This is a genomic window from Gordonia sp. NPDC003376 (genome assembly GCF_053589235.1).
The window spans coordinates 1-57,671 of record NZ_JBSFRM010000003.1 but is presented as its reverse complement, the minus strand read 5'-3'; the positions used below and the strand labels follow the sequence as shown (position 1 = coordinate 57,671).

Here is a 57,671-nt window from a genome sequence, read left to right as displayed (position 1 = left end):
CACCGCCGACGTCTACGGCACACCGCCGCCGGGGGTGGACGGTCCCGCCGGGACCAACGAGGAGCTGGTCGGTCGGCTCCTCGCGACCCGCCGCGCCGAGGTCACCGTCGCGACGAAGTTCGGCATCACCGGCCGGATCGGTGCCGGCGGCGGCTTCGGGAACCGACGCACACGCGGTGATGCGGAGTATGTGCGCAGCGCCTGTGAGGCATCCCTGCGACGCCTCGGGACCGACGTGATCGACCTGTACTACATGCACCGCCGCGATCTCGAGGTGCCGATCACCGACACCGTCGGCGCGATGGCCGAACTGGTGAGCGCGGGCAAGGTACGCCACCTGGGGCTATCAGAGGTGACGGCATCGGAACTCGCTGCCGCACAGCAGGTTCACCCCATCGCTGCGGTGCAGAGCGAGTGGAGTCTGTGGTCACGCGATGTCGAGACCAGCGTTGTATCGGCCGCTGCCGAACTGGGTGTCGGCTTGGTGCCCTACTCGCCCCTCGGTCGGGGCTTCCTCACCGGAACCCTGACCCGTGAACAGATCGATTCCGACCTTCGCGGTCAGACCGCCCGGATCGGTGACAACTGGGATGCCAACCAGCGCGCAGTGGCCGTCGTCACCGATGTGGCGCGGCGGGTGGGGGCGACCAACGCCCAGGTGGCACTCGCGTGGCTGTACGCCGCGGGACGTCGGCTGGGGGTGGGCACCGTGCCCATTCCCGGAACCCGTTCGATCACACGGCTCCGGGAGAACGCGGCTGCGGTGGACCTGATCCTCGACGACGCCGCGGTTGCCGAGCTCGACACCGTCGCGGGTCTGGTCGCCGGGGATCGCAACATCGTCTCCGACCCCACCTGGATCTCCTCGGGACGCGAATAGCAGTGCACCACAACAGAAAGAAGAACATGACCACCATACCGGCCAGTCATCGCGATCTGCTGGAACGGCCACTGTATGCCCATCTGGCCACCATCCGACCCGACGGCACACCGCAGGTCAATCCGATGTGGTTCACCTGGGACGGTGAGTACCTGTACTTCACCAACACCAGGACACGCCAGAAGTATGTGAATGTGACCGCCCATCCCGCGGTGGCGATCTCGGTGAACGACCCCGATCAGCCCTACCGCTATCTGGAGGTGCGTGGAGTCGTCGAACGCATCGACGACGATTCGTCGGGGGCGATGTTCGCCGCACTGGCCGAACGGTACGGGCTGACCATGGATGGACCACCCGGCGACGTCGCCGACCGGGTCACCTATGTGGTGCGCCCCACCGCGACCAGTAGGCAGTGACAGCAGGCGGGGGTGCTTGCGCTTGACCTGGGGCTTTGGCCGGGGCGGAGAAGTGGGTGTGCTCAGGGCTCCCGGGGCTATCGGGTTGTTCTATCGGTATGTGACTTCAGATCGCCGCTGACGCTCATGTCGTGCAACGAGTGACTCTGGCGAATCGGCGAGCTCGGATTCGTGGATGACAGGTAGCCCGCTGGGCCCATCGTCACGGATGGACGCCGCGCTTGTTCAGCCACACCTGCGGATTGATCTTGCTGCCGCTCTTGTCCCAGACCTCGTAGTGGAGGTGCGGGCCGGTCGACTCGCCGCGATTGCCGACGGTGCCGATCTGCTGACCCGCCTGCACGTGCTGGCCGGCGTGGACGAAGCTCTGGTCGACATGGCCGAAGACGCCGGTGGTGCCATCGTCCTGGCTGACCCGGATCCACTGGCCGAAACCCGACGCCGGACCGGATTCGAGGACCACTCCGTCGGTGACGGCATACACCGGCGTGCCGATCTTGGCGGCGATGTCGACGCCGTAGTGGTGGGTGCCCCAGCGCGAGCCGTAACCCGAGGTCACGGTGCCGTTGGTCGGCTTCACAGCCTGCTTCCTGCCCGGCACCGAGAGGTTCGGGCGCAGCAGGTCGCGTGTCAGCTCGTCGAGCTGTGGGGGCAGCTTCAGGTTCGAGGGCAGCGCGACGTTCTCGGGGAGCGTGATGTTCGACGGCAGGGCCGGGACGGGCGGGGTCGACGTCGGATGCGCGTTCGCGTTGGCGGCGCCACCAGCCGCAAGTCCGATCGCGCCGGCGAAGACCGCGAGGGCGCCGGCCTGGGCGCGAATGGGGGTGGATGTGACGGCCCGGTGTTGGCCGCGCGATCCTGGGCGTTGTGTCGTGTCGATCGAGAAGCGTGTCGGCGTCTGGGCAGTCAGTCGGTGTCGAGGCACGGCTGGGTCCGTTCGTTTCGTAACAGTTCGGTATCGGCAAGGACACGGCGAGATTACCCACAGGTTCCTGAATTGGTCCTGAGAGGTTGCTGGATAGTGACCGACGACACATCTATGCGTGTGGGCTGCATGGGGGTGGTGCGTGGTTCTTCACCGTCGTGACTTCCAGGCGGAGCCGTCGGCGCCGCCGTCCGCGGGGCCGCGGCTTCCTTGCTCCTCTACGCCCTGCATGGGAGTTTGTCGGTTGCGTTTCCGGGCGGGGATAGTTGCCGGATGAGATTCTCCGTGCACCATGTGGCGATCAGCGTGGCATCGATCGAGAGGTCGGCCAGGTTCTACGCACAGTTCGGCTTTCGGGAAGTGATGCGTTACGACGCTCCCGATGCGTCCATGTCGGTGTCCCACCTGCGCCTCGACGGGATGATTCTGGAGTTGTTCGCCTTCGCCGCATCGGATCCGCTGCCGGATGCGGCTCGCGAGCTGGCCACCGATCTGCCCGAGATCGGCGTGAAACACTTTGGTCTGCAAGTAGATTCCGTCGAACTAACGTTGCGTGACTTCACCCGGCGCGGTCTGTGTCCTGCCTCGACCGCCATCACAGAGGGGCGCACCGGCGTGCGGTACTTCTTCATCACCGACCCGGACGGGATACTCGTGGAGTTCCTTCAGGACGATCGCGTCTTCGACTGATCGGTTCTCGCGTGGTGGTCGTTCACGATAAGGAGTCGATGACCTCGACCAGCGTATCCGGTCCTGCGCCTTCGATATTGACGACACTCCGATAGCAGAAAACCCCTGCTGACCAGGGGTTTCATGGTGCGCCCTCCGGGATGCCACTCGAACTCAGTGGGCGCACTCCGGCCGGAGGCCGGCAGGGGTGTGATGGTGCCCTCGGTGAGACTCGAACTCACACTGGACGGGTTTTGAATCCGTTGCCTCTGCCAATTGGGCTACGAGGGCACGCGGCCCCTTGAAGGGCTGCAGCTAGCCAGTTTAGATGATCGGCCAACCGGTGATCCACCCGGTACCCTTCCCACAGCACCCGTTGATCGCGACGGGTGCGGCGCTGCGCATTGGTGCAGGTCAACACTCGATGTGGAGGAGGGGATGGTGACGGTGGTGGACGGTGCTGCGGCTTCGCCGAACGTTCAGGAGACAACCCACAAGGTCCTGGTCGCCGAGGACGACTCACTGATCCGGCTGGACCTCATCGAGATGCTCCGCGAAGAGGGCTACGACGTCGTCGGCGAGGCCCCCAACGGACAGATCGCCGTCGAGCTCACCGAGAAGCTCGGCCCGGACCTGGTGATCATGGACGTGAAGATGCCGGTCCGTGACGGTATCGATGCGGCGAGTGAGATCGCGCGCAAGCGCCTCGCCCCGGTGGTCATGCTGACCGCGTTCAGCCAGCGTGAGTTCATCGAGAAGGCCCGCGAGGCCGGTGCGATGGCCTATCTGGTCAAACCGTTCACGAAGGCCGACCTGGTGCCGGCCATCGAGGTGGCGGTCAGTCGCTATCAGGAACTGCGGACCCTCGAGAACGAGGTCGTCTCCATGCAGGAGCGCCTGGAGACCCGCAAGCTCGTCGAGCGGGCGAAGGGGCTGCTGATGGAGAAGCAGCAGTTGTCGGAACCTGAGGCGTTCAAGTGGATTCAGCGGGCCGCGATGGATCGCCGTACCACGATGAAAGCCGTCGCGCAGGTCGTCGTGGAAACTCTCGGGCCGAACGAGTGAGGTTGTACCGAGCGCGTTAAATCTCTGAAAAGGCTCCACGGTGAACTCGGTTGTTTGCTCCGGATCCCGCGCGCGGCAGCGTCGCTCGGTCTATGTTTCCACCCAAGGTCTACCGGGTAGACCTCCCGACCGGGTGCGGTCGGGTAGCCGGACGGAAGGCAGACACTATGCGACGTCGCATGACGACGGCCGCGATTGCGGTGACTTTGACAGGCGCCTTGGCGCTGTCGGCGTGTAGTTCCAAATCGACGGAGTCCGAAACCACTCTGTCCATCACCCCGCTTTCGCAGATCGACGTGCAGGGCAACGAGGTTGCCGCGCAGAATCAGCAGACACCTCTCGATCCGGGTGCCTCACTCAACGCGACCTGCTCCGAATCGACCATCGCCTTTGCCGGCGCCGAAACCGGCGCCGATTCCAACCTCGGCCTCAACATTCTCCGCGGTGCCAAGCTCGCACTCGACAAGTTCAACAAGGCCAATCCGAACTGCAAAATCGTTCTCAAGGACTTCGACACCGAGGGCGATCCGCAGAAGGCCACCGGTGTGGCCACCCAGATCGTCAACGACTCGAGCATCATCGGTCTGTTGGGGCCGGCGTTCTCCGGCGAGACCAAGGCCACCGGCGGCACCTTCAACCAGGCGGGCCTGGTGTCGGTCACTGCATCGGCCACCAATCCCACCCTGACCGAACAGGGTTGGAAGACCTTCTTCCGCGGCCTCGCCAACGACGCCGTGCAGGGTCCGGCCATCGCCAAGTACCTCACCGGCAAGATGGGCAAGAAGAAGGTGTGTGTGGTCAAGGACGACACCGACTACGGCATCGGACTGGCCAAGACCGTCACCGAAGGTCTCGGTGCCGCAGCCGATTCGGCCTGTGCCGGCGACGTGAAGAAGGGTCAGACCGACTTCTCGGCAGTGGTCAGTTCGGTGACCAATGCCAACCCCGACGCCGTGTTCTACTCCGGCTACTACGCCGAGGCCGCAGCCTTCGCCAAGCAGCTCAACGAGAAGAACTCCGACATCCTGTTCGTCTCGGGTGACGGCGCCAACGACCAGAAGCTCATCGACCTGGCCGGCTCGTCGGTCAAGGGCGCGGTCCTGTCGTGCCCGTGTGGTCCGGCGCAGGGTGAATTCGCCTCGGAGTTCCAGAGTTTCAACAACGCCGCACCCGGCGTGTACTCGGTGGAGGCCTACGACCTGACGACGATCCTGATGAAGGGTATCGCCGAGGGCAACACCACCCGGCCCAAGCTGCTGGACTTCGTTCGCAACTACAACGGGACCGGCCTGGCCCGTAACTACCAGTGGACCCCGACCGGCGAACTGACGTCGTCGCTGATCTGGGCGTACGAGGTCAAGTAAATCGACAGATGCGGCCACCGGATGCGCCCCGACGGGGCGCATCCGGTGAGTCGTCTGGGGTATCTGCTGAAAGGCATCAATGGTCGAGCTCGCAGTGACGTACTCCGCCGCTGACATCCACTTCAACGTCCAGGCGCTGATCGACGGGTTCTGGGGACTGACGATCGAGGGCCTCGCCTACGGATCGATCTATGCCCTCGTCGCAGTCGGCTACACCCTGGTCTACGGCGTCCTGCGCCTGATCAACTTCGCGCACTCCGAGGTCTTCATGCTCGGCATGTTCGGGCAGTACATCGGCCTGCTGGTGTTGGGTTTCACCCCGGCGGGTGATGCCTACAACGAGGGCATGGTCATGACCGTGCTCTACCTGCTCGTGGCCGGACTGTTCGGAATGGCGGTATCCGGCTCTGCGGCAGTGGGATTGGAGTTCGTTGCCTATCGACCACTGCGTCGGCGCAATGCCAAACCGCTGGCGTTCCTGATCAGTGCGATCGGCATGTCGTTCATTCTCCAGGAGGTCGTTCACTACCTGCTCCCGCGCGTGCCCGTGGACCCCCAACTCGGTGGGGCCAGCGCCCAACCCGCGATCACCCTGGTCAACCCGGTCGAGCAGTTCTCCATCTTCGGCAGTCCGGTCACCAATGTCACGCTCGTGGTGATCTTCGCGGCCCTCGTCCTCGGCATCGGTACCGACACCTTTGTCAACAAGACCCGGCTCGGTCGCGGTATCCGCTCGGTCGCACAGGATTCCGACGCGGCGCTGCTCATGGGTGTGTCCCGGGATCGCGTCATCATGGTCACCTTTCTGATCGGTGGCCTGCTCGCCGGCGCGGCCGCCCTGCTCTACACCCTGCGATTCCCGACGGCGATCATCTACTCCGGTGGATTCCTGTTGGGTATCAAGGCATTCAGCGCCGCTGTGCTCGGCGGCATCGGCAACGTCCGTGGCGCCCTGCTCGGTGGACTCATCCTGGGCGTCGTGGAGAACTATGGTGCGGCCCTCCTCGGCAACCAATGGAAGGACGTGGTGTCGTTCGTGCTCCTGATCCTGGTCCTGATGTTCCGTCCGACCGGTATCCTCGGTGAGAAGTTGGGGAAGGCGCGAGTATGACCGCAACAACCTCGGAGAACACAAAGCCCCAGCGGCATGGCGTCGGCGACGCCATCCGCACCTGGTGGGACGGTCTGCCCCGCGCCACCCAGTGGCTGGTCGGTATCCCGGTCTTCCTGCTGATCGCCGCACTCCCGGTGATCGACCCACCGTTCATCACCACCCCGGCAACCAATTTCGCCATCGTCATGGCGACCTTTGCCATGGTCGCGCTGATCGCGATCGGTCTGAACGTCGTCGTCGGGCAGACCGGTCTCCTCGACCTCGGCTACGTCGGTTTCTACGCGGTCGGTGCCTATGTCGTCGCTCTCCTCACCAGCCCTGCGAGCCCCATCTGGGACACCGCCGACCACGGCTTCTTCTCCAGCGGCTGGGCCTGGCTGGCCTGTGTTCCCATCGCAATCGTGATCACCGGCATCACCGGTGTCATCCTGGGTACCCCGACCCTGCGTGTGCGTGGCGACTACCTCGCCATCGTGACGTTGGGCTTCGGTGAGATCGTGCGCCTGTTCGCAGACAATCTCACCGAGGTCACCAACGGCCCGGCCGGACTGCAGGGCGTGCTCTTCCCGGAGATCTTCCGTAGTGACGAGAACCCTCAGGGAGTCTTCTCGAAATCCAACATCGGCACCGACACCAGCTATGGCGTGTGGTGGTTCTGGCTCGCACTGATCCTGGTGGTCATCGTGTTGCTGGTGATCGGCAATCTCGAACGCAGCCGCGTCGGCCGGTCGTGGGTCGCCATCCGCGAGGACGAGGACGCCGCCGAGATCATGGGTGTGCCCACCTTCAAGTACAAGTTGTGGGCCTTCGTGATCGGCGCCGGAATCGGTGGTCTGTCCGGGGCGGTATACGCCGGTCAGGTGCAGTACGTCGATCCCAAGGCGTTCACCGTCATCAACTCGATGCTGTTCCTGTGCGCGGTGGTCCTCGGTGGCCAGGGCAACAAGCTCGGCGTCGTCGTGGGGGCGTTCATCATCGTCTACCTGCCCGCCCGCGTGCAGGGCGTCTACGTCGGCGACGTCTCGCTCGGCGAGTTCAAGTACCTGTTCTTCGGTATCGCCCTGGTCGTGATGATGATCTTCCGTCCGCAGGGCCTGTTCCCGGCGCGGGCCCGGTTGGTCACCTTCGGCCGCCAGGTGTACGCATCGGTGCAACGGAACCCGAAACCGGCCGCATCCACCGAGGAGGCGAGCGCATGACCCACCGGCAACCCGACGAGTCCGCATCCGACAGTCCGCTGCCCGAGGACGCCGAGGCCCAGCTCGAACGCGCCGAGGCCGATCCGGAGGCCACCGCGATCGTCGATCCGGCGGCGATCGACCCCGACCTCGCCGACCCGGAGGCGGTCGCCGAAGCCGTTGCCCCCGAACGGGAGATCGCCGTCGCCGAGGGGGAGACACTGCTGGCGGTGGAGGACCTCACCGTCGAGTTCGGTGGTCTGGCCGCACTCGACTCGGTGAGCTTCGACATCCGCCGCGGCGAGATCCTCGGTCTGATCGGACCCAACGGTGCCGGCAAGACCACCTGTTTCAATGCGATCACCGGCGTCTACAAACCGAGCCGTGGAGTCGTCACCTTCGACGGCACCGTGCTGCGCAAGACCAAACGTCACGAGATCACCCGCCTCGGCATCGCCCGCACTTTCCAGAATGTGCGGCTGTGGGGCGAGATGACGGCACTGGAGAATGTGTGCGTCGGCACCGATGCCCGACACAAGACGTCGGTGTTCGGCGGCATCTTCCGCACCCCGCGGCACTATCGTGAGGAACGCGACGCCGTCGACCGCGGCATGGCGCTGCTCGAGTTCGTCGGCATCGGACCCCGCGCGGCGGAGAAGGCATCCAACCTGCCCTACGGCGACCAACGGCGACTCGAGATCGCCCGCGCCCTGGCCACCGAACCCAAACTGCTGTGCCTCGACGAGCCGGCGGCCGGCTTCAACCCACGCGAGAAGGACGCGTTGATGGAGCTGATCCGCAAGATCCGCGACGACGGCTACACCGTGTTGCTGATCGAACACGACATGCGGCTGGTCATGGGGGTGACCGACCGGATCGTCGTGCTCGAGTTCGGTCGCAAGATCGCCGAGGGCACGCCGAAGGAAGTCCGTGACAACCCGGCCGTGATCGCCGCCTACCTGGGAGTACCCGATGACCAAATCGGCGACATCGCCTGAACCGCAACCCGGGTCACCGCTGCACGCGGGGCCGGTCCTCGAAGTCGAGGATGTGGTGATCCACTACGGCAGAATCCAGGCGCTGCACGGCATCTCGCTGCAGGTGCAGGCCGGGGAACTGGTCACCCTGCTCGGTGCCAACGGTGCCGGTAAGTCCACCACCATGCGCGGGATCTCCGGACTGGCCAAGACCACCACCGGCGACATCCGGTTCAAGGGGGAGTCGATCACCCGGCTGGCGCCCCATGAACGGGTCAAACGGGGGATCATCCAGGTCCCCGAGGGGCGACGCATCTTTCCCGGCATGACCGTCCTGGAGAATCTCGACATGGGTTGCTACGGACGCAGATTCGGCACCAAGGTCTCCTACCAGGAGGCCATCGACCAGGTTTTCGAGCTGTTCCCGCGGCTGGCCGAGCGGCGAAAGCAGTTCGGCGGCACCATGTCCGGTGGTGAGCAGCAGATGCTGGCGATCGGCCGTGCCCTGATGGCGCGTCCGGAACTGCTGCTGCTCGACGAGCCGTCGATGGGCCTGGCGCCCATGGTGATCCAACAGATCTTCTCGATCATCGCGCGGATCAACGCCGAGGGCACCACCATCCTGATGGTGGAACAGAACGCCCAGCAGGCATTGAGCCGTTCCGATCGCGGGTACATCCTGGAGACCGGTTCGATCACGCGCGAGGGTCCCGGCAAGGACCTACTCAGCGACGACGCTGTCCGCGAGGCCTATCTCGGGGTGGCCTGAGCCCCGCGCGGCGTAGCCTGAACCGCATGGCCGAGAGCCCGGAGCACCCCCAGTCAGAGACGACCCGGTCAGCGGACACCCGGCCGGACACGACGCGGTCGGCTGAATCCCGGTCCGAGAAGTCGGGAACCGTCGTGACCGCGGCCGCCGATCGTCGTGTCGTGGCGTCGCTGTTGGCCACGGCGTTCGCCGACGACCCCGTGATCACCTGGACCCAACCGGACAAGCGCAGGCACCACGGCTTGTTCGCGACCCTGCTCTCGACCGTGTACGCCGACGCCCAGCTCGACGTGGCCGGCTGTGACGGTGAGCCGATGGGGGCAGCGGTCTGGATGCCACCCGGCCGCCGCTCATCCCGGATGGACGACCTCCGCGCGATGATCGCGTTGATCCGGATTCTCGGCCCGCGGATCGTGCAGGGAACGATCGTCGACGTCATGTGTGAGGGGCGTCGTCCCGGCGAGCCGCACTGGTACCTGGCCGACCTCGGCGCGGCGGTCCAGGGCCGGGGAGTCGGTACGGCGCTGCTGCGTGCCGGGATCGAGCGCGCCGGTGACGCCGCGGTCTATCTGGAGAGCTCCAACGAGGTCAACGTGCCGCTCTACGAACGATTCGGATTCCAGGTGACCGGGGAGATCCACCTGCCGTTCGGTGGTCCTACGCTGTGGACGATGCTGCGGCCGGGACAGGGGCCCGGATGACGGCACGGACAAGGCTGCCGGGCTGTCGGAGGCGGTCACTAGACTCGTCCGCGTGAGTCCTGCGAAGAGTGTGGCCCCGTCCACCGACCAACCGGTTCTGATGCTGCTCGATGGCCATTCCCTGGCCTACCGTGCGTTCTTCGCGCTGCCTGCCGACAACTTCAAGACCAATACCGGTCAGGCCACCAATGCGGTGTACGGCTTCACGTCGATGCTGATCAACCTGCTACGCGACGAGTCGCCGACGCATATCGCGGCCGCTTTCGACGTGTCCCGTCAGACCTTCCGGTCGGAGATGTTCCCCGACTACAAGGCACAGCGGTCGGCATCCCCCGATGAGTTCCGCGGCCAGGTGGACCTCACCAAAGAGGTGCTCGACGCTCTTGGCATCAACGTGATGGCAGTGGAGGGTTTCGAGGCCGACGACATCATCGCCACGCTCGCCACGCAGGCCGACGCGCAGGGATACAAGGTGCTCGTCGTCACCGGCGACCGCGACTCGCTGCAGCTGGTCAACGATTCGATCACCGTGCTCTACCCCAAGAAGGGGGTGTCCGAACTGACTCGCTTCACCCCGGACGAGGTGGAGAAGAAGTACGGACTCACCCCGACCCAGTATCCCGACTACGCGGCCCTGCGCGGCGATCCGAGCGACAACCTGCCCGGCATCCCCGGCGTGGGCGAGAAGACCGCGTCCAAGTGGATCCGCCAGTACGGATCGCTGGCCTCCCTGGTCGACCACGTCGACGAGGTGAAGGGCAAGGTGGGTGACGCACTGCGGGCCAATCTGGCGTCGGTGCAGACCAATCGTCAACTCACCGAACTGATCCGGGACATGCCGCTGCCGGCCGGTCCGGACGAGCTGGCTCTGGTCGGCTGGGACCGAGACCGCATCCACCAGCTCTTCGACGACCTCGAGTTCAAGGTGCTGCGCGAGCGGTTGTTCACCACATTGAGTTCGGTGGAACCGGAGGCGGAGGCCGGATTCGACCTCGATGGTGCGGTTCTCGCCGCCGGTGAGGTGGCGGGCTGGCTCACCGAGCACGGACGCACCGGTCGGGCCGGACTCACCGTGACCGCACCGCACACGGTGATGGGCGCCGACGTCACCGGCATCGCGATCGCCGCCGCCGACGGTGTCTCCGGCTACGTCGACGTCACCACCCTCGACCCGACAGACGAGCAGGCACTCGGGGCGTGGCTCACCGACGCCGACGCCCCCAAGGCGCTGCACGAGAGCAAGTGGGCGTTCCATGCCCTGCGTTCGCGCGGATGGCGACTGGCCGGGGTCACCAGCGACACCGCCCTCGCGGCCTATCTGGTGCGTCCGGGTCAGCGCACGTTCAACCTCGACGACCTCGCGCTGCGGTACCTGCGCCGCGAACTCGTCGCCGACGGTGGGGCCGGTGACGGTCAGCTGTCGTTGCTCGACGACGACGGCGGCCTGGCACAGCTGGCCGAGCAGCATATGCTCGAGGCCCGTGCGGTGCAGGAACTCGCCGACACCCTCGACACCGAACTCGAACGCATCGACTCGCGGTCGCTGCTGACCGATCTCGAACTGCCGCTGCTGTTCGTCCTGGCCGATCTCGAGGCCGCCGGGATCGCCGTCGACGTCGAGCATTTCGACGAGCTGGAAAAGGAGTTCGCCGAGCGGATCCGCAACGCCGCCGACGCCGCCTACGAGGTGATCGGCGAGCAGATCAACCTCGGTTCACCCAAGCAGCTGCAGACGGTGCTCTTCGACAAGCTCGAGATGCCGAAGACCAAGAAGACCAAGACCGGGTACACCACCGACGCCGACGCCCTGCAGACGCTCTACGAGAAGACCGAGCATCCGTTCCTCGCGCACCTGCTCGAGCATCGGGACGCCACCCGGCTCAAGGTGACCGTCGACGGTCTGCTCAAATCGGTGGCCGACGACGGCCGTATCCACACCACCTTCAACCAGACCGTGGCCGCCACGGGGCGTCTCTCGTCGACCGAGCCGAACCTGCAGAACATCCCGGTGCGCACCGACGCCGGGCGCCAGATCCGACGCGGCTTCGTGGTCGGCAGTGTGAACGGCACCGACTTCGACTGCCTGATGACCGCCGACTACAGCCAGATCGAGATGCGGATCATGGCGCATCTGTCGGAGGACGAGGGTCTGATCGAGGCGTTCAACACCGGTGAGGACCTGCACAACTTCGTCGGGTCCCGGGCGTTCGGTGTGCCGATCGACGAGGTGACCACCGAGATGCGTCACCGCGTCAAGGCGATGTCCTATGGACTTGCCTACGGCCTCAGTGCTTTCGGGCTCGCCGCACAGCTGCGGATCAGCCGTGAGGAGGCCAAGGATCAGATGGAGGCGTACTTCGCCCGGTTCGGTGGCGTGCGCGACTACCTGCACAACGTCGTCGCCGAGGCTCGCCGGAACGAGTACACCGCCACCCTGTACGGTCGCCGGCGTTACCTCCCCGACCTCAACAGCGACAACTGGCAGCGACGGCAGGCCGCCGAGCGGATGGCACTCAACGCACCCATCCAAGGCACGGCCGCCGACATCATCAAGGTCGCGATGATCAACGTGCACAAGCGGTTGGCCGCCGAGCAGCTGACCTCGCGGATGCTGCTGCAGGTGCACGACGAACTCGTGATCGAGGTGGCCGCGGGTGAGCGTGAGCAGGTCGAGACGCTGGTGCGTGAGGAGATGGGCTCGGCGATCGAACTGTCGGTGCCGCTGGAGGTCTCGGTGGGATTCGGCCGGTCGTGGGACGACGCCGCACACTGAGCGTGCGGATCCGGCTGACCTCGGAGCGCTCGGCCGACTCCGGACCGGCCGACCGCCCGATCCTGGGGAGTGGCACGTGACGCGGCGTCCGCAATGGGTTCTACCGGTGATCATCGGCAGTGTGATCGGTCTGATCGTGATCGTCGCGGTGATCTTCGGCGTCCGCTGGTCGCGCAGTACATGGGGTGATTCGATGGCCACCGCCACCACGTCGCCGACCACGATCACCTCGGTGATGACCCAGACGACAACGGTGTCGCGGACACCGACCACCGAGCTCCAGACCCCCGAGCCCCAGACCCCCGAGCGGGAGCCCACCGACCGCACCACGCGCGCCGCGCCGGTCCCGCCGGTGGCATCGGCGCAGTGGTACGCCCAGTTCGGGGCCTTCGACGACTACGACAACGCGGTGGCGGTGCGCGACGAGCACTACGGGTCGCTGATCATGCCGGGGGAGATGCTCGGTTCGGTGGCCGGCTACGTGGTGGCGCGGCCCGCAGCCTCGCGTGCGGTGGCACAGCAGGTGTGTGACCGGTTCTCGAGTGGACAGTGCGTGGTGAAGGAGCGTTCGTGACGGTGACCCGACGGATCGGTGTACTCGACGGAGACGGGATCGGGCCCGAGATCGTGCCGTGCGCGACGGCGGTGGCCGCCGCGGCGGCCACCGCCGAGGGGATCGAGTTCGAGTGGGTTCCTTTGCCTTTGGGCCGATCTGCGATCGACGATTTCGGTACCCCGGTACCAGAGCACACCCTCGCCGCACTCGATGGTCTCGACTGCTGGATCCTGGGACCGCACGACTCCGCCGGATACCCTGCACGTTTCGCCGAACAGCTCACCCCGGGTGCGGTCATCCGCAAACGCTACGGCCTCTACGCCAACATCCGGCCCTGCCGGGCGTGGCCGGGTGTGCCGGCGACCGCGCCGGGCATCGATGTGGTTGTGGCACGAGAGAATTCCGAGGGACTCTATGCCGATCGCAACATGGCGGTCGGCTCCGGCGAGTTCATGCCCACGCCCGACATCGCGCTCGCGGTGGGTGTCGTCACCCGGGCCGCGAGTGAACGCATCGCGCATCAGGCATGTCGGCTGGCCGAGAGCCGGTCGGGCCGGATGACCATCGTGCACAAGGCGAATGTGCTGCGCATGACGACGGGCCTGTTCCGTGACGCCTGTCGCGCGGTGGCCGCAGGGTATCCCGGCGTCACCGTCGACGATCAGCATGTCGATGCGATGGCCGCGCTGCTGGTCCGCCGGCCGGCCGACTTCGACGTGCTCGTCACCGAGAATCTCTTCGGCGACATCCTGTCCGATCTCGCCGGTGAACTGGCCGGGTCCATCGGGCTCGCGGGATCGATCAACTCCTCGGACACCAAGGTGATGGCCCAGGCCGCTCACGGTGCCGCCCCCGACATCGCGGGCACCCAGCGGGCCAACCCGGTCGCGATCATCGCGTCCACCGCAATGGCGCTGCGCTGGTGGGGAACCCGCGTGACCGACGCCGCACTAGTCGGGTGCGCCGACCGTATCGAGCGCGCCCTGGGGGCCGCACTGGCCGACGGTATCACCACACCAGACCTGGGTGGTTCAGCCACCACCACGGAGGTCGGAGACGCGGTGACACAACGTGTGGCAGGACACGGTGGGGGGTAAAACTCTCGTAACCGGCCGGTGTAGTCGCGCCAAAGGAAGTAGGTTCACTACTCGTGGCGGCAATACTGCCGTCACCGGATTTGGTAGACCTGCCTCGGATGCACCGGGGCGCGAAGGGAATTCTGAGATGCGTGATCATCGATCGGTACGACCTCGAGGGTTGCGACTGCCCGGGGTCCTGACACTGCTGTTGGCAGTGATCGCACTGGTGGTGGCCGGTTGCTCGAACGACGAGAACGACTCTGCCGCCCTGGGCGCCGATATCAGCCCCACCACCGTCGACGTCGCCAAGGTCGAGGCGATCGCGAACCTGTTGCCCGCCGACATCAAGCAGTCCGGCAAGCTGATCGTCGGGGTCAACGTCCCCTATTCGCCGAACGAGTTCAAGAACGCCGACGGCCAGATCGTCGGGTTCGACGTCGACCTCATGAACGCCATCGGCAAGGTCCTCGGTATCACCCCTGATTTCCGCGAAGCCCAGTTCGACAAGATCATCCCCTCGGTGGTCGCCGGCACGTACAACGTCGGTATGTCGTCGTTCACCGACACCAAAGAACGTGAACAGCAGGTCGATTTCGTCACCTACTTCAACGCGGGCGTGCAGTGGGCGCAGCGGACCGGTGAGAGCATCGATCCGAACAACGCGTGCGGCAAGAAGGTTGCCGTCCAGTCGCACACCGTGGAGGCCGACGAGGAGGTGCCGGCCAAGTCGAAGGCGTGCACCGACGCCGGCAAGGCCGCGATCGACATCCAGAAGTTCGACAGCCAGGACGCCGCCACCAACGCGCTGATCCTGGGCAAGGTCGACGCCATGTCGGCCGACTCCCCGGTCACCGCCTACGCGATCGGTCGCTCCGGCGGCAAGATCGAGGCCGCCGGTCAGGTCTTCGACTCCGCGCCCTACGGCTACGCCGTGCAGAAGGGTTCCTCGCTCGCTCAGGCGTTGCAGCAGGCCGTTCAGTACCTGATCGACAACGGTCAGTACGAGGCGATCGCCAAGCACTGGAATGTCCAGGACGGCACGATCCAGAAGTCCGTGATCAACGGCGCCACCAGCTGACGTGAGCACTCCCGATACCGGCGGGGTGGCCGTGGACGCCGACGACGAGTCGGCACCCGCGGCCATCAGGGCCGTTCCGCTCCGTCATCCCGGTCAGTGGATCGCGGCTGCGATCGTCCTGGTCCTGGTGGCGCTGTTCGTCTACGGTGCAGCCACCAACTCTGCGTACGGGTGGAGTACGTACGGCAAGTACCTGTTCGACTCGCGGATCCTCGAGGGTGTCGGCAACACCCTCGCCCTGACCGTGTTGTCGATGCTCATCGCAGTGGCCCTGGGTATCCTGTTGGCGATCATGCGGTTGTCGCCGAACGTGGTGCTGCGGTCGGTGTCGTGGATGTACCTGTGGATCTTCCGCGGTACCCCCGTGTACGTACAGCTGGTCTTCTGGGGTCTCTTCCCGTCGATCTACAAGTCGATCGATCTGGGCATTCCGTTCGTCCACCAGTTCGCGCACCTCAACATGCAAGACCTGTACTCGGCGTTCATCTTCGCGATGGTGGGCCTCGCCCTCAACGAGGCGGCCTACATGGCCGAGATCGTGCGTGCCGGTGTGAGCTCGGTGGGCGAGGGCCAGACCGAGGCGTCGGTGGCGCTGGGTATGTCGTGGTCGCAGACGATGCGACGCACCGTGCTCCCGCAGGCGATGCGGGTGATCATCCCGCCCACGGGCAACGAGGTGATCAGCATGCTCAAGACCACCAGCCTCGTGGTGGCCGTCCCGTTCACCGGCGAGGTCTTCGGCGTGCAGGCCGACATCTCCGGTGTGATCTTCCAGCCGATCCCGCTGCTGTTGGTGGCATCCACCTGGTATCTGGTGGTCACCAGCATCCTGATGGTCGGGCAGTTCTATCTGGAGCGGTATTACGCCCGTGGGGCGTCACGCCAGTTGACCGGGCGTCAGCTCAAGGCGATGGCCGCAGCGCAGGCCGCCCAGAACAAGGTCGTCGACGAGGAGAGCGATGAGCGTCGCTGAACAGTCCGCCGACCAGCCGATGGTGCTGGCCGATCGGGTCTGCAAGAACTTCGGCACCCTGCAGGTGCTCAAGGGGATCTCACTGGAGGTGCACCGGGGTGAGGTGCTGTGCCTGATCGGTCCGTCCGGGTCCGGCAAGTCGACCTTCCTGCGATGTGTGAACCATCTCGAGGTCGTCAACGCCGGCCGGCTCTACGTCGACGGTGATCTCATCGGCTACCGGGAGCGTGGCGGCAAGCTGCACGAGATGAGTCCTCGTGAGGCCGCACGGCAGCGCCGCGACATCGGGATGGTGTTCCAGCATTTCAACCTGTTCCCGCACCGCACTGCGCTGGACAACGTGATCGAGGCGCCGACCCAGGTCAAGAAGCAGTCGAAGGACAAGGCCGTCGCCCGGGCGAAGGAACTGCTCGACCGTGTCGGGCTGGCCGACAAGGCCGACACCTACCCCGCGCAACTGTCCGGCGGTCAGCAACAACGCGTCGCCATCGCCCGGGCGCTGGCGATGGACCCCAAGCTGATGTTGTTCGACGAGCCGACCTCGGCGCTGGACCCGGAGTTGGTGGGCGAGGTGCTCGGGGTGATGCGTGAACTCGCCGCCTCGGGAATGACCATGCTCGTGGTGACCCACGAGATGGGCTTCGCCCGCGAGGTCGCCGACCAGCTGGTCTTCATGGACAGCGGTGTGGTCATGGAGCAGGGCGACCCTCGCGAGATGCTGGCCAACCCGCAACACGAGCGGACCAAGAGCTTCCTGTCGAAGCTGTTGTAGGGGACAGCCGGGAACCGATGAAGTGGAGTCGACGGGGACTGCCCCGTGTGGGTGTCGGCCGCGTCCTGGTGACCGTGGGCGCCCTGATCGTGCTGGCCGGATGCGCCGATTCCGCAGCACCGACAGCGACGGACGGATCGTCGTCGGCGGGGCCGGCCACGGTGACGGAGGTGGCCTCGATCGCCGCGGGTGTTCCCACCGAGATCGCCGGGCGCGGCACGCTGATCGTCGGGGCCGACGTCCCGTACGAGCCGTACGCGTTTGTCGAGAACGGTGAGATCACCGGCTTCGACGTCGACCTGATCGGTGACGTCGCGCGGGTCCTCGGGCTGACGGTCGAGTTCCGTGAGACACCGTTCGCGGGGTTGTTCACCGCGGTCGCCGACGGCCGCTACGACACGGCGATCCCGGCGCTCACCGACACCGCCGCACGCGAGAGGACCGTCGACTTCGTGACGTACTACTCGGCGGGAAACCAATGGGCACGTATGCCCGGCACCGACATCGAACCCGGCGACGCCTGCGGGCGCACCGTGGCCGTCAAGAAGGACACCTACCAGGACACCGTCGAGGTGGCCGCGCGCAGCAAGGCCTGCGTCGCCGCCGGGAGGGAGCCGATCAGAAAGGTGCGCCTCGACACCCAGGACCAGGTGGTCGACGCGGTGCTCACCGGGAAGGCCGCGGCCATGTCGGCCGATGCCCCGGTGACCGCCACGTCGGTCGCCGCCTCCGGCGGACGGCTGCAGACCATCGCCGGGGTGTTCGCCTCGGCGCCATACGGATTCCCGGTGGCCAAGGGGTCGACGCTGGTCGTCGCGATCCAGCAGGCCGTGCAGCACCTGATCGACACGGGGCGCTATGGCGAGATCGCGCAGAAGTGGGACCTGGCCGCGGGCGTGGTGCCCGGTGCGATCATCAACGGCGCGATCAACTGATCACGGCTTGCGGCTGCAGAAGATCGCCGTCCCGGGGAAGTAGTAGCCGCGCAACGGACTCCACTGGCCCCACTCGCGATCGAGATCGTCCGGCCACTCGGGTTCGACGATGTCGTCGAGGACCAGCCCGGCCGCACGGATCTCCCGGACGCGGTCACCGATGGTCCTGTGGTGTTCGACGTAGGTGATCATCCCGTCGTCGTCGGCCTCGGAGTACGGGGTGCGGTTGAAGTAGGGGATGGCCACGGTGAGTCCGGCCGGCCCCGGGTCGTCGGGGAACATCCAGCGCATCGGATGGTTGATCGAGAACACCCACCGGCCACCGGGCTTCAGCACTCGTGCGGCCTCGGCCATCACGCGCGCGGAGTCGGCGACGAAGGGCACCGCCCCGAACGACGAGAACACGAGGTCGAACGACTCGTCGGCGAACGGCAGATCCTCGGCGGACGCCTGGATCAGCGGGATGCGGCGGTGATCGAGCCCGTCCATCGCCTCGAGCCCGTGCGCGAGCATCCCATGCGAGAGGTCGAGGGCCGCGACATGTGCTCCCTGGGTGGCCAGCCACCGCGAACACGGCGCCGAGCCGCAGCCGATCTCGAGGATGATCTTGCCGGCCACGTCACCGAGCAGTTGTGCATCTTCCTCGCGCAGCCGTTCCGGACACCACACGAAGTCACCGCCGGCGATGTCGGAACCGAGGAAGTCGCCATGCTCTCGGTGGTACTCCTGCGATTCACCGTCCCACCAGGACCGATTGGCCCGGACGCTGGTGGTCGAGTCGACGGCGTCGAGGACGCGGGGCGCTCGGGGGGCGGGGGAGTCGTCGGAGGGCACGCGACGAGTCTAGGCCCGGTTCGCGGACCGTCCGGGCCTGTGCCCGTGGTCCGATCAGAAGGCGCCGATGACGTGTTCGGCGTGCGTGTCGCCGTCCCAGCGGCGCAGGGCCTGCACCGACCCCTCGATCGGATCGGTGCCGAGGACCTCGAGGGCGGCCGGGATCTCGTCGGTCCGGACCCGGCGGGCCAGTGTGACGTGGGGCGTCCAGGCCCCGGGTCGGGAGTGGGCGAACAGCGTCGGCACGCCGGTGTCGTCGAGGGCGTGCTGGGCACCCATCCGCACGATGGTCGCGTGCACCGACAGCAACTCCGACGACGGCACGACGAGGCGTGCGAGCACCCGGTGGGAGCCGTGGCCGAAGATGATCACGGCACCCAGGGTGACCGGGAAAGGCAAGTGCATCGCGACCGCCGCGAGCTCCCCGTCGACCTGCGGCGAGATACCGGTGGCGGCCATCGCCGTGACGTGGGGCCGGTTTGTGGCCGAGCGGATTCGCTCCGCGCTGGGTAGACCAGCGGCACTCAACGCCGCCCACTGAGAGCGAATCTGCTGGTCAGAGGGATCGTCGAGGAGGAATTCCACCGAATGCGCCAACGTTACAGCTCCTGTCGCGGTCACCGCGCCGGCTGGCACCGACGGCGGACGTAGTGGTATTTGCCCAGCACAATGCCACTGGAGTACGCTGATCGTCGCGCGTATGCACTGTTCGCGCGCGGTTCGCCATTGCCTCACCCGAGTGTCATCGAGAGATCGATGAAGCGCGGCACGCTGGTCGAACGCCCACGTCAGTGGGCGGTCCCCGGCGGTTCGAGGGGCCGTGCCGACACCACGAACTGTACCTACTACACACCTGTCCGGAGCAACTCACCACATGCCGTCCTCCACCATCACCTCGCCGCAAGTAGCCGTCAACGACATCGGCTCGGCTGAGGACTTTCTCGCCGCCATCGACTCCACGATCAAGTACTTCAACGATGGCGACATCGTCGAGGGCACCATCGTCAAGGTCGATCGTGACGAGGTTCTGCTCGACATCGGTTACAAGACCGAAGGCGTGATCCCTTCGCGTGAACTCTCGATCAAGCACGACGTCGACCCGAACGAGGTCGTCAACGTCGGCGACGAGGTCGAGGCCCTGGTCCTCACCAAGGAGGACAAGGAAGGCCGGCTGATCCTGTCCAAGAAGCGTGCTCAGTACGAGCGCGCCTGGGGCACGATCGAGGAGCTCAAGGAGAAGGACGAGGCCGTCAAGGGCACCGTCATCGAGGTCGTCAAGGGCGGCCTGATCCTCGACATCGGTCTGCGCGGCTTCCTCCCGGCCTCGCTGGTGGAGATGCGCCGTGTCCGCGATCTGCAGCCGTACATCGGCAAGGAGATCGAGGCCAAGATCATCGAGCTCGACAAGAACCGCAACAACGTCGTGCTCTCGCGTCGCGCCTGGCTGGAGCAGACCCAGTCCGAGGTCCGCAGCGAGTTCCTGCACCAGCTGCAGAAGGGCCAGGTCCGCAAGGGCGTCGTGTCCTCGATCGTCAACTTCGGTGCGTTCGTCGATCTCGGCGGCGTCGACGGTCTGGTCCACGTCTCCGAGCTGTCCTGGAAGCACATCGATCACCCGTCCGAGGTCGTCACCGTGGGTGACGAGGTCACCGTCGAGGTCCTCGACGTCGACCTGGACCGCGAGCGCGTGTCGCTGTCGCTGAAGGCCACCCAGGAAGACCCGTGGCGTCAGTTCGCCCGCACCCACGCGATCGGTCAGATCGTGCCGGGCAAGGTCACCAAGCTGGTGCCGTTCGGTGCATTCGTCCGTGTCGACGAGGGCATCGAGGGTCTGGTCCACATCTCCGAGCTGGCCGAGCGCCACGTCGAGGTCCCGGACCAGGTGGTCTCCGTCGGCGACGACGCGATGGTCAAGGTCATCGACATCGACCTGGAGCGTCGCCGGATCTCGCTGAGCCTCAAGCAGGCCAACGAGGACTACACCGAGGAGTTCGACCCGTCGAAGTACGGCATGGCCGACAGCTACGACGAGCAGGGCAACTACATCTTCCCCGAGGGCTTCGATTCCGAGACCAACGAATGGCTCGAGGGCTTCGAGAAGCAGCAGAAGGAGTGGGAGGCCCGCTACGCCGAGGCGGAGCGTCGTCACAAGATGCACACCGCTCAGATCGAGAAGTTCGCCGCAGCCGCGGCCGAGGCCGAGAAGGCCCCGACGGACTACTCGTCGGCATCGGAGAGCCGCAGCTCCTCGTCGACCGGTGGCGGCTCGCTCGCCAGCGACGAGCAGCTCGCCGCCCTGCGCGAGAAGCTGTCGGGCAACGCCTGATCCGAGGCTGATCGCCTGAACTGAGTTCCCACCTGTGGCCCCTTCCCGGAATCCGGGAAGGGGCCACAGTGGTCTGGGAATGTATGCACAGATAGCTCTTTGACAATAATTTTCAACAACGGCTTGACTGTCGGGCGTGCAGAAACACCGGACAAAACTGACACATTCATTCGCCCTGGCTCTGGTGGGCGCCTTCGCCCTCGCCGCATGCGGGTCCGACGGTTCGGACCCGGCCGCGTCGAGCTCATCGGCTGCCAGTGGCCCTGAGGCCGAACAGCAAAGCGCCACACCGCGTCTGGCGCTGAGCTACGACGGCGGCGTGCTCGTCTACGACGCCGAGACCCTCGAGCAGGTCGCCGACATCCCCGTCGAGGGCTTCGTGCGCCTGAACTCCGCCGACAACGGCCGTGACGTCTTCGTCAGCGAGGCAGACGGATTCCATGTTCTCGACATGGGTACCTGGACCCGCAAACACGGCGACCACGGTCACCACTACACCACCGAACCTCAGATGACCGAGATGCGTTTCGGCGGAACGAAACCCGGCCACGTCGTCTCGTTCGACGACCGGCTGACCCTGTTCAGCGACGGCACCGGCGAGGTCACCGTCGTCGAACCCGTGGAACTGGCCCAGGGGAACGCGAAGTCCACCTCGTACACTGTTCCCGAGGCGCACCATGGCGTGGCGGTCGCCCGTGGGGACGGCTCGCTGGTGGTGACCATCGGCAACGAGGAGAGCCGATCGGGGATCGTGATCCTGGACAAGGACCGTCACGAGATCACCCGCTTCGACCAGTGCCCCGGCATCCACGGGGAGGCCGCAGCCGCCGACGGTGTACTGACCTTCGGATGCGAGGACGGCATCCTCATCGTGCGCGGCGACGAGATCCGCAAGGTCGACGCCCCGGATCCGTATGGTCGGATCGGCAATCAGGCCGGCAGTGAGGGATCGGCGATCGTGCTGGGCGACTACAAGACCGACGCCGACGCCGAGACCGAACACCCGAATCGATTCACCCTCACCGACACTCGCACCGCGCAGCTGAAGATCGTGCCGTTCGACGCCAGCTACAGCTTCCGTGGGATCAAGCGTGGCCCCGGCGGAGAGGCGCTGATCCTCGGTACCGACGGAGCGCTGCACGTCTTCGATCCCGAGACCGGGACGCAGACCCGCACCATCCCGCTGATCGGTGCCTGGACCGAGCCGGCCGAATGGCAGGAGGCGATGCCCAACCTGTTCGTGCTCGGTGACGAGGCGTTTGTGACCGAACCCGACACCCGCACCCTGGTGCGGGTGGACCTCGGCAGTGGTGAGGTGTCGCAGAAGGCGACCCTGCCGAAGGAGACCATCGAACTGACCGGCGTCACCGGCTGATCAGGATCCCGGCCGCGGATCGACAGTGTGGCAGACGGGTGGTGTCGCCACCGTCACACCCGTTTGCCACACTGGGAGCCGTGATCAGAGTGGGCCTGACCGGCGGCATCGGTGCCGGGAAATCGACCGTCGCCAAGACTTTCATCGATCGCGGCGGCTACCACGTCGACGCCGACAAGATCGCCCGGGAGGTGGTGGAACCGGGGACGCCGGGACTGACTGCACTCGTCGAGGCCTTCGGTGACGAGATCCTCGCCGACGACGGCACACTGAACCGCCCGGCCCTGGCGGCCAAGGCATTCGTCGACGACGCCAGCCGCCAGAAGCTGAACGCCATCACCCATCCGCTGATCGGGGCGCGCACCCAGGAACTCCTCGACTCCGCGCCCGAGGACGCGATCATCATCCAGGACATCCCTCTGCTGGTGGAGAACCACACCGCCCCGTTCTTCCACCTCGTCGTGATCGTGCACGTCGATGCCGAGGAACGCGTCCGCCGGCTCACCGAGTTCCGCGGCATGCCCGAGGCCGATGCCCGCGCGCGGATCGCGGCCCAGGCCACCGACGAGCAGCGTCGGGCCGTCGCCGATGTCTGGCTCGACAACTCCGGCACCCCTGAGCAGCTCGCCACCGCGGCCGCGACGGTATGGGAGAAGCGGCTGGTGCCGTTCGAGGCCAACATCCGCTCCCGCACGCCGGTCCGCGGGCCGCTGACCCTCGCCGAGCCCGACCCGGCCTGGGCGGCGGCCGGCATCCGGCTGGTGAACCGGCTCTGGGCGCTGGTGGGCGACAAGGCGTCGGCGATCGATCACATCGGGTCCACCGCGGTCCCCGGGCTGATCGCCACACCGACCATCGACATCCAGGTGAGCGTCGCCGACCTGTCGGTGGCCGATGCGCTCGCCGACACCCTTGCCGACGGCGGGTTCCCGCGCATCCCCGGTGTCGAGGGCGACAATCCCAAGGCCGATCCCGCGACCGGCTCGGTCGACGTCGGACTGTGGGGCAAGCGGCTGCACGCCTCCGCCGACCCGGGCCGGCCGGTCAACGTCCACCTACGGGCGGCCGGATCGCCGGGTGGCCGGTTCGCCGTCGACTTCCGCGACTGGTTGCGGAGTGACGCCGACGCCCGCGACGAGTACGCCGCCCTCAAACGGCAGGCCCTCGACACCGCCGCCGACGACCCCGATCGTTACGTCGCGGCCAAGGAACCATGGTTCGACCAGGCCTATCGTCGGATCGCGCTATGGAAGGCCGGTCACGACGACAACGGCTAGGGTCGAGTTGCGGATAGGGTCGAACGATGTCCGACGACACCCACATCCACCCGCCCAAACGCGAGGTGTTCGATGTGCCGGCGATGACCAACACCGACAACAAGGGATTCGTGCGGCCGGTGGAACGGTATGCCGCCACCGACTTCGGTCTGTACATGTCCCGCACTGCCGACCACCCGCGGTTCCATCACCTCGAGACGTGGCTCCTGCCGTCACTCGGATTGCGGGCCAACATCTTCCACTTCGTCGGTGGGCACCGATCCGGGCAGCGGTTGTACCTCGACGTCGGCCGGTTCACCGGACCCGACGCCGACGGCCGGTGGCATGCCGAGGACTGGTACCTCGACCTCGTCGACGTACCGGGCAGCCCGCTGGAGCTGATCGACGTCGACGAGCTCTTCGAGGCCCACACCGCCGGGTTCCTCGACACCGCCGCATGCACCGAGGCCGTCGCGATCGCCACCCGAACCCTCGTCGGCGCCGCCGAGCACGGGCATGACGTGCAGGCCTGGCTCGAGGCCGCGGTCGGTGGAACGGTGTCCTGGCACGACCCCGCACCCGTGCAGCGCTGACGCGCACGTTCCGCACCCGTCCAGCGCTGATGTGCGCGGGTGCGCCCGCGTCGGGGCGGATCCCCGCGCGGGAACACTCGTGTCGGTCCCCGCGTTTACCCTCGAATCATGGCCTTTGCAGCAGAGCGACCGGTGATCGCGCATTCCGAGTACCGCCCGATCGGCGAGATCGAGCGCACCGAGGGCCACTTCGAGGTGGTCAGTGAGTACGAACCGTCGGGTGACCAGCCCACGGCCATCGCCGATCTGGAACGTCGGATCCACGCCGGCGAGAAGGACATCGTCCTGCTCGGTGCGACCGGAACGGGCAAGTCGGCGACGACGGCCTGGCTGATCGAGAAGGTGCAGCGGCCCACGCTGGTGATGGCGCCCAACAAGACACTCGCCGCGCAGCTGGCGAACGAACTCCGCGAGATGCTGCCCAACAACGCCGTCGAGTACTTCGTCTCGTACTACGACTACTACCAACCCGAGGCGTACATCGCCCAGACCGACACCTACATCGAGAAGGACTCGTCGATCAACGACGACGTCGAACGTCTAAGGCATTCGGCCACATCGAGTCTGTTGTCGCGGCGGGACGTCGTCGTGGTGGCGTCGGTCTCCTGTATCTACGGCCTGGGCACCCCGCAGTCCTACCTCGACCGGTCGGTGGAGGTCGCCATCGGTGAGGAGATCGACCGCGACGCCCTCCTGCGGCTGCTCGTCGATGTCCAATACGCCCGCAACGACACGGCGTTCACCCGTGGCACCTTTCGCGTGCGTGGCGACACCGTCGAGATCATCCCGTCGTACGAGGAACTCGCCGTGCGTATCGAGTTCTTCGGCGACGAGGTCGAGGCGCTGTACTACCTGCACCCGCTGACCGGAGATGTGGTGCGGCAGGTCGATTCGCTCCGGATCTTCCCGGCCACCCACTACGTGGCCGGGCCGGATCGGATGGAGAAGGCGATGAAGTCCATCGAGGACGAGCTCGAGGAGCGTCTCGCCGACCTCGACCGCAAGGGCAAGCTGCTCGAGGCCCAGCGGTTGCGGATGCGCACCACCTATGACCTGGAGATGATGCGGCAGGTCGGGTTCTGTTCCGGAATCGAGAACTACTCGCGACACATCGACGGGCGTGCTGCCGGCACCGCCCCGGCCACCCTGATCGACTACTTCCCGGAAGACTTCCTGCTGGTCATCGACGAGTCGCATGTCACCGTGCCGCAGATCGGCGGCATGTACGAGGGCGACATGTCGCGCAAGCGCAACCTCGTCGAATACGGCTTCCGGTTGCCGTCGGCGGTCGACAACCGGCCGCTGACCTGGGACGAGTTCGTCGACCGGATCGGGCAGACGATCTATCTGTCGGCGACGCCGGGCTCCTACGAGCTCGGCCAGTCCAACGGCGAGTTCGTCGAACAGGTCATCCGGCCGACCGGCCTGCTCGACCCCGAGATCGTTGTCAAACCCACCAAGGGGCAGATCGACGACCTCGTGCACGAGATCCGTGAACGCACCGAACGCGACGAGCGCGTCCTGGTCACCACGCTCACCAAGAAGATGGCCGAAGACCTCACCGACTACCTCCTCGAGCTCGGCATCCGGGTGCGGTACCTGCACTCCGAGGTCGACACCCTGCGCCGCGTCGAACTGCTCCGACAGCTTCGATCCGGTGACTACGACGTCCTCGTCGGCATCAACCTGCTGCGCGAGGGTCTCGACCTGCCCGAGGTGTCCCTCGTCGCGATCCTCGATGCCGACAAGGAGGGCTTCCTGCGCTCCACCACCTCACTGATCCAGACGATCGGCCGCGCCGCCCGCAACGTGTCGGGGCAGGTGCACATGTATGCCGACACCGTCACCGACTCGATGCGCAATGCGATCGACGAGACCGATCGGCGCCGCGCCAAGCAGATCGCCTACAACAAAGAACACGGCATCGATCCCCAGCCGCTGCGCAAGAAGATCGCCGACATCCTCGACCAGGTCTATCGCGAGGCCGAGGACACATCTGCCGACGTCGTCGGATCGGGCCGCAGCGCCAGCCGGGGTCGCCGCGCCCAGGGCGAGGTGCAGGGCAAGGCGGTCAGCGCCGGGGTGATCGAGAACCGCGATGTGTCGGCGATGCCTCGCGCCGAACTGGCCGACCTGGTCGCCAAGCTCACCGAACAGATGATGTCGGCGGCCCGCGACCTCCAGTTCGAGCTCGCCGGCCGGCTCCGCGACGAGATCGCCGACCTGAAGAAGGAACTCCGCGGCATGGACGCCGCCGGGATCAAGTGACCTGAACTGGGACGATCGTCCAGGAGATCGCCGATCCCGGCGATCGGGGGACAAATCGCGCCTGGCACACTAACCTGCGGATTCACGGCACCCTGGAGTGTGGGGGATGGTTGTGTGCCCGCCGCCTGGCGGGCCCGGATCAACTATGGAGGTCAGGAATGAGCGCATACACCACGATCGTCGTCGGAACCGACGGCTCGGAGTCGTCGATGAAGGCGGTGGATCGTGCCGGCGCGTTGGCAGGGGAGTCGACCACACTTGTCATCGCATGCGCATATTTCCCCAATGATCGGGCGCCCGGTGAGGTCGCCGACGTCCTCAAGGACGAGGCCTACCAGGTGACCGGGTCGTCGCCGACCGAGGAGATCCTGCGCACCGCCAAGGAGCGGGCGCTCGCCGCCGGAGCGAAACTCGTCGTCCAGCGGGCCGTCAAGGGCGCACCCGTCGACGCGCTCCTGCAATTGGTCGCCGACACCCAGGCAGACCTCCTCGTCATCGGTAACCGAGGCCTGAACTCCATCGCAGGCCGCCTCCTCGGATCAGTGCCCGCCGACGCCGCCCGCAAGTCCACCTCGGACGTGCTGATCGTCCACACGACGTAAGGCGTGTCGAAACCTCCGAGGTGGTTGGTGACATGGTCGGGTCGCCGGGTCTCGACTCGGGTCCTCGCGATGCTCGGTCCCGGCTCGACCATCAAAGATCGCTGGTTGAGCCGTCGAGGAGCGGAGCGACGAGGCGTGTGTGTTTGGTGGTTGAGCCGTCGAGGAGCGGAGCGACGAGGCGTGTCGAAACCTCTGTCGGCCGGGCTCGGGTGGTGACCACCTCCGAGGTGGTTGGTGACATGGTCGGGTCACTGGGTCTCGACTCGGGTCCTCGCGATGCTCGGTCCCGGCTCGACCATCAAAGATCGCTGGTTGAGCCGATGAGGAGCGGAGCGAACGGGGCGTGTCGAAACCTCCGAGGTGGTTGGTGACAGTGTCGGGTCGCCGGGTCTCGACTCGGGTCCTCGCGATGCTCGGTCCCGGCTCGACCATCAAAGATCGCTGGTTGAGCCGTCGAGGAGCGGAGCGACGAGGCGTGTCGAAACCTCTGTCGGCCGGGCTCGGGTGGTGACCACCTCCGAGGTGGTTGCGGACAGTGTCGGGTCGCCGGGTCTCGACTCGGGTCCTCGCCCCGGGGGCCTCGGTCCCGGCCCGACCGTCCACGGTCGTTGCGTGCGTCAGTCGCCGACGGGCATGTCGGCGAGCTCGTCTGGCAGGACGGAGGCGTGAACGACGACCAGTCGCTGGGTGCTGCGGGTCAGTGCCACGTACAGGTCGCTGTGTCCGCGAGGGGACTGCTCGATCAGCGCCGACGGCTCGACGACCACCGTGGTGTCGAACTCGAGGCCCTTACAGGTGGTCACGGTGTGTACCCGCGGCCGGGTATCGTCGTCGACGTCGAGTTCGGCCACTGCCGCCGACGTCTCACGCAGCAGCCCGTCAGGGACGACGATCCCGGTCAGGCCGGTGAGCTCCGGAGTGGTCGCGTGTCGAACGGCCGCCGCGACCATGTCCTCGGCCGCCGCATGCACAGCAACCGGTTCGATCCCGTTGGACCGCAGCGACGTCGGCGCCGACATCGACGGGCTCACCGTCTTGAGCACCCGCGCCGCGTAGGTCATGATCTCGCTGGGCGTGCGGTAGTTGACCGTCAGCTCCCGAAGTTGCCAGCGCTTGGCGACGTAGGGTTCGAGGACCTGGCCCCACGACGTGGTGCCCGCCAGATCACCGGTCTGGGCGGTGTCGCCGATGATCGTCATCCAGTGGTTCGGGATGCGGCGCATCACCATTCGCCACGCCATCGCCGACAACTCCTGCGCCTCGTCGACGATCACGTGCCCGAACGTCCAGGTGCGATCACCGTAGGCGCGCTCGGCGGTGGTGGCGCGCGTCGTCTGTGTCTGCCGCGACGCGAGCTGCTCGGCGTCGATCAGGTCGTAGGCCATCAGGATCTCCGGGTCGAGCTCGTCTTCGAGATCCTGTGGTGCCGAACCGGTCAGGATGTCCAACGCGTCCTGGGCGTCGGCGAGTTGACGACGCCACTGCTCTCGTTCGGCCGCCTCGGCCTCGGCGGTCCCGAAACCGATCACTTCGGCGAGTTCGTCGAGTAGCGGCACGTCGGCCGGGCTCAGATCGTGGTCGTCGTCGGAACCGTCCCGATGCAGGGTGGCACGATCCGCGTCCGACCATCCAGGTGTGCACTTGGGCAGCGCGGCCTTGTCGGCGAACAGATCCCGCAACAGATCCTGCGGGGTCAACGTCGGCCAGAACTCCAGCAGGGCGTCCCTGATGTCGGCGTCGCGACTCATGTCGGAGCGGATGTCGGCGATGTCGGCGGCACTGAGCAACTGGGAGCCGTCGAGTAGGCTCGACCCGATGGCCTTCGCGTGACGGGCGGCCAACCCGTCGAGCGCGGACCGCAGGAACACCGTCTGCGCCTGGTTGTGTGCCTTGCGAGAAGACCGGGCCTTGCCGCGGGCCACCTTCACCAGCTCGCTGTCGATCTCCACCGTGTAGCCCTCGAACGGCACCGGAACGGGCTTTCGGGGCAGCGACTGCTGGGCCCTGACCGCGCGTTTGAGCACGTCGACCATCGCCAGCCGGCCCTTCACCTCGCGGGTCTCGCGTGCCTCCTCGGCTTTCGCGTCCACTCCGGGGAACATCTCGCCGATGGTGGCGAGCAGCACGCCGGACTCGCCGAGCGACGGCAGCACCTGCCCGATGTAGTCGAGGAAGTCGCTGTTCGGTCCGATGATCAGAATGCCGCTGCGCGAGAGGATCTCACGATGGGTGTAGAGCAGGTATGCGGCGCGGTGCAGTGCCACCGCGGTCTTGCCGGTACCGGGCCCACCCTGGATCACCGTCACCCCACGATGTGGGGAGCGGATGATCAGGTCCTGCTCACGCTGGATGGTCTCGACGATGTCGGTCATCTCGCCGGTCCGCGCGGTGTTCATCGCGGCGACCAGCGCCGACTCGTTGACCACGTCGCCATGACCGAGATCGTCGAGGGACGCCCCGTCTCCGGTCAACAGCTCGTCGTTGACCGCCCGCACCTGCCGGTTGCGCGTGCGGACGTGGCGGCGGCGCACCACGTCCTCGGGTGCAGCCGGTGTCGCGAGATAGAACGCCCGGGACAGCGGCGCCCGCCAGTCCAGGAGGAGTGTGGTGTCGGCGGCATCGTCGTTCAGGATGCCGATCCGGCCGATCCGGCGGGTCTCGCCATCTTCGAGATCGAGGCGGCCGAAGTACAGATTGTGTTCTGCGGCATCGAATTTCGCGAGGTCCTCGACGTACATCCGCTCATACGACTCGCGCTCGGACTGCGCCTGCGGGGTTCCGGCGGACTCCCGTAGGGTCGCCGACAGCCGGCGGCGCGTGGTGGCGCGCATCCGGTCCAGACGTGCATAGACGGCGGCGAGATGGTCCTGTTCCTCGGTGACGCGGGGGTCGGCGGTGTCGACCGGGTGAGGGTCGGGCGTGCTCATCGGCGGTACTCCACGGTGAATCCGGCGTCGGATACGAAACCGGCGTCCTGGACGAGGCCGCCGCCGTGCATCTCGGTGGCCAGCGTCGATGCGGCGACCGGGTCGGACAACCGTGCGCACGCGGCAGCGGCGCCACCGGGGAGTCCGGTGACGATGCGGTGGCCGAGCCAGTCGAGCACCCGCTGCTGTGAGCCGAAGTCGAGTCGTGTGGTCGGAGAGTCGCCGAGGACCCCGTGCCGCGACGCGTAGACGCAGTACGGGTGGTTCACGGGCATGCGGTGCCCGGACAGATGAAGAGGATGGCTGGTGTGGCTCACGGTCATTCGATGATAGTTCGGTTCGGTGGCGTCGAGAGCGTCGAGGTGGCGGGGTTCGAGCCAGGCCGCGACGGTCGCGACCACTGCTCCCGGTGCCCTGAACGGGGCGGCCGGGATGTAGCCGCGTCGTGCGACATGACCGGAATATCCTACGGCAAGACCGTGCAGCCGCGCCGTGACCAGACGCTCGCCCAGGTCGGACACGTCGAGTCCGGCGTCGCCGAACTTGCGGCGTAGCACGGTGATCGACGCATTGGAGCCGACGGCAACCACCAATGTCGACCCCGGTGGGGGCGTGACCGGTCCGTGTGCGGCTGCTCCGGCCGGTGCCTCCCACCAGGGGTAACGCTCAGGCGGGGGCAGGGTCAGGATGACACCTTGCGCCAGCGTCGGCGACCTGCCTCGGCCAGTTCCGGCCCGCGTTCACCGATCAGCTCGGCGACTTCGGCGGACCGCTCGCGCGCGGCCTCGGCGATCTCGGCGGACCGCTCGCGCGCGGCCTCGGCGATCTCGGCGGACCGCTCGCGCGCGGCGACGGCGATCTCCGGCGCACGGTCGCGAACCTTCTCGGCGAGTTCCGCGGAACGTTCACGGGCGACCTCGGCGAGTTCCGGTGCACGGTCCCGCAGGATTCCAGCCGCGTCCTCTGAACGCTCGGCAAGTGCCGCCGCACCCTCCTGTGTGCGTTCGACGAAGCTGTCCCAGGCCGTCGGCGCGGTCTTGGCGGCCACCGGCAATGCCGCTGTCAGCGCCGCCTGTGCGGCCTCCGCCCGGCGGCGTCCTCGCCATGCGAGCGACGGCTTGCCCTCGGTGTCGGCGGCCGCGATCAAGAGACCGCCGGTGAGGCTCACGTTCTTGATGAAGTTCGCCTTCTGCGCGGCACGTTTGGCCGGGTCGGTCTCCTGCCAGAACGGATGTCCGGCGAAGGTCGTCACCACCAGCGAGCCGGCCAGGCCGGTCGCGGCCAGACGCGGGTAACGGCCGGTGGCGAGCATCAGGCCGCCCAGGACCTGGACGGCTCCGTTGACCCGGACGAGGGTGGCGGGATCGCTCGGCAGGACCCCCGACACGGTCGGCGGCAGGGCGTTGAGCGAACTCTCGATGAAGTCACCTGCCATGTCGGCGCGGCCGGTCGGCTGACGGACCGCGTCGAATCCGGAGATGATGAAGATCGAGGAGAGCATCGGACGGGCGATACGGCGAAGAATCATCGGTGACACTGCCCTTCGTTGATCGGCTGGCAATCGGCGCCCAATCGAGGCTACTCGCCGTGGCCGGAGGAGGTCTGGACGTCGATTTCGGCTCACCACCCGCGGGTGCGCCACTCCGGCAGCGACGGCCGCTCCGCACCCAACGTGGTGTCGACACCGTGACCCGGATAGACGACCGTGGAATCGGCGTAGCGGTCGAAGATCTTTGTCGACACGTCGTCGATCAGGGAGTCGAAGTCACCCGGCTGCCACGTCTTGCCGACGCCGCCGGGGAACAGCGAGTCACCGGTGAACAGGTGTACGACACCGTCGGCGGGATCGGTCAGGGCCAGCGCGATCGAGCCGGGGGTGTGCCCGGCGAGGTGGATCGCGTCAAGGGTCAGATCGCCCACGGTCACGGTGTCCCCGTCGTCGACCAGGGTTGCCGGGGCCACCGGGAGTGGCTCGGCATCGAATCGGCCGGCGGCGGTGGGGACCCCGAGTGCGGCGGTGACCTGCTCGAGCGCCTGCCAGTGGTCGGGATGCTGATGGGTGGTGAAGACGAGCTTCGGGGTACCGCCGAGCTGCTCGAGCACCGCGAGGATCGAGTCCGCGTCGTTGGCGGCGTCGACGATCAGCTGATCGCCGGTGGCGCGCGAGGTGACCACGTAGACGTTGTTGTCCATCGGGCCGACGGACAGCTTGACGATGGTGGCATCGGAGAGGGTGCGGCGCTGGGGTCCGGAGTCCGACAGATTGCCGGTGTAGTCGTCGGAGATGGTCAGGTCGGCTGAGGTCATGGTCACCGAGCCTAGTCGTCAGCGACGTCACAGCCGAGGCATCCGCGCAGTCCAGACGCGTATCGTGGACGCGTGATGCGGCGGCCTGGGTCCGTCGTACGAGCATGCTCGCCACCGTTGTGTCGGTGGCCGTCGTTACGGTCGACGTGCGGGACGTCCGTGCCCCGGCACACGTCTCGCCCGAGACCAAGTCGTAGATAGGAAAGCAGTGGTTGATCGCCTGATCGTCCGCGGAGCCCGTGAGCACAACCTGCGGGGCGTCGACGTGGACCTCCCACGCGACAGTCTGATCGTCTTCACCGGTCTGTCCGGGTCGGGCAAGTCGTCGTTGGCCTTCGACACGATCTTCGCCGAGGGCCAGCGGCGCTACGTCGAATCGCTGTCGGCGTACGCCCGGCAGTTCCTCGGCCAGATGGACAAGCCCGACGTCGACTTCATCGAGGGGCTGTCCCCGGCCGTGTCGATCGACCAGAAGTCCACCAACCGCAATCCGCGATCGACGGTCGGCACCATCACCGAGGTCTACGACTACCTCCGCCTGCTCTACGCCCGTGCGGGCAAACCACACTGCCCCACCTGCGGCGCCGCGATCGCCAAGCAGACCCCTCAGCAGATCGTCGACCAGGTCCTCGAGATGGAGGCGGGCACCCGATTCCAGGTGCTCGCCCCGGTGGTCCGTACCCGCAAGGGCGAGTTCGTCGATCTGTTCGCCGAACTGCAGACCCAGGGTTTCTCGCGTGCCCGGATCGACGGTGTGGTGCACCAGCTGAGTGATCCGCCGAAGCTCAAGAAGCAGGAGAAGCACGACATCGAGGTGGTCGTCGACCGCCTCGCCGTGAAGTCGAGTGCCAAGCAGCGACTCACCGACTCGGTGGAGACCGCCCTGCGCCTGGCCGACGGAATCATCGTGCTCGACTTCGTCGACCTCGAGGAGAACGACCCCAAACGGGAGCGCCGCTTCTCGGAGCGGATGGCCTGCCCCAACGGTCACCCGATCGCCATCGACGAGCTCGAGCCGCGCTCGTTCTCGTTCAACTCGCCCTACGGTGCCTGCCCCGAATGCGATGGTCTCGGCGTCCGCAAGGAGATCGACGAGGACCTCGTCGTCCCGGACCCGGACCTGTCCCTGACCGAGGGTGCCATCGCACCGTGGTCGAGCGGACACAACGCCGACTACTTCCTGCGCCTGGTGTCGGGTCTGGCCGACCAGATGGACTTCGACGTCGACACCCCGTGGAAGAAGCTGCCCGCCAAGGCCCGCAATGCCTTGCTCAACGGCAGCGACCACCAGGTCCACGTGAAGTTCCGCAACCGCTACGGCCGCACCCGCTCGTACTACACCGAGTTCGAGGGTGTGATGGCGTTCCTCAACCGGCGGATGGACCAGACCGAGTCCGAGCAGATGAAGGAACGCTACGAGGGCTACATGCGGGATGTGCCGTGCCCGGCGTGCAACGGCGCCCGGCTCCGCCCGGAGATCCTGTCGGTCACCCTGGACCACCCGACGCACGGGGACATGTCGATCGCCCAGGTCTGTGCGCTGTCGATCGCCGAGTGCTCGGAATACCTCGACGGACTGAGCCTCGACGCCCGTCAGGCCGCGATCGCCGGTCGGGTCCTCAAGGAGGTCCAGGCCCGCATCCGGTTCCTGCTCGACGTCGGACTCGAATATCTGTCACTTGAACGGGCGGCCGGATCGCTGTCGGGCGGTGAGGCCCAGCGCATCCGCTTGGCCACCCAGATCGGTTCGGGACTGGCCGGCGTGCTGTACGTGCTCGACGAGCCGTCGATCGGCCTCCACCAGCGCGACAACCGTCGCCTGATCGACACCCTCACCCGGCTCCGCGACCTCGGCAACACCCTGATCGTCGTCGAGCACGACGAGGACACCATCAAGTCGGCCGACTGGATCGTCGACATCGGCCCCCGGGCCGGTGAGCACGGTGGTGAGGTGGTGCACAGCGGCAGTTACAAGGACTTGCTGAAGAACCGCAAGTCGCTGACCGGCGCCTACCTGTCCGGCCGTGACACCTTGCCGGTGCCGGAGATCCGCCGGCCGATCACCAAGAACCGGCAACTGACCGTGGTCGGTGCCCGTGAACACAACCTGAAGGGCATCGACGTCGCATTCCCGCTCGGGGTCCTCACCGCGGTCACCGGGGTGTCGGGGTCCGGCAAGTCCACCCTGGTCAACGACATTCTCGCGACGGTCCTGGCGAACAAGCTCAACGGCGCACGGCAGGTACCGGGCAGGCACACCCGCGTGAACGGTCTGGGCAACCTCGACAAGCTCGTGCAGGTCGACCAGTCACCGATCGGCCGCACCCCGCGATCCAACCCGGCCACCTACACGGGTGTCTTCGACAAGATCCGGACACTGTTCGCCGCCACCACCGAGGCCAAGGTCCGCGGCTATCAGCCGGGCCGGTTCTCGTTCAACGTGAAGGGCGGCCGGTGCGAGGCGTGCACCGGTGAGGGCACCATCAAGATCGAGATGAACTTCCTGCCGGACGTGTACGTCCCGTGCGAGGTGTGCCACGGGGCGCGGTACAACCGCGAGACACTCGAGGTGCACTACAAGGGCAAGACCATCTCCGAGGTCCTCGACATGCCGATCGACGAGGCCGCCGAGTTCTTCGAGCCGGTCACGTCGATCCATCGCTACCTCAAGACGCTGGTCGACGTCGGCCTCGGCTATGTGCGGCTCGGGCAGCCCGCGCCGACCCTGTCCGGTGGTGAGGCGCAGCGCGTCAAGCTCGCTGCCGAACTGCAGAAACGGTCGGCCGGGCGGACGGTGTACATCCTCGACGAGCCGACCACCGGCCTGCACTTCGAGGACATCAAGAAGCTCCTCGTGGTGATCAACGGGCTGGTCGACAAGGGCAACACCGTGATCGTGATCGAGCACAATCTCGACGTGATCAAGACCGCCGACTGGGTCGTCGACATGGGTCCCGAAGGTGGCGTCGGTGGGGGCACTGTTGTCGGTGAGGGAACCCCGGAGGAGATCGCCGACACCCCGGCCAGCCACACCGGCAAGTTCCTCGCCGAGATCCTCAACGGATAGGCGCCCCGACAGCGGACGCCGACCCCCCGGAGATGGGACGATCCGCAGGTCCAGGTCCAGGTCCAGGTCCAGGTCCAGGTCCAGGTCCAGGACCCGGTTACCGGCCCATGGACTTGCGGATCTCTGCGAGCCGCTTCTTGGCGGCCTCGTCGCGTGAGCGCATCATCTCGTCCACCGACTGTCCCTCCGGGGTGGACTCGGCGAGTTCCTGGGAGCCGATCGCGGTGGCGATCCGGCTCTCGATCTTGTCGCGGACGAAGTCGAACGTCGGGACCCCGCGCTCGGAGTAATCGGGATCGGGGACCGGCGGGATCACCGGTTCGACCGACACGACCTCGCCGTCGATGATCTGACCCGTGGACGCACGCGGATCGTAGGGCGTCGGATCGGGAGCATCGGGGGTCGTCATGACCCCATGCTAGGCCGCATCAGAGCCGACCGAGGCCGCGTGCACGTGTTGCGTGAGGTGTTCGCGCGCCTGGCCGACCGGATGCCACGCGCCCACCGGCGACCGTGGTGTTGTCCGGTGACCCGCTCCTCGGTCGCGCCGGGTCGGCCGCTCACGGCCTACGGTCGCGCACCGGGCCGGTGTACTTCTCGCCCGGACCCTCGCCGGGCGCATCCGGGTAGGCGCTGGCGTCGCGGAAGGCCAGCTGCAGCGCCTTGAGTCCGTCGGTCAAGGGCTTACGGTGCAGACCGAGGTCGCCCTCGGACGCCTTGACCAGGCCGGCGAGCGCGTTGATCAGGGCACGCGCCTCCGGCATGTCCTGGTACTGCGCGTCGCCGCCGGCCTCGGGCCCGACCTTCTCCGCGGCGGCGCTCATCAGCATCAACGCGGCACGGGTGATGACCTCGATGGCGGGAATGGTCGCGAGCTCGCGGACGTTGTCATCGGCGGCTTCGGAAGTAGTCGAATCGGCTGCACCGGCACCCGTTCTGTCGTCGACAGCTCCGCTACCAGCGGCGTCGTCGGAGGGCGAATAGGCATTTCCGGTCATGGCTGTTAGACTTCCATAGCACGACCGCCCCGGTTACCGCCGGGGTAGCAAGTGGAGTTCCGCTCCCACCGTCACGACGCGTCTCGAACGCAGTTGGACGGTCCCGGTCCGTTCGACCCGCTGTCGACCGCTGTGCGCGGTCCCGGGTCGAGGCGATGGTGACATCGTCAGGATCGGTCGGTGACGGAGCCCTGCGATTCTCATCGCGGGGCTCTTTTGCTGGGCCCGGATATCCGCCTGCACCCGACTCTCATCGCGGCGGCCGACCTGTTCGGAATTATCAAGGAGGCCCCATCAGCACTGAGACCCGCATCAACGAGCGCATCCGCGTCCCCGAGGTCCGACTCGTCGGACCCAACTCGGAGCAGGTGGGCATCGTGCGTGTTGAAGATGCGCTGCGCTTGGCATACGAGGCCGATCTGGACCTGGTCGAGGTTGCGCCGGACGCCCGTCCGCCGGTGTGCAAGATCATGGATTACGGCAAGTTCAAGTACGAAGCCGCCCAGAAGCAGCGTGAAGCGCGTCGCAATCAGCAGATGACCGTCATCAAGGAGCAGAAGCTCCGCCCGAAGATCGACGACCACGATTACGAGACCAAGAAGGGTCACGTCATCCGGTTCTTGAAGGACGGGTCCAAGGTGAAGGTCACCATCATGTTCCGCGGACGTGAGCAGTCTCGACCCGAACTGGGCTTCCGGCTCCTGCAGCGACTCGGCAACGACGTCGCCGAGTTCGGTTTCATCGAGACCTCCGCCAAGCAGGACGGACGGAACATGACGATGGTCCTGGCCCCGCACAAGGGTGCGAAGACCCGCCAGAAGGCGCAGGAGCAGTCGCAGAGCCCGGCCACCAAGCCGGCGCAGGGCGACGCCCAGGGCTAGTCACCACGGGGTCGTCGTCGATCGGGGGATCGTCGCGACACCACAGAGCACTGCGGACGAACCGCGCCCGTCACCCGCGGGCGTGGCTCTCGTTCGCTCGAATGAAGGAAGAACATGCCGAAGAGCAAGACCCACAAGGGCACCGCGAAGCGCTTCAAGGTGACCGGTAGCGGCAAGATCGTGCGCCAGAAGGCCAACCGTCGCCACCTGCTGGAGCACAAGTCGTCCCGCCGGACCCGTCGTCTCGACGGCACCGCCGTCGTCAGCGAGAACGACGCACCGCGCATCAAGCGCCTGCTGAACCGCTGACCCGGTCCGGTTTTCTCGAGCATCACCTGTACTGAAAGAGGATTTGACACATGGCACGCGTGAAAAGGGCGGTCAACGCCCAGAAGAAGCGTCGGACGACCCTCGAGGCGTCGAAGGGCTACCGCGGTCAGCGGTCGCGCCTGTACCGCAAGGCCAAGGAGCAGCAGCTCCACTCGATGACCTACGCCTACCGGGACCGTCGCGCCCGCAAGGGCGAGTTCCGCAAGCTGTGGATCGCGCGTATCAACGCCGCGGCCCGCGCCAACGACATCACCTACAACCGCTTCATCCAGGGCCTGAAGGCCGCCGGCCTCGAGGTGGACCGCAAGGTGCTCGCCGACATCGCCGTGACCGACCCGGAGGCCTTCACCGGTCTGGTCGAGGTCGCCCGCAAGGCGCTGCCCGCCGATGTGAATGCGCCGGCCGCCTGAGCGCTCATCGAGCACACCACGACCCGCGAGTGATCGACGGAACGATCTGATGGAGATCCTGTCCGAACGATCCTCGCGGGTCGTGTCGTTGGCGAAGCTTCACCGCGCGGCCGTCCGCCGTGCCGAGGGACGCTTCCTGGTCGAGGGCGCGAACTCGGTGACCGCCGCGCTGGACACCGGCCGCGCCGAGGCCGTGCTGGTGCGCGAGGACGAGACCGACCGGCACACCGAGATCCTGGCGTCTGCCGCGTCCGCCGGAATCCCGGTGTCCGGGTTGTCGGCGCGGGCCACCGAGAAGTTGTCGGAGGCCACCACCGCACCGGGAGTCTTCGCGGTCTGCCGGCTCCTCGACGCCGACCTGGCGTCGGTGCTCGCCGAGGATCCACGCCTGCTCGCGGTGGCCGTCGAACCGCGTGAACCCGGCAACGCCGGAACCCTGATCCGCACCGCCGACGCGATGGGTGCCGATGCCGTGCTGCTCCTCGGTGACGCCGTCGACCCGCACAACGGAAAGTGTGTGCGGGCCAGTGCCGGCAGCGTGTTCCACCTGCCGATCGTCCGGTACCGCGACGTCGACATCGCATTGACCCTGTTGCAGGACAACGGGATCGTCGTCCTCGCGACCGCCGCCGACGGTGAACTCGATCTGGATCACGCCGACGACGTGCTCGCCCGGCCCACCGCCTGGCTGTTCGGCAACGAGGCGCACGGGTTGCCGACGGCGATCACCGCGATCGCCGACCACCGCGTGTCCATCCCGATCCGGGGCCGTGCCGAGAGCCTGAATCTGGCTGCGGCGGCGTCGATCTGCCTGTATGAAAGCGCACGCGTCCACGCCCAGATCCGATGAGCCGGCCCGGGTACGACGCGCTCGCCGACCTGTACGTGCAGACCTTCGAGTCGCCGTACCCGACGCCCGCGGACCGCAGGATCATCGAGGGATTCGCCGATCTCGTCGTCGAGAGCGGGATCGCGGGCACGGTGGTCGACGTCGGGTGCGGACCCGGTCAGGTCACCGCCCACCTCGTGGCGTCGGGGCTCGAGGCGGTCGGCATCGACCCCAGCGCCGAGATGCTCGGGCATGCTCGCCGGCTGCACCCGCACGTCCGCTACCTCGCCGACGACGCCCGTCTGCGCGCCGAGGAGCTGTGCGAGATCCCGGTCGCCGCGATCCTGGCCCGTTACAGCCTGATCCACGTATCGCCGTCCGACATCCCCGCGATCCTCGCCGGCTGGGCCGCGCGTATGCCGTCCGGGGCGATGATCTGTATCGCCGGGCAGGCGAGCGACGTCGTCGGCGAGGTGGTGGAGTTCGACCATCGGGTCGCGCGCGCCTGGCGATGGCATCCGGACGCCGTGTCCGAGGCGCTGCGCCGCGCCGGATTCGACGAGCACTCACGGATGGTCATCCGTCCCGACGCCCATCGCCGCTTTCCCGAGGCGACCCTGATCGCCCGGCGGCGCTGAACACACGGCGGCCCCGGACACGTGGCGCCGGCGAAATACGGGATGACACCCGCACTCGCCTCCCTGCAGGTCAACGCGTTCACGGCGTCGACTACCCTCGAATGGGTCGATCGTCCTTCGGATCGGTACTCCGTGCCGCTCATCCATGGCCTTCGACGATCCGCATCAGACACGCGATAAGAGGAGTTCGCCGACCGTGGCCCCTTCCGCCGACGACCGGGGATCGCAGGATCTCCGGTTCCCCGAACCACAGGAACTCGACGCCGCAGCACAGGCCGCGGTGGAGGCCTTCGAGTCGGCGGGTGACCTCGACGCGCTGGCCGCGGTGAAGACCGAGCACCTCGGCGACCGTTCGCCGATCGCCCTGGCGCGTCGCGCGCTCGGCGCCCTGCCCAAGGATCAGCGGTCCGCGGCCGGAAAGCTCGTCAACGAGGTCCGTGGCCGGGTGTCCGCGGCGCTCGCCGCCCGCACCGAGGTGCTCGAGGCGCAGCGTGACGCCGCGGTGCTCGTCGCCGAATCGGTGGACGTCACCCTCCCGTCGCGCCGCCGCCCGGCCGGTGCCCGCCATCCGATCACCGTGATCGCCGAGCAGGTCGCCGACGTCTTCGTCGGGATGGGCTGGGAGATCGCGGAGGGGCCCGAGGTGGAGACCGAGCACCACAACTTCGATGCGCTCAACTTCCTGCCCGATCACCCCGCCCGCTCGATGCAGGACACCTTCTACATCGCCCCCGAGGGGTCGCGGCAGGTGCTGCGGACGCACACCTCGCCGGTCCAGGTGCGCTCGATGCTCACGCGCGACGTCCCGATCTATGTGGCCTGCCCCGGCCGGACCTTCCGCACCGACGAGCTCGACGCCACCCACACCCCGGTCTTCCATCAGATCGAGGGCCTCGCCGTCGACAAGGGTCTGACCCTGGCCAACCTGCGCGGCACGCTCGAGACCTTCGCCCGTGCACTGTTCGGGCCGGAGACCACGACCCGCATGCGGGCGAGCTACTTCCCGTTCACCGAGCCGTCGGCCGAGGTCGACGTGTGGTTCCCGGCCAAGAAGGGCGGCCCCGGCTGGGTGGAGTGGGGTGGCTGCGGAATGGTCAATCCGAATGTGTTGCGTGCCAGCGGAATCGACCCCGACGTCTACTCCGGGTTCGCGTTCGGTATGGGTCTGGAGCGCACCCTGCAGTTCCGCAACGACATCACCGACATGCGCGACATGGTCGAGGGCGACGTCCGTTTCTCCCTGCCGTTCGGACCCGCGGTCTGACCCGCCCGGATACCGTCAGACGATCGACGAAAGTAGCTGATTGACGTGCGTGCCCCACAGTCCTGGTACACCGAGGTGCTCCGAGCGGGAGATCCGACCTGGTCGGCATCGGTCGAGGAGGTCGACGCCGGCTTCGTCCGCGTGGGCTTCGAGATCGAGGACGTCGACCCCTTCCCGGAGATCACCGGTCCGCTGGTGGTCGGTCGGGTGGAGACCATCACCGAACTCACCGAGTTCAAGAAGCCCATCCGTTACTGCATGGTGGACGTGGGAGCCGGTGAGCCGACGGGAATCGTCTGCGGCGCAAGTAATTTCGCCGAGGGGGACCTGATCGTCGCATCCCTGCCCGGAACCGTGCTGCCCGGCGGCTTCGAGATCGCCGCCCGCAAGACCTACGGTCAGATCTCCAACGGCATGATCTGCTCGGTGTCGGAACTGGGTGTCGGCACCGACCACAGCGGAATCCTGGTGCTGGCCCCCGGCACCGCCGAGCCCGGCGCCGATGCACGTGAGGTCCTCGGTCTCGACGACGTCGCGATCGACGTGAACGTGACCCCCGACCGCGGCTACGCCTTCTCGGTGCGCGGTCTCGGCCGCGAACTCGCGGGCAGCTTCTCGGTGCCCTTTGTCGATCCCGGCCAGACGGTCAAGGAGATCACCGTCGACGGTGGCGAGGCCTGGCCGGTCGCGATCGACCCGACCTCGGCCGCCACGCGGTACACCGCCCGCATCATCGAGGGGGTCGACGCCTCGGCGGTCTCACCGTGGTGGATGCAGAAGCGTCTGCTGGTGGCCGGCATCCGGCCCATCTCGGCGATCGTCGACGTCACCAATTACGTGATGATCGAACTCGGTCAGCCGCTGCACGCCTTCGACGCCGACAAGATCACCGGCACCGTGACCGTGCGCAACGCGGCGCCGGGGGAGAAGCTGACCACGCTCGACGACGTCGTCCGCGAACTCGATCCCGAGGATGTCGTGATCGCCGACGACAGCGGCCCCATCGCGCTGGCCGGCGTCATGGGCGGCGGCGCCACCGAGGTCGGCGCCGGGACCACCCGCGTGCTGCTCGAGTCGGCCACCTTCGACCCGGTGCGCGTCTTCCGTACCGGCAAGCGCCACAAGCTGACCTCTGAGGCGAGCAAGCGGTTCGAGCGCATCGTCGACCCCGAGATCACCGTCGCCGCATCCGACCGTGCGGCCGGCCTGATCGTCGAGATCGCCGGTGGCACGGTCACCTCCCCGTTGTCGGAGGCGCGGATCGAGCTGCCGTCGATCGGGTCCATCACGATCGCCGCCGACGAGCCCGATCGCACTGCAGGTGTCACCTATCCGGCGGGGACCACCGCGGTACGGCTGGTCGAGGTCGGGTGCACCGTCACCGGGACGGATCCGCTCGAGGTCACCCCGCCGTCGTGGCGTCCGGACCTGCGCCAGCGCGCCGACCTGGTCGAGGAGGTGCTGCGCCTGGAGGGTCTCGAGGACATCCCGGCCGTACTCCCCACCGCGCCCGGCGGCACCGGTCTGACCGCTCAGCAGCGTCGACGCCGCAGCATCGGTCGGACCCTGGCGCTCGGCGGATATGTCGAAGTACTGCCGTACCCGTTCATGCCCGCCGGGGTCTTCGACCAGTGGGACCTGGCCGCCGACGACGAACGCCGCAAGACCGTCAGGGTGCTCAACCCTCTCGAGTCCGACCGTCCCGAGCTCAACACGACCCTGTTGCCCGGACTGCTGGAGATGGCCGCCCGCAACATCGCCCGCGGTCAGCGGGACCTGTCGCTGTACACCATCGGCCAGGTGGTGATCGCCGGCGAGAACGTCACCCCGGTGGGTGCCCTCGACGTCACCCGCCGACCCGCCGACGAGGAGATCGCCGCCCTCGACGCCTCCCTGCCCGACCAGCCGCTGCATGTCGCCGTGGTGCTGACCGGCCTGCACGATCCGGCCGGCCCGTGGGGTCCGGGCCGGGTGGCCGACCACCTCGACGCCTTCGAGGCCGCACGCAGCATCGGCCGGGCCTCCGGGGTCACCGTCGAGTTGTCGGCGGCCCAGGAGAAGCCCTGGCATCCGGGCCGCTGCGCGCGGATCAGCGTCGACGGCACCACCGTCGGATACGCCGGTGAGCTGCACCCGGCGGTCCTCGAGAAGGCGGGGCTGCCCAAGCGGCTGTGTGCGGTCGAGGTCGACATCGATGCCCTGCCGCTCACCACGGTGCTGCCCGCCCCCGACGTCAGCGTCTTCCCGGCGGTGCTGCAGGACGTCGCGGTGGTCGTCGCCGAGGACGTGCCCGCCGCCGACGTCGAGCACGCGTTGCGCGACGGTGCCGGCGAACTACTCGAGGCGATCGAGCTGTTCGACGTGTTCACCGGCAGCCAGGTCGGCGCCGGGCACAAGTCGCTGACCTTCGCGTTGCGGTTCCGTGCCGACGATCGCACCCTCACCGAGGACGAGGCCAACGCGGCAAAGCTCGCGGCGGTCGAGGTCGCGAGCGGACGGGTGGGCGCGCGCCTGCGCTGATCCGGACGGCTCGTCCACCCCGATCGACCTCCGCCGATCGGGGTGGACATCCATCCGGTCGACCCGGTGTGTGAATGTATTTGCATAGGAGTGCATAATGTTCCTATGACGATCAAGGTTGCAGTCGCCGGCGCCAGTGGCTACGCGGGTGGAGAGATCCTGCGTCTGTTGTGCGGACATCCACGACTGCGATCGGGGGAACTGGAGATCGGGGCCCTGACCGCCGGCGGAAACGCCGGCAGCACCCTCGGGTCGCTGCATCCGCATCTGCTGCCGCTCGCCGGTCGGGTCCTCGACGAGACCACCCCGGAGATCCTGGCGGGACATGACGTGGTGTTCCTGGGTCTGCCGCACGGCACCTCCGCGGTGATCGCGGACGCCCTCCCGCCCACGACACTGATCATCGACTGCGGCGCCGACTTCCGACTCCAGGACCCGGCCGACTGGACCGCCTACTACGGTGGCGCCCACGCCGGGACCTGGCCCTACGGGCTGCCGGAACTCCCGGGCAACCGGGAGGTCCTCAAGGACGCCGGCCGGATCGCGGTGCCGGGTTGCTATCCGACGATCTCGATCCTGTCGCTGCTCCCGGCGGTCGCCGCGGGCCTGGTGGAGCCGTCGGTGACCGTGGTGGCGGTCAGCGGCACCTCCGGAGCCGGCCGGGCGCCCAAGGTCGATCTGCTGGCCTCCGAGGTGATCGGATCGGCCCGTGCATACGGCGTCGGCGGCGTGCACCGGCACACCCCCGAGATCGCGCAGGCGCTGTCGGCGGCGGCGGATCTGCCGGTGTCGGTGTCGTTCACCCCGGTCCTGGTCCCGATGTCACGCGGCATCCTCGCCACCTGTACCGCCCGCACCTCCGCCTCGGCCGACGAGATGCATGCGGTCTATGAAAGGGCTTATGCCGACGAGCAATTCGTCCACCTGCTGCCGGCCGGCTCGCTGCCGGCGACCGGCTCGGTGATCGGCTCCAATGCGGTCCAGGTCGCGGTGACCGTCGACGAGCGGGCCGGGACGATGGTGGCCGTCGGTGCGATCGACAACCTCACCAAGGGCACCGGTGGGGCGGCAGTGCAATCGATGAACCTGGCGTTGGGCTGGGATGAGGCAGAAGGACTGAGTACCGTGGGAGTGGCTCCGTGACCGCACAGGACGGACAGATGACCGGCAATCAGATCACCGATTCAGGGGACGACCGCATCGTCGGCGGCGCCCCGCTGGATGCGCCGCGACTGGTGCGCAACCAGGGTGTCACCGGTCCCCTCGGTTTCCGTGGCGCAGGCATCACCGCCGGGATCAAGGCGTCCGGCAAGCCCGACCTCGCGCTCGTCTTCAACGAGGGACCCGACTACGGCGCCGCGGGTGTGTTCACCCGCAACCAGGTCAAGGCCGCTCCGGTGCTGTGGTCGCAGCAGGTGCTCACCACCGGACGGCTGCGTGCGGTGATCCTGAACTCGGGCGGTGCCAACGCGTGTACCGGGCCGGGCGGGTTCCAGGACGCCCATGCCACCGCCGAGGCCGTCGCCCAGGCGCTGAGCAACTGGGGCACCGAGACCGGCGCCGTCGAGGTCGCCGTGTGCTCGACCGGGCTGATCGGTGACCGGCTGCCGATGGACAAGGTGCTGGCCGGCGTGACCGAGATCGTCCACGAGATGGGCGGTGGGCTGTCCGGTGGACTCGACGCGGCGCACGCCATCATGACCACCGACACCGTGCCGAAACAGGCTGCGCTGCATCATCCGCAGGGCTGGAATGTCGGCGGTATGGGCAAGGGTGCCGGGATGATGGCGCCGTCGCTGGCCACCATGCTGGTGGTGCTCACCACCGACGCGCGCGCCACCACCGAGCAACTCGACACCGCATTGCGGCGTGCGACGGTCAAGACCTTCGACCGGCTCGACATCGACGGCTCGACCTCCACCAATGACACCGTCCTGCTGATGAGTTCGGGCGCGAGCCAGATCCCGGTGGAGCAGGCCGACCTCGACGCCGCGGTGCTCGCGGTGTGCGACGACCTCGCCGCCCAGATGATGGCCGACGCCGAGGGCGTCACCAAGCGCGTCACCATCACCGTCAACGGTGCACACACCGAGGACGACGCGATCGCGGTGGCCCGCACCGTCGCCCGCGACTCGCTCGTCAAGACCGCGCTGTTCGGTTCCGACCCCAACTGGGGTCGCGTGCTGGCCGCGGTCGGGATCGCCCCGGTGACCATCGAGGCCGACCGGATCGCGGTGTCGTTCAACGGAAGTGCGGTGTGCGTCGACGGAACGGGTGTATCCGGGGCACGCGACGTGGACCTGTCCGGCACCGACATCGCGGTCGCCATCGACCTCGGCCTCGGTGACGCGTCCGGCATGGTCCGCACCACCGACCTCTCGCACGCCTACGTCGAAGAGAACTCGGCGTATTCGTCATGAGTGAGGCTTTCGGCGCCACCGCCCCCGACGCGACCGCTGCGGCGGTGCTCGCATCGACCCTGCCCGCGCTGCAGGCCCTGCACGGCGCGACGGTGGTGGTCAAATACGGCGGCAACGCGATGGTCGACGACGATCTCAAGCGGGCCTTCGCCGCCGACATCGTCTACCTGCGTGCCTGCGGCATGCACCCGGTGGTGGTCCACGGCGGTGGGCCGCAGATCTCGGCGATGCTCACCCGCCTCGGTCTGTCCGGCGAGTTCCGCGGCGGCTTCCGGGTGACCACCCCCGAGGTCATGGACGTGGCCCGGATGGTGCTGTTCGGTCAGGTCGGTCGCGAGCTGGTCGGGTTGATCAACGCCTACGGCCCATACGCCGTGGGGCTCACCGGCGAGGACGCCCACCTGTTCACCGCCACCCGGCGCACCGTGCTGGTCGACGGGGTGGCCACCGACATCGGGCTGGTCGGCGACATCACCTCGGTGAACACCACCGTCGTCGCCGATCTGCTCGCCGCAGGCCGGATTCCGGTGATCTCCACGATCGCCCCCGACCGCGACGGTGTGGTCCACAACATCAACGCCGACACCGCGGCCGGTGCCCTCGCCGAGGCGCTCGGCGCGTCACGCCTGGTGATGCTGACCGACGTCGAGGGGCTCTACACCGACTGGCCCGACCGCTCCTCGTTGGCCTCGCAGATCGGCACCGACGATCTGGAGGCGCTGCTGCCGAAGCTGGACTCGGGCATGGTCCCGAAGATGGAGGCGTGCCTGCGTGCGGTCACCGGGGGAGTGTCGCGAGCCCACGTCATCGACGGGCGCGTCCCGCATGCGGTGCTCGGCCAACTGCTCACCTCCTCGCGCGTCGGCACCACCGTCGTCAGCCCCGAGAACATCACGTCCACAACCGATTCCACGGAATCAGATCCGAAGGCAACCTCATGACCGCACCCTGGCAGCAGCGGTGGTCGTCCGCGCTGATGAACAACTACGGCACCCCGGCCGTCGCCCTGGAGAAGGGCGAGGGCGCCTACGTGTGGGACGCCGAGGGCAACCGCTATCTCGACCTGCTCGGCGGGATCGCGGTGAATGCACTCGGCCACGCCCACCCGGCGATCATCGAGGCCGTCACCGCGCAGTTGCAGACCCTGGGCCACGTCTCGAACCTCTATATCAGCCCGCCCGTCGTCGAACTGGCCGAGCGGCTGCTCGACAAGTTCGGGCACCCCGGCCGGGCGTTCTTCTGCAACTCCGGCACCGAGGCCAACGAGGCCGCGTTCAAGCTCGCGCGGCGCACCGGCCGACCCCAGATCATCGCCGCGGAGAAGGCCTTCCACGGCCGGACCATGGGTGCGCTGGCCATGACCGGCCAGCCCGCCAAGCGGGCGCCGTTCGAACCGATGCCCGCAGGCGTCGACTTCGTGCCCTACGGCGACGTCGAGGCCCTCGACGCCGCCGTCGGCGAGCAGACCGCAGCGGTGATCCTCGAACCGATCCTGGGTGAGGCCGGCGTGGTCGTGCCGCCCGCCGACTACCTGGCGCACGCCCGGCGGATCACCGCCGAGCGTGGTGCCCTGCTGATCCTGGACGAGGTGCAGACCGGGATCGGCCGGACCGGGTCGTTCTTCGCCCACCAGGCGGCCGGCGTGGTGCCCGACGTGATGACCCTGGCCAAGGGACTCGGCGGCGGGCTGCCCATCGGTGCATGTCTGGCCACCGGCCCGGCCGCCGACCTGTTCACCCCCGGACAGCACGGGACCACCTTCGGCGGCAACCCGGTCAGCGCGGCCGCGGCGCTCGCCGTGCTCGCCGAGATCGACGAGCACAACCTCGTCGAACACGTTGCGGCAGTGGGCAAGTCGCTCGCCGCGGGGGTTGAGGACCTCGGCCATCCGCTGGTCTCCACCGTGCGGGGCTCGGGTCTGCTGCTCGGCATCGTGCTCACCGCACCGCGCTCGGCCGCGGTCGAGAGTGCCGCGCGCGCCGGCGGCTTCCTGGTCAACGCTCCGGCCCCCGACGTGATCAGGCTCGCGCCGCCGCTGATCCTGACCGAGCAACAGGCCGGCGACTTCGTCGCGGCACTCCCCGGATTCCTCGACGCGGCCGCAGCAGAGTCCGCAACGGAGACCGAGGTGAAGGCATGACCCGGCACTTCCTGCGCGACGACGACCTCACCCCGGCCGAGCAGGCGGAGGTACTCGCCCTCGCCGCCGAGGTCAAGCGCAACCCGTTCGCGCATCGTCCGCTCGAGGGCCCGCGCGGGGTGGGCGTGATCTTCGACAAGAACTCCACCCGCACCCGGTTCTCGTTCGAGATGGGCATCTCCCAGCTCGGGGGGCACGCTGTGGTCGTCGACGGTCGCAGCACCCAGCTCGGCCGGGAAGAGACCCTCGAGGACACCGGGCGTGTGCTGTCCCGGTTCGTCGACGCCCTGGTGTGGCGCACCTTCGGCCAGGACCGGCTCGAGACGATCGCCTCCACTGCGAGCATCCCGGTGGTCAACGCGCTCTCGGACACCTTTCACCCGTGCCAGGTGCTCGCCGACCTGCAGACGATCATCGAGCGGAAGGGGGCGACCGCCGGGTTGCGGATGACCTACCTCGGTGATGGCGCCAACAACATGGCCCACTCCCTGGCGCTCGGCGGCGTGACCGCCGGGATGCACGTGACGATCAGTGCACCCGAGGGCTTCCAGCCGGACCCGCACGTCATCGCCGACGTCGAGGCCCGGGCCGCGCTGACCGGTGGTTCGGTGGCCGTGGTCGGCGATCCGGTCGCGGCGTCGACCGGCGCCGACGTCCTGGTGACCGACACCTGGGTGTCGATGGGGCAGGAGGACGACGGCAAGGACCGCAAGGCGCCGTTCCGGCCATATCAGATCAATGCCGAGCTGTGCGCGCTGGCCGCCGCCGACGCCCTCGTGCTGCACTGTCTGCCCGCTCACCGCGGGGACGAGATCACCGACGAGGTGATCGACGGCCCGGCCAGTGCGGTGTTCGACGAGGCGGAGAACCGTCTGCACGCGCAGAAGGCGTTGCTGATCTGGTTGCTGGAGCACCAGTGAGCCTCCCGGACAAGCAGATCGCCCCGGGCCCGGCCGGGCACCCGGTGTCCCGGCTGGCGACCACCCGCGCCGGACGGCACGCGTTGATCATCGACATCCTGGCCAATCATCAGGTGCGCAGTCAGTCCGAGCTCCAGGACCTCCTCGCCTCACACGGGGTGGACGCCACCCAGGCGACCATCTCGCGTGATCTCGACGAACTCGGCGCGGTCAAGCTGCGGGCCGCCGACGGCGGGGCCGGTGTCTACGTCGTGCCCGAGGACGGATCACCGGTCCGCGGTGTGTCCGGTGGCACCGATCGCCTGTCCCGGCTGCTCGGCGAGCTGCTGGTATCGACCGATGCCAGTGGGAACCTCGCCGTGCTGCGCACCCCGCCGGGGGCCGCGCACTATCTGGCCAGCGCGATCGACCGCGCCAGCCTGCCGGATGTGGTGGGCACGATCGCCGGCGACGACACGATCTTCGTGTGCGCCCGCGAACCCGTCGACGGCGCGGAGCTGGCCCGACGAATCGAGGGTCTCGTGTGACGACGCCGACACCGAGACCCGACGCGCCCCCCGGTGGCGAGCGCATCCGCCCTCGCGACCGATAATCAACACCCGACGAAGAACATCACCAGCCCACCGCCCGTGCACCCGGGCGCGACGTCCACCACCCGGACGTCACCACCGAACTCACCGAAGAGAAACAAGGAGATCAACACCATGGCCGAGCGCGTCGTACTCGCATACTCCGGCGGACTGGACACCTCGGTCGCCATCAGCTGGATCGGCAAGGAGACCGGCAAGGAGGTCGTCGCCGTGGCCCTCGACCTGGGTCAGGGCGGCGAGGACATGGAGGTCGTGCGTCAGCGTGCCCTCGACTGCGGTGCGGTCGAGGCCGTGCTGGTGGATGCCCGCGATGAGTTCGCCGACGATTACTGTCTGCCCGCCATCACCGCCAACGCCCTCTACATGGACCGTTACCCGCTGGTGTCGGCGCTGTCGCGACCGCTGATCGCCAAGCACTTGGTCACCGCGGCACGCGACCACGGTGGCACCGTCGTGGCCCACGGCTGCACCGGCAAGGGCAACGACCAGGTCCGCTTCGAAGTCGGCTTCGCTTCCCTCGCACCCGATCTCGAGGTCATCGCACCGGTTCGTGACTACGCCTGGACCCGGGAGAAGGCCATCTCCTTCGCCGAGCAGAACGACATCCCGATCAACGTCACCAAGAAGTCGCCGTTCTCGATCGACCAGAACGTGTGGGGCCGCGCGGTGGAGACCGGCTTCCTCGAGGACCTGTGGAACGCCCCCACCAAGGACGTCTACTCCTACACCGAGGATCCGACGGTCAACTGGCAGGCACCCGACGAGGTGATCATCTCCTTCGACAAGGGACGTCCGGTGGCGATCGACGGCCGTCCGGTCAGCATGCTGCAGGCAATCGAGGAGCTCAACCGTCGTGCCGGTGCGCAGGGCGTCGGCCGGCTCGACGTGGTCGAGGACCGTCTGGTGGGCATCAAGAGCCGCGAGGTCTACGAGGCCCCGGGCGCGATGGTGCTGATCACGGCCCACTCCGAGCTCGAGCACGTCACCCTCGAGCGTGAGCTCGGGCGCTACAAGCGCCACACCGACCAGAAGTGGGCCGAGCTGATCTACGACGGTCTCTGGTTCTCACCGCTGAAGCGTTCGCTGGACGCCTTCGTCGATTCCACCCAGGAGCACGTCTCCGGCGACATCCGCCTGGTGCTGCACGGTGGTCACATCACGGTCAACGGTCGCCGCAGCTCGGAGTCGCTGTACGACTTCAATCTGGCCACCTACGACGAGGGCGACAGCTTCGACCAGTCCGCCGCCCGCGGTTTCGTCGAGCTGCACGGCCTGTCGTCGAAGATCGCCGCCCGTCGGGATCTGTTCGGTGAGTGACGATCCGCACGGCGGCGGTACCACCAACGAGGGTTCGCTGTGGGGTGGCCGGTTCGCCGACGGACCGGCCGCGGCCATGGCCGCCCTGAGCAAGTCCACCCATTTCGACTGGGCCCTGGCTCCGTTCGACATCCGCGCATCCAAGGCGCATGCGCGGGTGTTGAACTCGGCCGGGCTGCTCGCCGACGACGACCTGGCGGGGATGCTGGCCGGGCTCGATCGGCTCGCGACCGACGTCGCCGACGGCACCTTCACCCCGGCCGAGTCGGACGAGGACGTGCACGGTGCGCTCGAGCGGGGACTGATCGAGCGGGTCGGTGCCGAGCTCGGTGGGCGGCTGCGGGCCGGCCGGTCGCGGAACGACCAGGTGGCCACGCTTTTCCGGATGTGGGTGCGTGCGGCCCTGGGCCGTATCGCGCTGCGGTTGCTCGACGTGGTCGAGGCGCTCACCGCGCAGGCCGCGGCCCACCCCGATGCGGTGATGCCGGGAAAGACACACCTGCAGGCCGCGCAGCCGGTGCTGCTGGCGCATCACCTGCTCGCCCACGCGCAGCCGCTGATCCGTGACATCGACCGGCTCGGCGATGCCGATCGCCGGACCGCGGTGTCGCCGTACGGTTCCGGGGCGCTCGCCGGCTCGTCGCTGGGTCTCGATCCGGCGGCGATCGCTGCCGAGCTCGGCTTCGACGGACCCGCCGAGAACTCGATCGATGCGACGTCCGCACGCGACTTCGCCGCCGAGGCGGCATTCGTCTTCGCGATGATCGCCGTCGACCTCTCGCGCCTGTCCGAAGAGGTGATCCTCTGGAGCACACCGGAATTCGGCTATGTCACCCTGGCCGACGCATGGTCGACCGGGAGCTCGATCATGCCGCAGAAGAAGAACCCGGACGTCGCCGAGCTCACCCGCGGCAAGGCGGGCAGGCTGATCGGTGACCTCACCGGCCTGCTCGCCACGCTCAAGGCGCAGCCCCTGGCCTACAACCGTGATCTCCAGGAGGACAAGGAGCCGGTCTTCGACGCGGTCGCACAGCTCGAGCTGCTGTTGCCGGCGATCACCGGGCTCGTGGCCACCCTGGAGTTCCACGAGGACCGGATGGCCGAACTCGCGCCTGCCGGCTTCACGCTCGCCACCGACATCGCCGAATGGCTGGTGCGCCAGGGCGTGCCGTTCCGGGTGGCCCATGAGGTCGCCGGGGCGTGCGTGCGGGAGGCGGAGGGCCGCGGCGTCGGACTCGACGAGCTCGACGACGAAACGTTCGCCTCCATCGATCCGGCCCTGACCCCGCAGGTTCGTGAGGTGCTCACCGTGCGCGGCTCGATCGAATCGCGAAATGCCCACGGCGGCACCGCCCCTGAACAGGTGCAGCGCCAGTTGTCGGTCCTCGCCGACGAGGTCGCCCGCCTCCGTGCCCGATGGGGTGGTCGCGACACCGCCTGAGGTTGTGCATCCGGTGTGGTCCGGGTGGGTAGAGTGAACCGGGCCACAGTGTTCGACGACGGGGAGGCGCATCGATGGTGGGATTCGGCGGCGTTCCGGACATCGGCGGGGTGGTCGAACGAGTTCTCGCCACCGCACAGAACGGACTCGAGGTCCTTCGCCTCGGCGGACTGGAGACCGGTACCGAACCGGCTCCGTTCGTCGTGGTCGAGACCGAGAAGATGTTCAAGCTGCGGCGGTACTTCCCGGACTCGCCGTCGACCGGCCCCAACGTGGTGCTCATCCCGCCGATGATGGTGTCGGCGAACGTCTATGACGTCACCGAACACAACGGTGCGGTGTCGATCCTGGACCGCGACGGGATCACGCCCTGGGTGATCGACTTCGGTTCACCCGACACCGAGGAGGGCGGGCTGGAACGTGACCTCGCCGATCATGTCGTCGCCATCAGTCGCGCCATCGACCTGATCGTCGAGGCCACCGGCAAGGACGTCCACCTCGGCGGGTATTCGCAGGGCGGGATGTTCGCCTACCAGGCCGCCGCGTACCGCCGGTCGAGGAACATCGCCAGCCTGATCACGTTCGGCAGTCCCGTCGACGTTCTCGCGGCGTTGCCCCTGGGGCTGCCGGCCGGACTGGTGGTCCCGGGTGCGGAGATCCTCGCCGACCGCGTCGTCGGCCACCTGTGGGTTCCCGGATGGCTGGCGCGGTTGGGCTTCCAGATGCTCGACCCGGTCAAGACCGCCCGCAGCCGACTCGACTTCCTCCGTCAGCTGCACGATCGGGACGCGCTGCTGCCGCGCGAGGATCAGCGGCGTTTCCTGGAATCCGACGGGTGGGTCGCATGGTCGGGCCCGGCGATCGCCGAACTCCTCCGACAGTTCGTCGTGCACAACCGCATGGTCGGCGGTGGCTTCGTGATCAACGGTGAGGTGGTCACGCTCGCCGAGATCACCTGCCCGGTCCTGGCGTTCGTGGGTGAGGCCGACGACATCGGTCAGCCGGCCGCGGTCCGCGGGATCGTACGGGCCGCGCCCGATGCCGAAGTCTACGAATCCCGGCTTCCCGTCGGTCATTTCGGCCTCGTCGTGGGCAGCGCGTCCGGTGCGCACACCTGGCCGGTGACCGCCGAATGGATCGCGTGGCAGTCCGGGATGGGCGAGCGCCCCGAACTGATCGAGCCCATGGAAGTGCCGGAACCGGGCCACGGCAGCGGCGTCAGTCTGACCTCCCGCATCACCTATGGGCTGGGTTCGGTCGCCGACGCCGGTGCCGGCGTGACCCGGGAACTGCTGAGCATGGCGTCCAACGCGCGTCGCGCCTCACGGGCGGTAGCCCAGGAGTCGGTGCGTACCGTGCCCCGACTGTTCCGGCTCGGACAGATCCAGGCAGGCACCCAGATCTCACTCGGCAAACTGATGGCCGAGAACACCAGACGTGGTGGTGACAAGGAACTGTTCCTGTTCGAGAGCCGGGTACTGACACACGCACAGGTCAACGTCCGGATCGACAACGTCGTGGCCGGTCTCGTCGAATGCGGGATCCGACCGGGTCAGCACGTGGGAGTGCTGATGGACACGCGACCGAGCGCGCTGGTTGTGGTCGCCGCGCTGTCCCGGCTCGGTGCGGTCGCGGCGTTGCCGGCAGCCGACGCCGACCTCGGCGAGATGCTGCGCCTCGCGGCGTGCTCGGTGGTGATCGCCGACCCCAAGAACGTCGACACCGCGGCCGCACACTGCGATCGGGTCCTGATCCTCGGCGGTGGCAGCGGTGATTCGCGTGAGATCGACCGGGCCGACGGGCATCGGATCGTCGACATGGAACAGATCGATCCGAGCACCGTCGAGATCCCGCGCTGGTATCGCCCGGATCCGGGGCTGGCCGCCGACCTCGCGTTCATCCTGTTCACCCGGACCCAGGGCAAACTCGAGACCTGGCCGGTGACCAACCACCGCTTCGCGATGTCGGCATTCGGTGCGGCGTCGGCAGCGGGCCTCACCGACCGTGACACCGTCTACTGCCTGCCGCCGATGCACCACGCGTCGGGACTGCTGACCACACTCGGCGCCACCGTCGTCGGCCGATCCCGGATCGCCCTGTCGAACGGCGTCGACATCGACACCTTCGCCACCGAGGTCCAGCGATACGGCGTCACGGTGGTCTCCTACACCTGGACGATGATGCGCGAGGTCGTGCGGGCCGAGGGCTTCCGGATCAACCAGCACAACCAGGTTCGGCTGTTCATGGGATCGGGGATGCCGGCCGGCCTCTGGGACGAGGTGGTCGGCAGCTTTCCGCGTGCCCGTGTGCTCGAGTTCTTCGCCACCGCCGACGGATCGGCGATCCTGGCCAACATCACCGGCGACAAGGTCGGCGCCATGGGCCGCGCACTGCCGGAGACCAACGCGGTGGAGATCGCCGCATTCGACCTCGTGAACCTGCAGCTGATCGACGGCGAGGGCGGCTTCGTCCGGCGCACCGAGCCCGGCGAGGTCGGATTGCTGCTGTCGCGCACGAAGTATCGGTTCGACGCGTCGTCGACGGTGTTGCGGGACGTCTTCACCGCCCATGACCGCTGGGAGGTGTCGGGGCATCTGTTCTATCGAGACGCCGACGACGACCTGTGGTTCATGGGATCGGTCGATTCTGCGGTGAGGTCGGCAGCGGGGATCGTGTACCTGCCGCCGATCCAACGCGCGATGTCGCGGCTCGTACTGGTCGACCAGGTGGTCGCCTATGGCGTGACGGTACCCGGCGGACAGATCGCGATCGCCGCGATCACCGTGCGCACCGATGCCAGGCCGGAGGCGCTCACCGTCACCCAGCTGAGGGTCGCGCTCGGTGATCTGCCGGCCGAGCAGCGCCCGCACCTGATCTGCCTCGTCGACGAGATCCCGGTGTCGGGGTCCTATCGACCGGTCGCGGCCGGCCTGGTCGCCGACGGGGTTCCCCGGCCGGCCGCGGGCATGTGGTACCGCGACGAGGAGGGCCGTTATCGCCGGTACACGCGGGCGGCGATGACGCGCCTGGGGTGGACCACCACAGGAACCACCGCCCAGTCGTCGATACGGTGACAGGGGACCCACTGATGAGTGGATCCACACCGAGCGGAGGGGACGCGTCACGACGCGATCCCCGGGAGGAGTCAGCGAGATGTCTCGTGCAGAAGCGATCGACCCCATCGTCCGAGAGCGGTTGGTCTGCCCCCAGGATCGGGGGCCGCTGGTCGACGCAGGCGACGAGCTCTACAACCCGCGACTCCACGTCGCCTACCGGATCGACCCGGACGGTATCCCGGTGATGCTCGCCGACGAGGCGCGCGCCGTCGACGATGCCGAACACGCCCGGCTCACCGGCGGACAGTAGCCCCCGCAGCATCCCGGCACCGGTGCCTCGGTCGAGGGATGAGAAACTCGAACCCGTGAGTGGACAGACCCCGGAGACGACGATCGACATCATCGACGAACTGGAATGGCGCGGTCTGATCGCGCAGTCCACCGACCTCGACGAACTGCGCAAGGTCCTCGACGAGGGGTCGATCACCCTCTATGCCGGATTCGATCCGACCGCGGCCAGCCTGCATGCCGGTCATCTGGTGCCGCTGCTGACACTGCGCCGATTTCAGCTCGCCGGTCACCGCCCGCTGGTCCTCGCCGGTGGGGCCACCGGGCTGATCGGTGATCCCCGCGAGGTCGGCGAGCGCAGTATGAACCCGGCCGACACCGTTGCCGGCTGGGCCGATCGCATCGGCGGTCAACTCCGACGATTCGTGACCATCGACGACGCCGCCAACAGTGCGGTCCTGGTGAACAACCTGGACTGGACCGGGCAGATGAGCGTCGTGGACTTCCTTCGCGATCTCGGCAAGCACTTCTCGGTGAACGTGATGTTGGCCCGGGAGACGGTCAAGCGGCGGCTCGAGACCGATGGCATCAGCTACGCGGAGTTCAGCTACATCCTCCTACAGTCGAACGACTTCCTGCAGCTGCGACGCCGCTATGACTGCGTCCTGCAGATCGGCGGCTCGGATCAGTGGGGCAACATCATCGGCGGCGTCGACCTGTGCCGCCGGGTGGACGGGGAGAGCGTGCACGCGATGACCGTGCCGCTGGTGACCTCGTCGGACGGCAAGAAGTTCGGCAAGTCCACCGGTGGCGGAAGTCTCTGGCTCGACGCCGACCTGACCAGTCCGTACGCCTGGTACCAGTACTTCGTGAACACGGCCGACGCCGACGTCGTGCGCTACCTCAAGTGGTTCACCTTCCTCGGACGTGAGGAGATCGCCGAGCTCGAGCAGCTCACGACGGAGAAGCCGCATCTGCGGACCGCGCAGAAACGACTGGCTGCGGAGATGACAACGCTCATCCACGGGGCGGCCGCGACCGCCGGCGTCGAGCTGGCGAGTCAGGCCCTGTTCGGACGGGGAGAGTTGGACGGCCTGGACGAGGGGACTCTCGCAGCTGCGCTGGGGGAGACCCGGATCGCCGCGTACGCCGAGACGACCCCGACGATCGTCGAGCTCCTCGTCGACTCGGGTCTGTCGGAGAGCAACAAGGCAGCGCGGCGTGCGATCGGCGAAGGCGGTGCGTACGTGAACAACGTCAAGATCACCGATGCCGAATGGACCCCGGCCGATACCGACCTGCTCCACGGGCGATGGCTGGTGATCCGTCGAGGCAAGAAGTCCTTCGCCGGCGCCCGGTTCGACCGGTAGCGCCGCACCAACCGTCGATCCAGGCCGCTGACCAGGCAATTTGACGCCCCGTTCTTGTGTGTGTAACTTTCTTGTTGCACCGCAGAGAGCACGACCCCGGGGCCACACGGAATCGGGGTCAGCGAGGTGTCCGGACATGGTCCGGACGATGCGGGGCAGCTGGGTCTCACCGAGCGAGCAACTCCCGAGTTGCACACGCGGAGCGGGTCTAGTACGCTGGAGAAGTTGCCCGGGATCGGGTAGCGAAGCCAAAAAGACGAGTACAGCTCACTGGAGTTCGCCCCCTTGTGTGGGGTGGTGTTGGTGGGTGTGTGTTCTTTGAGAACTCGATAGTGTGTTGGTGGATTGTTTGATGCCATATTTTTGTGGTGTCAGGGAGTTCATTGTTTATGAAGTTTTTTGATGCCAGATTGTTTTGAGTATTATTTTTTGGTCAGGTTTTGCTTTCCTGGTTGAAGGATTGTGTTGAAACGCCGGCTT

General features: G+C 67.4%; 51 protein-coding genes and 1 tRNA gene (1 of these 52 running past the window's edge). 42 read left to right on the top strand and 10 right to left on the bottom strand.

Going from position 1 to position 57,671, the window contains the following annotated elements; translation table 11 throughout:
- Together ACWDUA_RS04305 and ACWDUA_RS04300 are read left to right on the top strand one after the other, a co-directional pair.
- Positions 1–880 carry the 3' portion of an aldo/keto reductase gene (locus ACWDUA_RS04305; RefSeq protein WP_449749772.1) on the top strand. It extends 149 nt beyond the left edge of the window, so 880 of the gene's 1,029 nt are visible here — the last part of the coding sequence; its start codon lies beyond the left edge, outside the window; the stop codon is at positions 878–880.
- 26 nt (positions 881–906) lie between these two features.
- Positions 907–1,296 carry a PPOX class F420-dependent oxidoreductase gene (locus tag ACWDUA_RS04300; RefSeq protein WP_449749771.1) on the top strand — a complete coding sequence of 130 codons (390 nt, stop codon included), beginning with the start codon at positions 907–909 and terminating at the stop codon, positions 1,294–1,296.
- Positions 1,297–1,498: 202 nt separating this feature from the next.
- Here ACWDUA_RS04300 and ACWDUA_RS04295 read toward each other — a convergent pair whose 3' ends face one another.
- On the bottom strand, positions 1,499–2,221 hold the full coding sequence (locus tag ACWDUA_RS04295) for a M23 family metallopeptidase (RefSeq protein ID WP_449749770.1): 723 nt from the start codon (positions 2,219–2,221) through the stop codon (positions 1,499–1,501).
- 273 nt (positions 2,222–2,494) lie between these two features.
- Here ACWDUA_RS04295 and ACWDUA_RS04290 point away from each other — a divergent pair, with 273 nt between their 5' ends.
- Positions 2,495–2,911 (top strand): VOC family protein, encoded by a 417-nt coding sequence (locus ACWDUA_RS04290; RefSeq protein ID WP_449749769.1) that lies wholly within the window; start codon positions 2,495–2,497, stop codon positions 2,909–2,911.
- Between the two features lie 193 nt (positions 2,912–3,104).
- Here the strand turns inward: ACWDUA_RS04290 and ACWDUA_RS04285 are convergent.
- A tRNA-Leu gene (locus ACWDUA_RS04285) sits at positions 3,105–3,181 on the bottom strand.
- A gap of 147 nt (positions 3,182–3,328) precedes the next feature.
- On the opposite strand from ACWDUA_RS04285, the gene ACWDUA_RS04280 reads away from it, so the two are divergent.
- From ACWDUA_RS04280 to ACWDUA_RS04215, 14 genes are all read left to right on the top strand, one after another.
- Positions 3,329–3,955 carry an ANTAR domain-containing response regulator gene (locus tag ACWDUA_RS04280; RefSeq protein ID WP_449749768.1) on the top strand — a complete coding sequence of 209 codons (627 nt, stop codon included), beginning with the start codon at positions 3,329–3,331 and terminating at the stop codon, positions 3,953–3,955.
- A 167-nt stretch (positions 3,956–4,122) separates the two neighbouring features.
- Positions 4,123–5,319 (top strand): branched-chain amino acid ABC transporter substrate-binding protein, encoded by a 1,197-nt coding sequence (locus ACWDUA_RS04275; RefSeq protein ID WP_449749767.1) that lies wholly within the window; start codon positions 4,123–4,125, stop codon positions 5,317–5,319.
- 79 nt (positions 5,320–5,398) lie between these two features.
- The gene (locus tag ACWDUA_RS04270) at positions 5,399–6,430 is read left to right on the top strand and encodes a branched-chain amino acid ABC transporter permease (RefSeq protein ID WP_449749766.1); all 1,032 of its coding nucleotides are present in this window, start codon (positions 5,399–5,401) and stop codon (positions 6,428–6,430) included.
- Positions 6,427–7,632, top strand: coding sequence for a branched-chain amino acid ABC transporter permease (locus ACWDUA_RS04265; protein WP_449749765.1), 1,206 nt, complete (start codon positions 6,427–6,429; stop codon positions 7,630–7,632). Before ACWDUA_RS04270 ends, ACWDUA_RS04265 begins: the two co-directional genes overlap by 4 nt.
- Entirely contained in the window at positions 7,629–8,609 is a 981-nt protein-coding gene (locus ACWDUA_RS04260; protein ID WP_449749764.1) for an ABC transporter ATP-binding protein, read from the top strand. The genes ACWDUA_RS04265 and ACWDUA_RS04260 overlap by 4 nt, the downstream gene beginning before the upstream one ends.
- On the top strand, positions 8,584–9,357 hold the full coding sequence (locus ACWDUA_RS04255) for an ABC transporter ATP-binding protein (RefSeq protein WP_449749763.1): 774 nt from the start codon (positions 8,584–8,586) through the stop codon (positions 9,355–9,357). The genes ACWDUA_RS04260 and ACWDUA_RS04255 overlap by 26 nt, the downstream gene beginning before the upstream one ends.
- Before the next feature lie 134 nt (positions 9,358–9,491).
- Entirely contained in the window at positions 9,492–10,058 is a 567-nt protein-coding gene (locus tag ACWDUA_RS04250) for a GNAT family N-acetyltransferase (RefSeq protein ID WP_449749762.1), read from the top strand.
- 100 nt (positions 10,059–10,158) lie between these two features.
- The gene (gene polA / locus ACWDUA_RS04245) at positions 10,159–12,831 is read left to right on the top strand and encodes a DNA polymerase I (RefSeq protein ID WP_449750031.1); all 2,673 of its coding nucleotides are present in this window, start codon (positions 10,159–10,161) and stop codon (positions 12,829–12,831) included.
- Positions 12,832–12,907: 76 nt separating this feature from the next.
- Positions 12,908–13,405, top strand: coding sequence for an SPOR domain-containing protein (locus ACWDUA_RS04240; RefSeq protein WP_449749761.1), 498 nt, complete (start codon positions 12,908–12,910; stop codon positions 13,403–13,405).
- Positions 13,402–14,484: an isocitrate/isopropylmalate dehydrogenase family protein gene (locus ACWDUA_RS04235; RefSeq protein ID WP_449749760.1), complete on the top strand. Its 1,083-nt coding sequence runs from the start codon at positions 13,402–13,404 to the stop codon at positions 14,482–14,484. Before ACWDUA_RS04240 ends, ACWDUA_RS04235 begins: the two co-directional genes overlap by 4 nt.
- Before the next feature lie 127 nt (positions 14,485–14,611).
- Entirely contained in the window at positions 14,612–15,544 is a 933-nt protein-coding gene (locus ACWDUA_RS04230; RefSeq protein ID WP_449749759.1) for an ABC transporter substrate-binding protein, read from the top strand.
- A 1-nt stretch (position 15,545) separates the two neighbouring features.
- Positions 15,546–16,517, top strand: a complete 972-nt coding sequence (locus tag ACWDUA_RS04225) for an amino acid ABC transporter permease (RefSeq protein ID WP_449749758.1) — start codon at positions 15,546–15,548, stop codon at positions 16,515–16,517.
- Positions 16,504–17,289, top strand: coding sequence for an amino acid ABC transporter ATP-binding protein (locus ACWDUA_RS04220; RefSeq protein WP_449749757.1), 786 nt, complete (start codon positions 16,504–16,506; stop codon positions 17,287–17,289). Before ACWDUA_RS04225 ends, ACWDUA_RS04220 begins: the two co-directional genes overlap by 14 nt.
- A 17-nt stretch (positions 17,290–17,306) precedes the next feature.
- Positions 17,307–18,224 (top strand): transporter substrate-binding domain-containing protein, encoded by a 918-nt coding sequence (locus tag ACWDUA_RS04215; protein ID WP_449749756.1) that lies wholly within the window; start codon positions 17,307–17,309, stop codon positions 18,222–18,224.
- Here the strand turns inward: ACWDUA_RS04215 and ACWDUA_RS04210 are convergent, their stop codons facing one another.
- Both ACWDUA_RS04210 and ACWDUA_RS04205 read right to left on the bottom strand, forming a co-directional pair.
- Positions 18,225–19,058, bottom strand: a complete 834-nt coding sequence (locus ACWDUA_RS04210) for a class I SAM-dependent methyltransferase (RefSeq protein ID WP_449749755.1) — start codon at positions 19,056–19,058, stop codon at positions 18,225–18,227.
- A gap of 54 nt (positions 19,059–19,112) precedes the next feature.
- Positions 19,113–19,655, bottom strand: a complete 543-nt coding sequence (locus ACWDUA_RS04205) for a 2'-5' RNA ligase family protein (protein WP_449749754.1) — start codon at positions 19,653–19,655, stop codon at positions 19,113–19,115.
- Between the two features lie 277 nt (positions 19,656–19,932).
- Here ACWDUA_RS04205 and rpsA point away from each other — a divergent pair, with 277 nt between their 5' ends.
- From rpsA to ACWDUA_RS04175, 6 genes are all read left to right on the top strand, one after another.
- Complete coding sequence (gene rpsA / locus ACWDUA_RS04200) at positions 19,933–21,384, top strand: 30S ribosomal protein S1 (RefSeq protein ID WP_449749753.1); 1,452 nt, start codon at positions 19,933–19,935, stop codon at positions 21,382–21,384.
- Positions 21,385–21,520: 136 nt separating this feature from the next.
- Entirely contained in the window at positions 21,521–22,759 is a 1,239-nt protein-coding gene (gene aztD, locus ACWDUA_RS04195) for a zinc metallochaperone AztD (protein ID WP_449749752.1), read from the top strand.
- 80 nt (positions 22,760–22,839) lie between these two features.
- Entirely contained in the window at positions 22,840–24,036 is a 1,197-nt protein-coding gene (gene coaE / locus ACWDUA_RS04190) for a dephospho-CoA kinase (RefSeq protein ID WP_449749751.1), read from the top strand.
- A gap of 26 nt (positions 24,037–24,062) precedes the next feature.
- Positions 24,063–24,608 (top strand): DUF402 domain-containing protein, encoded by a 546-nt coding sequence (locus ACWDUA_RS04185; protein ID WP_449749750.1) that lies wholly within the window; start codon positions 24,063–24,065, stop codon positions 24,606–24,608.
- A 108-nt stretch (positions 24,609–24,716) separates the two neighbouring features.
- On the top strand, positions 24,717–26,876 hold the full coding sequence (gene uvrB / locus ACWDUA_RS04180) for an excinuclease ABC subunit UvrB (RefSeq protein WP_449749749.1): 2,160 nt from the start codon (positions 24,717–24,719) through the stop codon (positions 26,874–26,876).
- 158 nt (positions 26,877–27,034) lie between these two features.
- Entirely contained in the window at positions 27,035–27,478 is a 444-nt protein-coding gene (locus ACWDUA_RS04175) for a universal stress protein (protein ID WP_449749748.1), read from the top strand.
- Between the two features lie 617 nt (positions 27,479–28,095).
- Here ACWDUA_RS04175 and ACWDUA_RS04170 read toward each other — a convergent pair.
- From ACWDUA_RS04170 to ACWDUA_RS04155, 4 genes are all read right to left on the bottom strand, one after another.
- Positions 28,096–30,405: a HelD family protein gene (locus ACWDUA_RS04170; RefSeq protein WP_449749747.1), complete on the bottom strand. Its 2,310-nt coding sequence runs from the start codon at positions 30,403–30,405 to the stop codon at positions 28,096–28,098.
- Positions 30,402–30,995, bottom strand: a complete 594-nt coding sequence (locus tag ACWDUA_RS04165) for a hypothetical protein (protein WP_449749746.1) — start codon at positions 30,993–30,995, stop codon at positions 30,402–30,404. Before ACWDUA_RS04165 ends, ACWDUA_RS04170 begins: the two co-directional genes overlap by 4 nt.
- A gap of 92 nt (positions 30,996–31,087) precedes the next feature.
- Positions 31,088–31,933, bottom strand: coding sequence for a DoxX family membrane protein (locus ACWDUA_RS04160; RefSeq protein WP_449749745.1), 846 nt, complete (start codon positions 31,931–31,933; stop codon positions 31,088–31,090).
- Positions 31,934–32,025: 92 nt separating this feature from the next.
- Positions 32,026–32,712 carry an MBL fold metallo-hydrolase gene (locus tag ACWDUA_RS04155; RefSeq protein WP_449749744.1) on the bottom strand — a complete coding sequence of 229 codons (687 nt, stop codon included), beginning with the start codon at positions 32,710–32,712 and terminating at the stop codon, positions 32,026–32,028.
- A gap of 208 nt (positions 32,713–32,920) precedes the next feature.
- On the opposite strand from ACWDUA_RS04155, the gene uvrA reads away from it, so the two are divergent.
- Positions 32,921–35,779 (top strand): excinuclease ABC subunit UvrA, encoded by a 2,859-nt coding sequence (gene uvrA / locus ACWDUA_RS04150; protein ID WP_449749743.1) that lies wholly within the window; start codon positions 32,921–32,923, stop codon positions 35,777–35,779.
- Positions 35,780–35,876: 97 nt separating this feature from the next.
- Here the strand turns inward: uvrA and ACWDUA_RS04145 are convergent, their stop codons facing one another.
- Positions 35,877–36,188 (bottom strand): PspA domain-containing protein, encoded by a 312-nt coding sequence (locus ACWDUA_RS04145; RefSeq protein WP_449749742.1) that lies wholly within the window; start codon positions 36,186–36,188, stop codon positions 35,877–35,879.
- A gap of 151 nt (positions 36,189–36,339) precedes the next feature.
- Positions 36,340–36,777, bottom strand: coding sequence for a DUF1844 domain-containing protein (locus ACWDUA_RS04140; RefSeq protein WP_449749741.1), 438 nt, complete (start codon positions 36,775–36,777; stop codon positions 36,340–36,342).
- Between the two features lie 293 nt (positions 36,778–37,070).
- Here ACWDUA_RS04140 and infC point away from each other — a divergent pair, with 293 nt between their 5' ends.
- From infC to tyrS, 18 genes are all read left to right on the top strand, one after another.
- Positions 37,071–37,658, top strand: a complete 588-nt coding sequence (gene infC / locus ACWDUA_RS04135; protein ID WP_449750030.1) for a translation initiation factor IF-3 — start codon at positions 37,071–37,073, stop codon at positions 37,656–37,658.
- Positions 37,659–37,772: 114 nt separating this feature from the next.
- Positions 37,773–37,967: a 50S ribosomal protein L35 gene (gene rpmI / locus ACWDUA_RS04130; RefSeq protein WP_020791720.1), complete on the top strand. Its 195-nt coding sequence runs from the start codon at positions 37,773–37,775 to the stop codon at positions 37,965–37,967.
- A 50-nt stretch (positions 37,968–38,017) separates the two neighbouring features.
- Positions 38,018–38,398, top strand: coding sequence for a 50S ribosomal protein L20 (gene rplT / locus ACWDUA_RS04125; RefSeq protein ID WP_449749740.1), 381 nt, complete (start codon positions 38,018–38,020; stop codon positions 38,396–38,398).
- Between the two features lie 49 nt (positions 38,399–38,447).
- Positions 38,448–39,248 carry a TrmH family RNA methyltransferase gene (locus tag ACWDUA_RS04120; RefSeq protein ID WP_449749739.1) on the top strand — a complete coding sequence of 267 codons (801 nt, stop codon included), beginning with the start codon at positions 38,448–38,450 and terminating at the stop codon, positions 39,246–39,248.
- Positions 39,245–39,865: a class I SAM-dependent methyltransferase gene (locus tag ACWDUA_RS04115; protein ID WP_449749738.1), complete on the top strand. Its 621-nt coding sequence runs from the start codon at positions 39,245–39,247 to the stop codon at positions 39,863–39,865. Before ACWDUA_RS04120 ends, ACWDUA_RS04115 begins: the two co-directional genes overlap by 4 nt.
- 196 nt (positions 39,866–40,061) lie before the next feature.
- Entirely contained in the window at positions 40,062–41,129 is a 1,068-nt protein-coding gene (pheS, locus tag ACWDUA_RS04110) for a phenylalanine--tRNA ligase subunit alpha (RefSeq protein WP_449749737.1), read from the top strand.
- A gap of 45 nt (positions 41,130–41,174) precedes the next feature.
- Positions 41,175–43,649 (top strand): phenylalanine--tRNA ligase subunit beta, encoded by a 2,475-nt coding sequence (gene pheT / locus ACWDUA_RS04105; RefSeq protein ID WP_449749736.1) that lies wholly within the window; start codon positions 41,175–41,177, stop codon positions 43,647–43,649.
- A 105-nt stretch (positions 43,650–43,754) separates the two neighbouring features.
- Entirely contained in the window at positions 43,755–44,792 is a 1,038-nt protein-coding gene (gene argC / locus ACWDUA_RS04100; RefSeq protein ID WP_449749735.1) for an N-acetyl-gamma-glutamyl-phosphate reductase, read from the top strand.
- A gap of 17 nt (positions 44,793–44,809) precedes the next feature.
- Entirely contained in the window at positions 44,810–46,069 is a 1,260-nt protein-coding gene (gene argJ, locus ACWDUA_RS04095) for a bifunctional glutamate N-acetyltransferase/amino-acid acetyltransferase ArgJ (RefSeq protein ID WP_449750029.1), read from the top strand.
- Positions 46,066–47,010 carry an acetylglutamate kinase gene (gene argB, locus ACWDUA_RS04090; protein ID WP_449749734.1) on the top strand — a complete coding sequence of 315 codons (945 nt, stop codon included), beginning with the start codon at positions 46,066–46,068 and terminating at the stop codon, positions 47,008–47,010. The genes argJ and argB overlap by 4 nt, the downstream gene beginning before the upstream one ends.
- Positions 47,007–48,209 carry an acetylornithine transaminase gene (locus tag ACWDUA_RS04085; RefSeq protein ID WP_449749733.1) on the top strand — a complete coding sequence of 401 codons (1,203 nt, stop codon included), beginning with the start codon at positions 47,007–47,009 and terminating at the stop codon, positions 48,207–48,209. The genes argB and ACWDUA_RS04085 overlap by 4 nt, the downstream gene beginning before the upstream one ends.
- Entirely contained in the window at positions 48,206–49,129 is a 924-nt protein-coding gene (gene argF / locus ACWDUA_RS04080; protein ID WP_449749732.1) for an ornithine carbamoyltransferase, read from the top strand. The genes ACWDUA_RS04085 and argF overlap by 4 nt, the downstream gene beginning before the upstream one ends.
- Positions 49,126–49,656, top strand: a complete 531-nt coding sequence (locus tag ACWDUA_RS04075) for an arginine repressor (RefSeq protein WP_449749731.1) — start codon at positions 49,126–49,128, stop codon at positions 49,654–49,656. The genes argF and ACWDUA_RS04075 overlap by 4 nt, the downstream gene beginning before the upstream one ends.
- 177 nt (positions 49,657–49,833) lie before the next feature.
- Complete coding sequence (locus tag ACWDUA_RS04070) at positions 49,834–51,036, top strand: argininosuccinate synthase (RefSeq protein WP_449749730.1); 1,203 nt, start codon at positions 49,834–49,836, stop codon at positions 51,034–51,036.
- On the top strand, positions 51,029–52,477 hold the full coding sequence (gene argH / locus ACWDUA_RS04065) for an argininosuccinate lyase (RefSeq protein WP_449749729.1): 1,449 nt from the start codon (positions 51,029–51,031) through the stop codon (positions 52,475–52,477). The genes ACWDUA_RS04070 and argH overlap by 8 nt, the downstream gene beginning before the upstream one ends.
- Positions 52,478–52,551: 74 nt before the next feature.
- Positions 52,552–55,551: an AMP-binding protein gene (locus tag ACWDUA_RS04060; protein ID WP_449749728.1), complete on the top strand. Its 3,000-nt coding sequence runs from the start codon at positions 52,552–52,554 to the stop codon at positions 55,549–55,551.
- A gap of 79 nt (positions 55,552–55,630) precedes the next feature.
- Entirely contained in the window at positions 55,631–55,843 is a 213-nt protein-coding gene (locus ACWDUA_RS04055; protein WP_449749727.1) for a Trm112 family protein, read from the top strand.
- Between the two features lie 55 nt (positions 55,844–55,898).
- Positions 55,899–57,191 (top strand): tyrosine--tRNA ligase, encoded by a 1,293-nt coding sequence (gene tyrS / locus ACWDUA_RS04050; protein ID WP_449749726.1) that lies wholly within the window; start codon positions 55,899–55,901, stop codon positions 57,189–57,191.
- Positions 57,192–57,671 lie beyond the last annotated feature (480 nt).

Coding starts and splice junctions, on each gene's coding strand:
- ACWDUA_RS04300 (WP_449749771.1), top strand. CDS start 907: ATGACCACCATACCGGCCAGTCATCGCGATCTGCTGGAACGGCCACTG.
- ACWDUA_RS04290 (WP_449749769.1), top strand. CDS start 2,495: ATGAGATTCTCCGTGCACCATGTGGCGATCAGCGTGGCATCGATCGAG.
- ACWDUA_RS04280 (WP_449749768.1), top strand. CDS start 3,329: ATGGTGACGGTGGTGGACGGTGCTGCGGCTTCGCCGAACGTTCAGGAG.
- ACWDUA_RS04275 (WP_449749767.1), top strand. CDS start 4,123: ATGCGACGTCGCATGACGACGGCCGCGATTGCGGTGACTTTGACAGGC.
- ACWDUA_RS04270 (WP_449749766.1), top strand. CDS start 5,399: ATGGTCGAGCTCGCAGTGACGTACTCCGCCGCTGACATCCACTTCAAC.
- ACWDUA_RS04265 (WP_449749765.1), top strand. CDS start 6,427: ATGACCGCAACAACCTCGGAGAACACAAAGCCCCAGCGGCATGGCGTC.
- ACWDUA_RS04260 (WP_449749764.1), top strand. CDS start 7,629: ATGACCCACCGGCAACCCGACGAGTCCGCATCCGACAGTCCGCTGCCC.
- ACWDUA_RS04255 (WP_449749763.1), top strand. CDS start 8,584: ATGACCAAATCGGCGACATCGCCTGAACCGCAACCCGGGTCACCGCTG.
- polA (WP_449750031.1), top strand. CDS start 10,159: ATGCTGCTCGATGGCCATTCCCTGGCCTACCGTGCGTTCTTCGCGCTG.
- ACWDUA_RS04230 (WP_449749759.1), top strand. CDS start 14,612: ATGCGTGATCATCGATCGGTACGACCTCGAGGGTTGCGACTGCCCGGG.
- ACWDUA_RS04220 (WP_449749757.1), top strand. CDS start 16,504: ATGAGCGTCGCTGAACAGTCCGCCGACCAGCCGATGGTGCTGGCCGAT.
- ACWDUA_RS04215 (WP_449749756.1), top strand. CDS start 17,307: ATGAAGTGGAGTCGACGGGGACTGCCCCGTGTGGGTGTCGGCCGCGTC.
- rpsA (WP_449749753.1), top strand. CDS start 19,933: ATGCCGTCCTCCACCATCACCTCGCCGCAAGTAGCCGTCAACGACATC.
- ACWDUA_RS04185 (WP_449749750.1), top strand. CDS start 24,063: ATGTCCGACGACACCCACATCCACCCGCCCAAACGCGAGGTGTTCGAT.
- uvrB (WP_449749749.1), top strand. CDS start 24,717: ATGGCCTTTGCAGCAGAGCGACCGGTGATCGCGCATTCCGAGTACCGC.
- ACWDUA_RS04175 (WP_449749748.1), top strand. CDS start 27,035: ATGAGCGCATACACCACGATCGTCGTCGGAACCGACGGCTCGGAGTCG.
- ACWDUA_RS04170 (WP_449749747.1), bottom strand. CDS start 30,405: ATGAGCACGCCCGACCCTCACCCGGTCGACACCGCCGACCCCCGCGTC.
- ACWDUA_RS04160 (WP_449749745.1), bottom strand. CDS start 31,933: ATGATTCTTCGCCGTATCGCCCGTCCGATGCTCTCCTCGATCTTCATC.
- ACWDUA_RS04155 (WP_449749744.1), bottom strand. CDS start 32,712: ATGACCTCAGCCGACCTGACCATCTCCGACGACTACACCGGCAATCTG.
- ACWDUA_RS04145 (WP_449749742.1), bottom strand. CDS start 36,188: ATGACGACCCCCGATGCTCCCGATCCGACGCCCTACGATCCGCGTGCG.
- ACWDUA_RS04140 (WP_449749741.1), bottom strand. CDS start 36,777: ATGACCGGAAATGCCTATTCGCCCTCCGACGACGCCGCTGGTAGCGGA.
- rpmI (WP_020791720.1), top strand. CDS start 37,773: ATGCCGAAGAGCAAGACCCACAAGGGCACCGCGAAGCGCTTCAAGGTG.
- rplT (WP_449749740.1), top strand. CDS start 38,018: ATGGCACGCGTGAAAAGGGCGGTCAACGCCCAGAAGAAGCGTCGGACG.
- ACWDUA_RS04120 (WP_449749739.1), top strand. CDS start 38,448: ATGGAGATCCTGTCCGAACGATCCTCGCGGGTCGTGTCGTTGGCGAAG.
- ACWDUA_RS04115 (WP_449749738.1), top strand. CDS start 39,245: ATGAGCCGGCCCGGGTACGACGCGCTCGCCGACCTGTACGTGCAGACC.
- argC (WP_449749735.1), top strand. CDS start 43,755: ATGACGATCAAGGTTGCAGTCGCCGGCGCCAGTGGCTACGCGGGTGGA.
- argJ (WP_449750029.1), top strand. CDS start 44,810: ATGACCGGCAATCAGATCACCGATTCAGGGGACGACCGCATCGTCGGC.
- argB (WP_449749734.1), top strand. CDS start 46,066: ATGAGTGAGGCTTTCGGCGCCACCGCCCCCGACGCGACCGCTGCGGCG.
- ACWDUA_RS04085 (WP_449749733.1), top strand. CDS start 47,007: ATGACCGCACCCTGGCAGCAGCGGTGGTCGTCCGCGCTGATGAACAAC.
- argF (WP_449749732.1), top strand. CDS start 48,206: ATGACCCGGCACTTCCTGCGCGACGACGACCTCACCCCGGCCGAGCAG.
- ACWDUA_RS04070 (WP_449749730.1), top strand. CDS start 49,834: ATGGCCGAGCGCGTCGTACTCGCATACTCCGGCGGACTGGACACCTCG.
- ACWDUA_RS04060 (WP_449749728.1), top strand. CDS start 52,552: ATGGTGGGATTCGGCGGCGTTCCGGACATCGGCGGGGTGGTCGAACGA.
- ACWDUA_RS04055 (WP_449749727.1), top strand. CDS start 55,631: ATGTCTCGTGCAGAAGCGATCGACCCCATCGTCCGAGAGCGGTTGGTC.